The sequence below is a fragment of the Novacetimonas hansenii genome (genome assembly GCF_014843995.1).
Classification (GTDB): Bacteria; Pseudomonadota; Alphaproteobacteria; order Acetobacterales; family Acetobacteraceae; genus Novacetimonas; species Novacetimonas hansenii.
This window is the reverse complement of record NZ_CP062147.1, coordinates 720,087-777,757: the sequence shown is the minus strand read 5'-3', so window position 1 is coordinate 777,757 and position 57,671 is coordinate 720,087. Positions and strand designations below refer to the sequence as shown.

Annotated in this window: 35 protein-coding genes and 1 tRNA gene (2 of these 36 cut by a window edge); 16 read left to right on the top strand and 20 right to left on the bottom strand. The window is 63.4% G+C overall.

Features of this window, described 5'->3' with window-relative positions; all coding sequences use genetic code 11:
- The 4 genes from IFJ82_RS03315 to IFJ82_RS03300 form a co-directional block, all read right to left on the bottom strand.
- Positions 1-2,129, bottom strand: the 5' portion of a protein-coding gene (locus IFJ82_RS03315; protein WP_175575177.1) for a TonB-dependent receptor. Its footprint begins 280 nt before the window's first position; the window shows 2,129 of its 2,409 coding nt (coding positions 1-2,129); it begins with the start codon at positions 2,127-2,129; the stop codon falls past the left edge of the window.
- Positions 2,130-2,334: 205 nt separating this feature from the next.
- The gene (locus IFJ82_RS03310) at positions 2,335-2,865 is read right to left on the bottom strand and encodes a hypothetical protein (RefSeq protein ID WP_003621865.1); all 531 of its coding nucleotides are present in this window, start codon (positions 2,863-2,865) and stop codon (positions 2,335-2,337) included.
- A gap of 322 nt (positions 2,866-3,187) precedes the next feature.
- Complete coding sequence (cysG, locus tag IFJ82_RS03305; protein ID WP_192265611.1) at positions 3,188-4,639, bottom strand: siroheme synthase CysG; 1,452 nt, start codon at positions 4,637-4,639, stop codon at positions 3,188-3,190.
- A gap of 137 nt (positions 4,640-4,776) precedes the next feature.
- Positions 4,777-4,926: a hypothetical protein gene (locus IFJ82_RS03300; RefSeq protein ID WP_167614000.1), complete on the bottom strand. Its 150-nt coding sequence runs from the start codon at positions 4,924-4,926 to the stop codon at positions 4,777-4,779.
- 190 nt (positions 4,927-5,116) lie between these two features.
- Here IFJ82_RS03300 and panC point away from each other — a divergent pair, with 190 nt between their 5' ends.
- Positions 5,117-5,998: a pantoate--beta-alanine ligase gene (panC, locus tag IFJ82_RS03295; protein ID WP_003621860.1), complete on the top strand. Its 882-nt coding sequence runs from the start codon at positions 5,117-5,119 to the stop codon at positions 5,996-5,998.
- A gap of 366 nt (positions 5,999-6,364) precedes the next feature.
- Here the strand turns inward: panC and IFJ82_RS03290 are convergent, their stop codons facing one another.
- From IFJ82_RS03290 to IFJ82_RS03280, 3 genes are read right to left on the bottom strand one after another with little or no spacing between them, the layout of a single operon-like run.
- Positions 6,365-6,559 carry a Trm112 family protein gene (locus IFJ82_RS03290; RefSeq protein WP_062809470.1) on the bottom strand — a complete coding sequence of 65 codons (195 nt, stop codon included), beginning with the start codon at positions 6,557-6,559 and terminating at the stop codon, positions 6,365-6,367.
- A 33-nt stretch (positions 6,560-6,592) separates the two neighbouring features.
- A complete protein-coding gene (locus tag IFJ82_RS03285; RefSeq protein WP_192265609.1) occupies positions 6,593-7,411 on the bottom strand; it encodes an LON peptidase substrate-binding domain-containing protein in 819 nt (272 codons plus the stop codon).
- Positions 7,408-8,385, bottom strand: a complete 978-nt coding sequence (locus tag IFJ82_RS03280; RefSeq protein WP_062810012.1) for a tetratricopeptide repeat protein — start codon at positions 8,383-8,385, stop codon at positions 7,408-7,410. Before IFJ82_RS03280 ends, IFJ82_RS03285 begins: the two co-directional genes overlap by 4 nt.
- A 206-nt stretch (positions 8,386-8,591) precedes the next feature.
- Between IFJ82_RS03280 and IFJ82_RS03275 the strand changes: the two genes are divergently transcribed.
- Positions 8,592-8,666, top strand: a tRNA-Gly gene (locus IFJ82_RS03275).
- A gap of 325 nt (positions 8,667-8,991) precedes the next feature.
- On the opposite strand, the gene IFJ82_RS03270 is transcribed toward IFJ82_RS03275, so the two are convergent.
- The 11 genes from IFJ82_RS03270 to IFJ82_RS03220 form a co-directional block, all read right to left on the bottom strand.
- Positions 8,992-11,091, bottom strand: coding sequence for an HlyD family efflux transporter periplasmic adaptor subunit (locus IFJ82_RS03270; RefSeq protein WP_192265600.1), 2,100 nt, complete (start codon positions 11,089-11,091; stop codon positions 8,992-8,994).
- 3 nt (positions 11,092-11,094) lie between these two features.
- A complete protein-coding gene (locus IFJ82_RS03265; RefSeq protein ID WP_139313109.1) occupies positions 11,095-12,441 on the bottom strand; it encodes an efflux RND transporter periplasmic adaptor subunit in 1,347 nt (448 codons plus the stop codon).
- Positions 12,438-13,202: an efflux RND transporter periplasmic adaptor subunit gene (locus IFJ82_RS03260; protein WP_139312528.1), complete on the bottom strand. Its 765-nt coding sequence runs from the start codon at positions 13,200-13,202 to the stop codon at positions 12,438-12,440. Before IFJ82_RS03260 ends, IFJ82_RS03265 begins: the two co-directional genes overlap by 4 nt.
- The gene (locus IFJ82_RS03255; RefSeq protein ID WP_081378659.1) at positions 13,199-14,815 is read right to left on the bottom strand and encodes a TolC family protein; all 1,617 of its coding nucleotides are present in this window, start codon (positions 14,813-14,815) and stop codon (positions 13,199-13,201) included. The genes IFJ82_RS03260 and IFJ82_RS03255 overlap by 4 nt, the downstream gene beginning before the upstream one ends.
- Before the next feature lie 157 nt (positions 14,816-14,972).
- The gene (locus tag IFJ82_RS03250; RefSeq protein WP_192265598.1) at positions 14,973-25,508 is read right to left on the bottom strand and encodes a DUF4347 domain-containing protein; all 10,536 of its coding nucleotides are present in this window, start codon (positions 25,506-25,508) and stop codon (positions 14,973-14,975) included.
- Between the two features lie 1,252 nt (positions 25,509-26,760).
- The gene (locus IFJ82_RS03245) at positions 26,761-27,216 is read right to left on the bottom strand and encodes a hypothetical protein (protein WP_075596391.1); all 456 of its coding nucleotides are present in this window, start codon (positions 27,214-27,216) and stop codon (positions 26,761-26,763) included.
- A gap of 18 nt (positions 27,217-27,234) precedes the next feature.
- Positions 27,235-28,233: a hypothetical protein gene (locus IFJ82_RS03240; RefSeq protein WP_192265597.1), complete on the bottom strand. Its 999-nt coding sequence runs from the start codon at positions 28,231-28,233 to the stop codon at positions 27,235-27,237.
- A gap of 9 nt (positions 28,234-28,242) precedes the next feature.
- On the bottom strand, positions 28,243-28,524 hold the full coding sequence (locus tag IFJ82_RS03235) for a WXG100 family type VII secretion target (RefSeq protein WP_062809474.1): 282 nt from the start codon (positions 28,522-28,524) through the stop codon (positions 28,243-28,245).
- Positions 28,521-28,805: a hypothetical protein gene (locus IFJ82_RS03230; RefSeq protein ID WP_003621831.1), complete on the bottom strand. Its 285-nt coding sequence runs from the start codon at positions 28,803-28,805 to the stop codon at positions 28,521-28,523. Before IFJ82_RS03230 ends, IFJ82_RS03235 begins: the two co-directional genes overlap by 4 nt.
- A gap of 523 nt (positions 28,806-29,328) precedes the next feature.
- Entirely contained in the window at positions 29,329-32,322 is a 2,994-nt protein-coding gene (locus IFJ82_RS03225) for an FtsK/SpoIIIE domain-containing protein (RefSeq protein ID WP_192265595.1), read from the bottom strand.
- Between the two features lie 58 nt (positions 32,323-32,380).
- Complete coding sequence (locus IFJ82_RS03220; protein WP_192265593.1) at positions 32,381-39,388, bottom strand: SEL1-like repeat protein; 7,008 nt, start codon at positions 39,386-39,388, stop codon at positions 32,381-32,383.
- Between the two features lie 183 nt (positions 39,389-39,571).
- On the opposite strand from IFJ82_RS03220, the gene IFJ82_RS03215 reads away from it, so the two are divergent.
- From IFJ82_RS03215 to sodC, 4 genes are all read left to right on the top strand, one after another.
- A complete protein-coding gene (locus IFJ82_RS03215; protein WP_192265592.1) occupies positions 39,572-40,459 on the top strand; it encodes a hypothetical protein in 888 nt (295 codons plus the stop codon).
- Complete coding sequence (locus tag IFJ82_RS03210; protein ID WP_192265590.1) at positions 40,456-41,877, top strand: hypothetical protein; 1,422 nt, start codon at positions 40,456-40,458, stop codon at positions 41,875-41,877. Before IFJ82_RS03215 ends, IFJ82_RS03210 begins: the two co-directional genes overlap by 4 nt.
- A 294-nt stretch (positions 41,878-42,171) precedes the next feature.
- Entirely contained in the window at positions 42,172-42,315 is a 144-nt protein-coding gene (locus tag IFJ82_RS03205) for a hypothetical protein (protein ID WP_003621820.1), read from the top strand.
- Between the two features lie 10 nt (positions 42,316-42,325).
- Positions 42,326-42,868, top strand: a complete 543-nt coding sequence (gene sodC / locus IFJ82_RS03200; RefSeq protein ID WP_062810013.1) for a superoxide dismutase[Cu-Zn] — start codon at positions 42,326-42,328, stop codon at positions 42,866-42,868.
- A gap of 17 nt (positions 42,869-42,885) precedes the next feature.
- On the opposite strand, the gene IFJ82_RS03195 is transcribed toward sodC, so the two are convergent.
- The gene (locus IFJ82_RS03195; RefSeq protein WP_192265588.1) at positions 42,886-43,092 is read right to left on the bottom strand and encodes a hypothetical protein; all 207 of its coding nucleotides are present in this window, start codon (positions 43,090-43,092) and stop codon (positions 42,886-42,888) included.
- A gap of 451 nt (positions 43,093-43,543) precedes the next feature.
- On the opposite strand from IFJ82_RS03195, the gene IFJ82_RS03190 reads away from it, so the two are divergent.
- The 3 genes from IFJ82_RS03190 (at position 43,544) to IFJ82_RS03180 (ending at position 45,284) form a co-directional block, all read left to right on the top strand.
- The gene (locus IFJ82_RS03190; RefSeq protein WP_003621818.1) at positions 43,544-44,023 is read left to right on the top strand and encodes a thioredoxin domain-containing protein; all 480 of its coding nucleotides are present in this window, start codon (positions 43,544-43,546) and stop codon (positions 44,021-44,023) included.
- Between the two features lie 20 nt (positions 44,024-44,043).
- Positions 44,044-44,736 (top strand): RBBP9/YdeN family alpha/beta hydrolase, encoded by a 693-nt coding sequence (locus IFJ82_RS03185; RefSeq protein WP_225578760.1) that lies wholly within the window; start codon positions 44,044-44,046, stop codon positions 44,734-44,736.
- Positions 44,737-44,828: 92 nt separating this feature from the next.
- Positions 44,829-45,284, top strand: coding sequence for an RrF2 family transcriptional regulator (locus IFJ82_RS03180; protein WP_003621816.1), 456 nt, complete (start codon positions 44,829-44,831; stop codon positions 45,282-45,284).
- A 594-nt stretch (positions 45,285-45,878) separates the two neighbouring features.
- On the opposite strand, the gene mtnK is transcribed toward IFJ82_RS03180, so the two are convergent.
- Positions 45,879-47,180 carry an S-methyl-5-thioribose kinase gene (gene mtnK / locus IFJ82_RS03175; protein WP_192265587.1) on the bottom strand — a complete coding sequence of 434 codons (1,302 nt, stop codon included), beginning with the start codon at positions 47,178-47,180 and terminating at the stop codon, positions 45,879-45,881.
- Positions 47,181-47,588: 408 nt separating this feature from the next.
- Here mtnK and IFJ82_RS03170 point away from each other — a divergent pair, with 408 nt between their 5' ends.
- From IFJ82_RS03170 to IFJ82_RS03140, 7 genes are all read left to right on the top strand, one after another.
- Complete coding sequence (locus tag IFJ82_RS03170; RefSeq protein WP_192265585.1) at positions 47,589-48,908, top strand: acyl-CoA dehydrogenase family protein; 1,320 nt, start codon at positions 47,589-47,591, stop codon at positions 48,906-48,908.
- The gene (locus tag IFJ82_RS03165; protein WP_062809484.1) at positions 48,905-50,350 is read left to right on the top strand and encodes an NtaA/DmoA family FMN-dependent monooxygenase; all 1,446 of its coding nucleotides are present in this window, start codon (positions 48,905-48,907) and stop codon (positions 50,348-50,350) included. Before IFJ82_RS03170 ends, IFJ82_RS03165 begins: the two co-directional genes overlap by 4 nt.
- Complete coding sequence (gene ssuD / locus IFJ82_RS03160) at positions 50,347-51,522, top strand: FMNH2-dependent alkanesulfonate monooxygenase (RefSeq protein WP_003621809.1); 1,176 nt, start codon at positions 50,347-50,349, stop codon at positions 51,520-51,522. The genes IFJ82_RS03165 and ssuD overlap by 4 nt, the downstream gene beginning before the upstream one ends.
- Positions 51,523-51,539: 17 nt before the next feature.
- On the top strand, positions 51,540-53,255 hold the full coding sequence (locus IFJ82_RS03155; protein WP_225578759.1) for an FAD/NAD(P)-binding protein: 1,716 nt from the start codon (positions 51,540-51,542) through the stop codon (positions 53,253-53,255).
- Positions 53,252-54,754 carry an MFS transporter gene (locus IFJ82_RS03150; RefSeq protein WP_003621807.1) on the top strand — a complete coding sequence of 501 codons (1,503 nt, stop codon included), beginning with the start codon at positions 53,252-53,254 and terminating at the stop codon, positions 54,752-54,754. The genes IFJ82_RS03155 and IFJ82_RS03150 overlap by 4 nt, the downstream gene beginning before the upstream one ends.
- A gap of 97 nt (positions 54,755-54,851) precedes the next feature.
- Positions 54,852-55,376, top strand: a complete 525-nt coding sequence (locus IFJ82_RS03145) for a flavin reductase family protein (RefSeq protein ID WP_192265582.1) — start codon at positions 54,852-54,854, stop codon at positions 55,374-55,376.
- Positions 55,377-55,512: 136 nt separating this feature from the next.
- Positions 55,513-57,671, top strand: partial view of a TonB-dependent receptor domain-containing protein gene (locus IFJ82_RS03140; RefSeq protein ID WP_225578758.1) — the 5' portion only. 166 nt of this gene lie beyond the right edge of the window; 2,159 of the gene's 2,325 nt are visible here — the first part of the coding sequence; its start codon is at positions 55,513-55,515; its stop codon lies off the right edge, out of view.

Below are 57,671 nucleotides of genomic sequence, written 5' to 3'. Positions count from 1 at the left end.
TGCTTGTCCACATAAAGGATGTTGGCATTCCCGAAATAATGCCCATCATCATACTGCAACCCGATGGAGCCTGAGAATTTCGGCGCGGCAATCGCGGTTTTCCCTGCCGTGGGCAGGTAATCTGTGCCGGCGTTGAAATTATTGTCCGTGGTGGCATGCAGGAACTGCCCCGACAGATAGGGGCTGAAATGATGCCATGGCTTCATGCCGAATTCGACCTGTACGCCCCGGATCGTCTCCCCCCCGACATTCAGCGGGACGCTGGTCAGGTAATTGTCACCGGGCAGGTATTCGGACGAGCTGACCTGATGGTTCGTCAGGTTCATGTTGAACAGCGCAAGCGAGACATTGAAAAGTCCCGTGTGCCGATAGCCGACTTCCTCGCTGATGTCATATTCGGGCTTCAGGTTGCCAATCGTCGTCGTGGGCTTGGGCGATGTCAGGCTGTAGCTGTCGATATACGCATTGGCCGACGCGGGCATGCGATATGACGTGGTGCCATTGACATAGACCTGGTCATGGCGGGTGATGAAATAGGTCAGGGAAACCTGTGGCAGGGGCTCGAAATAATTCCTGTTGTTGCTGTATTGCGTGCCGGGAATGTCGTTGGTGACGGAACGCCCGACCATTGAGGCCTTGAACGCCGCATTGATGACCAGACGGTCGTTAAATGCCCTGAACGTATCGGCGATATACAGCGTATTGACCTGCTGTATATAGCTCATGTCCTCTGTCGCCAGCACGCGCCCCGACGGCAGGCGGATCGGGTTGTATCCCCCGACCGTATCGCCCGCGTCATTGACCACACCATAATCGTTCAGGACACTGTAATCCGTATATTGGTACCAGTCCCCGAATGACAGCGTATTATGCCTTGTCACCCAAGAGATTTCCGAACTCAGCCCGCCACTGTCTTCCTGCCAGTTGTTATAGGCCACGGCGGTTGCCTTGCCCTTTTGCGCATAGGGCAGGTTCAGGTTGCCGTACTGTTCGCTGCCCATATATCCGCCGCTGCCGGGCACCATGGCACTGCCGAGCGTGGGGCCGGTACGATGGATGTAATAGGGACGGACCTGCAGGCGCAGGCTGTCATTCAGCCGCAGGTCGGATGGCAGCATGACATGGATTTCGTTCTCGTCCTCCATGTGCAGTTTATACCAGTTCGTATTCCCGAAATAATAATCCTTGTTATATCCGGGGCTTTTCCCGGTTTTCTGCCATGCATCCCATTTCGCCATCGTCACCGTGGGGTAACTGGCCTGATTTTCGCGGGTATAGCCGAAAATCAGCGATGTATTGCCAATCGACCAGTCCTTGGTCAGTTTGGAGTCCACATGGTAGCGATAGACACCACCCCCGCCGAACCAGTTATTGCTGCGGGTATAGGAAAACGACGCCATCCCGCGCAGGCCGGTATTGCCGATATCACCGGTTTCGAACCGGGCAAATTCCTTGTTCGACCCGTATGACCCACCCGATGCGGAAACATATCCGTGCATCTGGTGCGACGGGTCCATCATCCTGGTGTTGATTTCGCCGCCGGCCGCCCAGTACACGGGGGAATCAATACTCGAAGATCCCTGAATAACCTTGATGGAACCGATATTTTCCGCATCCACCAACATCTGGGTATGCGCGACATAGGTTGTGGGATTGGACGATGGTATCCCCTCGAACACATATCCGACTTCGGACCCGTCAAGGCCGCGCATGTTCATATGGTCGCTTTCGATCCCCATCGGGTCCTTCGCCCCAAGGACCACGCCAGGCACCATGGCAATCAGCGTATTGATATTGGCGGTGGGCGACTGCTTGGCGATGTAATCGCGTGTCAGCGTCGTCTGCGAACGGGCCTCCGTCTCCACCGACATGCGGCCGCCGCCCGGCGCATTCAGCGTCACGCCATCGGGCATCGAACGGCTGGCATTGACGTGGATATATTCATTTTTCGCGGTGGGCGCCGGCTTTGTCCCATGAACAGCCGCCGCGGTTTTCTTCTTCCCCGTGCTGCCGGCATCCGCGGCCTGCGCGGTGGAGGCCACAGCGACAGCCAGCACAAAAACAATATGCGCACATCCGGCACGATGGGGAATATATCGTAAAAACGCGGCCCCTGTATTCGCGAACATCAACATCACCTCGCGCAATTTCCTTGCTGCGCGGGACGATAGTTTTTTTCAGTCGCTGCGTTTATGAACGTTTAATGAAACATCATCTGGTAACGGAACATTTTACCACATATTTCATGGTATTCATTTTTCCAATACCTGAATCCCGGATGCGGCGTCCTGTAACGCCACATCCGTGCGGCACGACCCGCAGGTCCCGTCCCCTTCAGGCATGGCCAATGGCGGGGGCAGCCGCCACGGATGTGTAATGCGGCGCGCAATGCAGCATCGGCCGCGCCACCCGCACCCCCAGCCAGTATCCCGCCCCCGCTAGACATGCGCCAAGCAGCGTGATGGCCGGCATCAGGCGCGTCACCACCCCGTCATGGTCGGACACATCACGCAGGGCGATGCGTGCTTCGTCATCATGACCGGCCTGTGCCGCCGCCGTGGCCGCCAGCAGGCGACGTTCCACATCGGTTACATGCATCACCCCGGCCATCGCGATATCCAGCAGCGGCAGCCGCTGGCGCGCCATCCATGCCAGTGCGTTGTGAAAAGCCTGTGCCACATCGGCGAATTCCCGGCGATTGCATGGCAAGAACAGCCCAAGCGCCGAACGCGCATTGACCGACAGGCCCGCCGCACCGGAACATGAAGGCATCGGATGCACAGGCCCGACAAGACGGCGGACGGTCCATACCGCCAGTCGTTCGCCACAGGGAAGATCGGACAGAACGGTCGCATAACTGGACATGGCATTCCCGGACACGCGAAGTCCGGCTCCCTAGAGGTTTATCATGTCGCTGACCTTAGATGATAATGATTATCATTTTCAATATAAAAATCACACATACCCTCACTTCGGCGTGACCATGCGCGGATTTCCCCTTACCAGGACAAACGACAGGACCGCGCGCAGGTTCTCATGCCGCAAGGGAACACTCCCCCGAAACAGGGGAAGGCCACAGCCCAACGGGAAACATCCGCAGTGATATATGCTGTCTTATCAACGGGCCGTTTGCACACGCCCTTTACAGGCATCGCGTGCAGGCCCCTGTTGCGCGCCGGTCGGAAATTTACGGGTCGGTTCGCGATGCGTCATGTGGTGACGCGATGGACGGCGCTGCGATGGACGGCGATACCACGCGGTGCCGAACCACCTGTCCCACGATAATCAGCGCCGGGCTGCCGACCCCATTTTCACGCGCCAGCCCCGGCAGGTCGGCCAACGTGCCGGTAAAGACGCGCTGGTCCGGGCGGGTGCCGCGTTCGACGATGGCCGCGGGCCAGTCATCGGGCAGGCCATGGCGCGCCAGTTCGGCGCACAGCACCGGCAGGGCCGCAACCCCCATGTAAATCACGATCGTCTGTCCCGGTCGCGCCATATTGGCCCATGGCAGGTCCAGCACCCCATCGGCGCGGGCATGGCCGGTCACGAACATGCAGGCCTGCGCGCAGTCGCGATGCGTCAGCGGAATCCCGGCATAGGCCGCACACCCGTTGGCCGCCGTAATGCCGGGCACCACCTGGAACGGGATGCGTGAGTGCAACAGCGCCTCGATCTCCTCCCCCCCGCGGCCGAACACGAACGGGTCCCCGCCCTTCAGGCGCAGCACACGCTGCCCCGCACGGGCACGACGGACCAGTTCGGCGTTAATCTCCTCCTGCGGCATGGTATGACGATTGCGCCGCTTGCCCACGAACACCAGTTCCGCATCACGACGCACACGATCCAGCAGGTCGGGGGAAAGCAGTTGGTCATACAGCACGCAATCCGCATTCTGCATCATATGCAGCGCACGCAGCGTCAGCAGGTCAGGGTCCCCCGGCCCCGCACCAACCAGCCAGACCTCTCCCCCCGGCCCGTCCCCCGACAACAGCGCGTCCAGCACATCGCGCGCGCGCGCCACATCCCCCGCGCGGGCGGCGGATGCGCCCTGCCCGTCCAGAAATGCCTCCCAGACGCGGCGGCGGCGCACGATGTCGGGACAGGCCGCGCCGACACGTTCACGTTCGGCCTGCATGAAACCGGCCAAGGCACCGGTACCGTCGGGAATCGTCGCCTCCACCTGTTCACGCAACCGCCGCGCCAGGACCGGGGCCGCGCCACCGGTGGAAATGGCGATACGCACCACGCCGCGATGTACCTGCGCCGGTGTGATGAAGGAGGAGGGCTGCGGGTCATCCACGGCACAGGCCAGCACGTTGAGGTCATGCGCAATCGCCGCGATCCGGCGATTCAGCGCACGGTCATCGGTCGCGACATAGACCAGGCGGCAACCGGGAATGGCCGCGCGCACGGCCGCATCGGACGCATCCTGCGCGATATGGGTCAACACCCCATCTTCCACCCACCGGCGCATGTCCGCCACCAGACGGGTCGCGATGACCGAAATGCGCGCCCGGTGCGCCAGCAGCAGGCGCACCTTGTTCACGGCCACCTCGCCCCCGCCCACGACCAGGACGGGCACGTCATCAAGGCGCACCGCCAGCGGGAACCAGGCAGGATCGGAAGAAGAAAGGGTCATGCACCATTCACCGGCTGCGCGCCGGTGGCTCCAGAACACAAAGGGGCGCGCACGGAACGGGCCATGCACGCAATGGGAAAACGCGGGGGCGGGCTATGGCGACTCTGCCACCGGACGGGCCGCCATGGCGCGCAGGATCAGTAGGAGGCGACTTTCTTCAGCCCCTCGGCATAGCCCCAGCGTTGCCAGTCGGCGCGATTATCCACCTTTCCCGGCGTGGTGGAGGCACATGCGGCAAGCGCAAGCACGAAGGCGAACAGGCCAAGGATATGGACGATGCGGGTCAAGTAAGCCTCCTGCTGGACACGGCGGCAACATAACAGAAAAGCGAACCATCGGTCACGACCCATCATGCAGGTGGCGTTTGCATATTGCGCGCGCTGCACGGATAACCGATCCACACGTAACCGATCCACATGGGCGACGCCACCGGCGCGCCCACCCGTCGCCCACCCCCGTAACAGGACACACGGCCCCATGACGACCACCGCGCACATGACCATCGCCCACACCGTCCACGACCTGCGCACGCGCGTCATGCAATGGAAACGCGATGGATTGCGCGTTGGCATGGTGCCGACGATGGGTGCGCTGCATGACGGGCACCTGTCGCTGGTGCGGGCCGCGCGCGCGGCATGCGACCGTGTGGTGGTCAGTATTTTCGTCAACCCGACGCAGTTCGACGATGCGTCCGACCTTGCCGCCTATCCCCGCACGGTGGAGGCCGACGCCGCACTGCTGCGCACGGCGGGGGTGGACGTGCTGTATGCGCCGGACGCCGCGCAGATGTATCCCCCCGGCTTTGCCACCACCATTTCCGTGCGTGGCGTGTCCGAAGGGCTGTGCGGCGGCGCGCGCCCCGGCCATTTCGACGGGGTGGCCACCGTGGTGTGCAAGCTGCTGATGCAGGCGCTGGCGGACCGTGCGTTCTTTGGTGAAAAGGATTTCCAGCAGGTGCATGTGGTACGCCGCATGGTGACGGACCTGAACCTGCCGGTGGAAATCGTCACCTGCCCCACCCGGCGCGAGGAAGACGGCCTGGCCATGTCATCGCGCAACCGCCGCCTGTCCCCCGATGCCCGCACCCGCGCCCGCGCCCTGCCGCAGGTTCTGGCACACTGCGCCGAACGGATCGCGGCCGGGCATGATGTGGCCGATGCCCTGCGACAGGCGCATGCCGCGCTGCTTTCGGCGGGGTTCGCGTCCGTCGACTACCTCGAACTGCGCGATGCGCGCGACCTTGCGCCAATGACGCAGACACCCACTACCCCCGCACGCCTGCTGGCGGCGGCGTGGCTGGATTCAGTCCGCCTGATCGACGGGGTGGACGTCGCGGCCGACATCCAAGAGACTGTCTGAAAACAAATCATTGATGAAAAACAAGAAAAGTTTTGGGTGCTGCCTTTTGATCGAGAAAGGCAGCGTCTTTCGAAGCTTTTTGGAAAAAGCTTCACCAAAAACTTTTATAATTTCAGTATGTTATATCGCCTGACGTTTCAAACACTCTCTACGGCGCAGGCATATGCCGCCAGGGGGCATGGCCCCCGCACTTTCACCGGCGCTATCCGGCTTTTGCAGACCGTTGCGGCATAAACAGGGTTAAGGGGGCAGGAATCGCACTATCCGCCGGGTCAGGGCCGCGTTGGGTCAGGGCCGCGCCCGTGGCTGGTCCGTGCGCCAAGGGCGTCACATGGCGAAAGGCCAGCCCGCAGATCAGCCCACAGATCAATCCGCCAGGCGACGCGCCTCGTCAGGGAGCATGATGGGGATGCCATCACGAATCGGGAAGGCAAGGCCCGCGCCCTTGCTGATAAGTTCGCCGGCCTCGCGGTCATAGACCAGCGGCCCCTTGGTCACAGGGCACACCAGCACCGACAGAAGACGGGGATCGAGCGGTGGGAAAGTAGGCTTTTCGGTCATTACTGGGCGGCCTCCTGCATAAATCATGTTGGATCAGGACGGGGATGCACCCTCGTCCGGCTCATGTCCAGCCATGTCCAGCAGCGTGCGCAACGTATTGGCGCGTTCCGCCAGCGTCGCGGATTCCAGCAATGCCTGTTTTTCCGCCGTCGCGAACGGACAGATCATCGGCAGCATCACCAGCAGGGTCACGTCGTCCATTTCATACAACGCATCCCACTGCGTGCTCAGCCCCTGCTGCGTGCAGAACCGGCGCAGCGACTCCAAAAGGCGCTCCCGGTCATAGGCAACGTCCTCGTCCGGGTCGGTCACATCGGCGGCAAAGCCTGACACGTCGATGCGCGCGACACGGTATCCCCGGCGCATCCCGGCCTCGCGCAGCAGGCGAAACCGCGCCAGCCCCGTCAGCGTGATGCCATATGTGCCATCCGCGCGTTCGGTCATGGATGTAATGCGCCCGATGCACCCCACCGAATACAGGGGCGGGGTTTCATCCGCGCCCCCCGGCAGGCCGCCAGCCCCACCGGCCCCACCGCCATCACCGTTGCCGTCACCATCGGCGAACACCCCGTCACCGGGCGTCATAGGTTCCGCCATGCCGGGCCAGTCGCGCGTCTGGATCATGCCGATCATCCGGCCTTCACGCATCGCATCTTCCACCAATGCGACATAACGCGGTTCGAACACGTTGAGCGGCAGCTTCCCATGCGGCAGCAACATGGCCTCATTCAACGGGAACAGGCCGATTTCCGCCGGAAAATCCGCCAGCGTCATGTCCTGTATCAGCGGGATGCGGCGCGGGATGTCGTCATGTTCGACCACATGGCCGACCCGGTCATGGCGTGGCGTCATGAAAACAGCAGCGAGGACATGCGCCGACGCGCCGCCACCGTCGCGGGATCGTCATGGCCCCATGCCTCGAACAGGCGGATAAGCTGCAGGCGCGCGCCGTCATCCTTCCATGCGCGATCTTCCTTCATGATCGTCAGCAGTTCGTCGGCGGCCTCGGCCTTCTTTCCCGCCGCGTTCAGCGCGGTCGAAAGCGCGAACCGGGCCTCGTAATCTTTGGGGTTGGCAACAAGGCGCGCGCGTAGGCTTTCCGCCTCCTCCGCCGCCTTGCGGCCTTCACGCTTGAGGTCGAGGGCCGCGCGCGCGCCCTTGATCTCCGCATGTTCCGCAATGGCCGCGGGCACGTCACGCAGGGCGTCGGCCGCCCCTTCCTCGTCCCCCATGACGATCAGGGCGCGCACCAGCCCGCCCCACGCGGCGGGATTTTCGGGTTCGATCTCCAGCACCTGCGAATAGGCGCCGGCCGCGGCCTCCGCCCGCCCTTCGTCCAGTTCCTTGCGCGCCAGGGCGATCAGGTCGGCCGCAGGCAAGGCCCCCCCCGCCGCCTTGAGCACACCTTCGACAAAGCGCCGGACCTCGCTTTCGGGCTGTGCGCCCTGAAACAGGTCAAGGATCTGCCCCTGCCAGAACGCCGCGACCAGCGGGATCGACTGCAACGGCAGGCCAATCTTGCCCAACTGCTGCGCCAGCGCCTGATTGGCGTCCACATCAATCTTGACCAGGCGCACGCGGCCACCGGCCGATGTCACCACCTTTTCGATCACGGGCGTCAGCTGTTTGCACGGCCCGCACCACGCGGCCCAGAAATCGACCAGCACCGGGACCGTGCGGCTGGCATCGACCACGTCACGCATGAAGGTGTTCTGGTCACCATCCGAAATCACGGCCGCCCCGGCGGACGGCGCCGCACCCGGCGTGGCGGCGGGGGCGCCGGGACGCGTGTTGGGGGACGGGGACTGACCGATGATATAGTCCATGGAAACTTGATCCTGCCTTGGCTTTGTGTCTTCGCCACCGCATCCCCTGTCGGGGCCGGTGGCCTGCGTTTCATAACGATAGATTGTCATTCCCACGGCGTCACGCAACCTCAGACCGGGCAGATCAAAAAAAACATCCCACCCTGCATTTTCCCCCTTGCGCCACAGATGCTTATTGCGTAAACACCGCTTCACCGACACGGAGCGCGGGCGTAGCTCAGGGGTAGAGCACAACCTTGCCAAGGTTGGGGTCGTGGGTTCGAATCCCATCGCCCGCTCCAGTTTCCTTACAGGAAACAATCGGACACGAGAAAGCCGCCGCAAGGCAGCTTTCGTCGTTTATGGCCCCCTCCCCACATCACAAAAACAGGCACCATGGCCGGGCATCGCCCCATCCCATGCCACCAGCACCAGATCGCGGGCCGGTCCCCTTCCCCCCGATAAGGGATGGTCTGAAAGCAACCTGTTGAGAAAACAAGAAAAGTTTTTGGGTGCTGCCGTTTTTCAAAAAGGCAGCGTCTTCTGAAGCTTTTTGGGAAAAAGCTTCACCAAAAAATTTTATGATTTCAGGATGTTATTGATCCTGACTTTTCAAACACCCTCCCCTTAAAACCCGCTTTCACGGACCAGCAGCGACGCGGCCCGGCGATAGACCTGAAGGGCAAAGCTGCTTGAGGGGGCATCCAGCACCATAAGGCCGAAGATCCGTGCCGCAGGCTCAGGTGCAGGCGCGTCCACGCGGGCCACAACACGATAAAGCGGAAGATCAGCCTGCCAGGTGTCATGCCGGTCACGATGCACGGCCATATGGCCGCCCGATGGCTGCGCCAGTTCCAGTTCCTCGATGGCCTCCGCATTCGCATCCGACACACGCTCCACCGTCAGGCAAAGGGGCGGACCACCCGTTTTCGACCAGAAACGCCCCCTTGTCCCCGCGTGAATCCCACGGATATCGGTTTCCCCAACATAGCCGACGACAACGCCCGGCCCCTGTGAAAGAAGGCTGAACAGCGGCGTGTGCTTTGGAAAGACTTCGCCCTGATACGCCTGCGGGTCAACATCGACCACGACCCCATCGAATGGCGCGCGGATATCCAGTGCGTCGATGCGCCCTTCGGCTGCGGCCACGTCGTGGCGTCCCCGCGAAACCTCCTCCTGCGTGTCAGCCATTGTCGAAAGCATGGCGCGGTCGCCGGACTCGCCCGCGAATCCCGCGCGCCGCAACTCGGCCAGACTGGTCTGAAGCCGGGCCTGAGCCACATCGCGACCGGCCTGCAGGTCCTCTGACACCAGATGCGCCACCACCTGCCCGCGCGTCACCTCCGTCCCCGGCGCCAGCAGCCAGACCAGCGCGCCCGCTTCGGCGGTCCTAAGCCGCGCCTGCATCGCCGGGCGCCACAGACCGTCCACCCGCACCGTGCGGTTCCATGGCACGACCGCCACCAAAACCCCCACCACCATGACCCCAAGTACGACGCCCCGCCGCCACCTTGATGCCGCCTGCATCAGCCTGCCCCACTGCCGGATTTCACGCAGGATCGGCCCGACCAGAAAAAACCAGATTTCGATCCCGAACAGGACGATGCCCAACGCCTTGAACACCTCACGATAAACAAGAACCGCGATGCCCAGAAACAGGAAGAAGCGATAGACCATCGAGGCAAAGGCATAACACAGCACCCCGATGGCCCGGCCCCTGCGCATATGTTCGGGCGGGGGCGCCTGATGTCCGAACAGCCATGTCCGCAACTGCCAACGTCCCAGAGCATAGCCCCGTGATTGCAGATTGGGCACACCCAGCAGGTCGGATGCGATGTAATACCCATCAAATCGCATCAGCGGCGACAGATTCAACAGCACGGCGCTGATCCAGACCGACCCGCTGAGCACAAGTGCCGCCTGCCGCGCGCCGCCATCAGGCAGGACCGCCCACAGTACGGAGGCAACCGCCGCCAGAACCAGTTCCGACAGCATCCCCGCCGCATCAATCGCCACCCGCCCGCGCGCATCCTGCAACCGCCATGCATCGGTGGTATCGGTCCAGAAAACCGGCATCAACACCAGGAATGCGACCCCCATCGCGGGCACGTCACATCCCATGCGCCGGGCCGTGATGCCATGCCCGAACTCATGCACCAGCTTGGCCGCACCCAGGGCCAGTGCAACCGAAACCAGCCCGCGCATCGACAGCAATCCATGCAGTCCCGCGCGATACTCCTCCCATCGCAGGGCAATGCCCCAGAACCCAAGCAGCGACAGCACACCGACCCCGCCCCAGAACCAGCGCGAAAACATCCAGCCACACCAAGGCAACATGGCCGAAAGCAGGGCATTGGGACGGACCAGCGGAATGCGCAGGAACAGGTAATGATGCAACAGCCACTGCCATATTCCCTGCCGTTGCGCGGCGCGTTCATGCGCCAGGGTGGCGGGCGAAACAGCATCCACCAGATGCATCCTGTGGCAGAATTCCGCCACGGCCATGACCTCACCCGGCGCGCACACCCGGCCCATGACGGCCGATACGCTGTGTGCGATCGCCTGCGCATCGCCCAGCGACCAGTGAACCAGAATTTCCGTTTCCTTCCAGCTCAGTCGAAAAAACCGGTTGGAGACCGGATCATGCAGGGTCCATGTCGGCAACCCGTCCAGCATGGGGCCGCGCACAAGGTCAAGGTCATCACGCAGTGGTGGCCAGTCCGTCATTCCCTACAGCCCCAGCCACGGGCGCAGCCAGAAGATCGGGCGATGCAACAGCCACAGGACCAGTGGCCGTCGCCCACCCAGTATCCGTGCCTCCCCCTTGGTGCCCAGCCGGATCGCCGCACCATCAAGGTCCGCGCGCAGCAGGACGGACGCGACCCCCTGCGCCGAGGTTTCCGGGAAATAGCCACGAAAGACCAGATGGCCACGATGCGGGCGGTCCGGGCGCAGGTCATCAAAAAACTGTACCGGCGCGTCATCGGCCAGCGCGATCATTTCCGCAGCCGGGACATGGATTGCGATGCGCGTCGATTCCGGCTGGGCCAGCAGCGCCAGCTTTTCGCCCTTTTCCACGGGACGCCCCATCCAGTCCGCCGGATCGTCATAAATCACCACCCCGTCGCCCGGCGAGCGGACATCGGCATGGTCCAGCATCCATTGCCTGCGCCGCAATTCGGCTTCCTGCTCGCCCACCCTTGCCTGTAGCGGACCGATTTCCGATCGCACCTTGGCATCGTCCATCCCCCCCTGAAGCGCCTCGCTATAGCGTGTGCGGGCCACCTCCAGTTCATGGGACGCGGCATCGCGCTCGCTTTGCAGGACCGCCCGGTCAAACCGTGTCACCACGTCGCCCGCATGAACCGCCATGTTGGGCGCGACCGCCATGTTCGCGACCGTGCCAGCAATGGGCGCACGCACGGGCATGGGCACCACGGGCACGACTTCGGCCGGGGCAACCACGAAACTTCGGACCGGCAGCAGCAAAAAGAGCGCACAGGCCACAACAGCCCACCATTTCCAGCGATCAAGCCGCCGCCACACCGACGGGCGCGGCGTATCGGGTGTGATGAGCACGCGCGCCAGAACATGCGCCATCGACCCCAATGCGGTGGCGTCGGCGCGGCTCCATGGGGTTTCCCCCATCACGACCCATGTGCCCACACGCCCGCCCGGCATGCGCAACGGCGCGCAAAGCCCATAATCAGGCCACGAGGCCGGCCACGGATCCTGCACCGGCGGGGGCAGGTCGGCCCGGTCGAATGCCTGTGCCTCCTCGTGCGGTTCCACCGTGCGCACCAGCTTGCGCATCCATACGCTCAAGGGGGCGTCGGCATCCGGCAGGCCCGCGCCGGAAACACATTCGATCCGCGGCGGGTCCTCCAGATAAAGAAAGGACAGCGTACAGCGAAACAGGTCACGCGCGCCCTGCACCGCCTCGAACCCGGCCTCGTTACGCGGCAGGGATGCAAGGCGGTCCATCAGGCTGACCATCCGCGCAAGGCGTTCGACCACCAGCCTGTCGCCCGACGCCCCCCCCGCAAAGCCCCCCTCAGGGGGGGGAGACATATTCACGGGAAGACCACCTCCCCCGTCATGCCCGGCAGGAAGGCGGCCGCGTCTTCTTCCGGCACGGCATAGACCCGCACCGTCCGGCTGACCGGATCAATGACCGGGCTGAGGCGGATGACCCTGGCGCGGACCTTTTGCGTATGCCCGGCAAGCATGACAGAGAATTCGGCCCCCGGCTGGATTTTGGGCAACAGCGCCTCAGGCGCGACCATGTCCAGTTCGACCGATCCGGGATTGACGATGGAAAGGAGGGGCGCACCAAGCTGAAGGAACTGATGGGCGTGGGCGCTGACACCCGACACCACGCCGTCAAACGGGGCCTGTACGGTACAATGCGCGACATTGGCCTGCGCAAGGCGCCGGTCCGCATTGGCCGCCTGCAATTCGGCCTGCGCGGTGCGCATGTCCGCCTCTGAATAACTTTTCAACTGCCGCAAGCGGTTCTGGATCGTGACCAGCCCCGCATGTTTCTGCTGTTCTGCCACCGCATGGTCGAGCGTCGCCCGCTGGACGCCGCAATCGAATGACGCCAGCAGGTCATCCTTATGAAAGGATTGCCCATCGCGCAGGGGCAGATCATCCACGATCCCGGCCATCGGCGCGGCAAGAAGCGCCTGCTGGGTTGCGACGGCCTGGAACTGCACCCCCTGGTTCGGGGGTTCCTGCGCCTGCGGATTTTGGGGGGCTGGCGCATCCACCGCCATGGCGGGAACGACGAAGGCCAGCATTCCTGCAACCCCCAGCGACATTGCTGTTTTGATCAATTTATGAATCCATCCTTTCTGGCGGTTTCCATCGTTGTCGGGCGTGTCCCCATGCCAAAATGCAGCGGGTCGGATGGGATCTTGGCGGGGTTGGCAGGCGGCGGCAGTTCAGGCAGGCGACCGGCCAGCCAGTCCTTGATCGAGGCATCGACCTGTTTGTTAAGCGTCGCCAGATCCTCTGTCGTCGCGTTGGCCGGGACAATGTCGATGCCAACGGATTCATACAGGTTGGCCAGCGATGAATGCGCCAGTGCATATGCCCGCGCGCAATCGACCTCCGCCAGCACCCCGGACAGGCGATGGCGCACGCGGTCGGATCGTGATTCCGCGCCCGCGCGTTCGACCCGGTCCGCCACCGTTTCCATCTGCCGGCCGACCTCATCCGCATCACGTGCGGTGCGCAGCATGTCCAGTGCGTTGATATATTGCTGATCGCTCAGGTGGATTTCAGCCAGCGTCGAAACCGAAAGGGCAAGGCGGCGCAGCTGTGACACCGCGATCGCCCCGTGCGCCTTGGAGAACTCGGCCGGGGCACGGACCAGATTCATCAGGTTATAGGTCGCATGGACCCCGATCTGCCCCCAGTAATTGTGATACAGCAATGAATTGGAATCGAAATTCAGATTGCCAATGCCACCGATCCCCGGCAGCACGCGGATGATTTCCTTATAGACATCCTGCTTGTCGATTTTTTGCTGATATGCCTCCATGCGCAGTTCGGGACGCATGACAAGGCCGATATCCTCCAGCTTGCGCACGTCCATGTCCCCACCTGCCAGCGATGTCTCGACCGGGGTGGTCAGGTTCAGCGGCGTATTTTGCGCGACATTGATGAGCGAACGCAGCTCGATCTGTGCGGATTGCAGGTCGTTGCGCAGGCGATGCAGTTCACGCGCCGTACGCATCAGGTTCGCCTGATAATCCAGCAAGACCACAGGATTCTGAAGATGCTCGCCCTCCGACGTACGTGATGCCCGAAGCATCGCCTCCGTCTCGTTGATCATCGGGTCGATCTTTGGCAACAGTTCCTGTGCCGTCGCGGCGCGCCAGTACACATCAGACGTGTTGCGTACAAGGTTATTGATCGCCTTGCGCCGGCGCTCGACCGCAATCAGGGCGCGATAGGCTTCCTGCCGGGCCATGAAATAGCTGATGCCCGCATCCATCAGATCCCACGAAAACTGGGCATCGCCCGTCCCGTGGGTCGGCATTTCGGAATAGGAATAATCAAGGTAATGCTCACCCGTCAGCTGGGAGATGCTCTCGGCCGAATTATTGTTGCCACGATGCGAATATCCTGCATCTGCCGACATGTTCGGCAACATCGTCATCAGGGTCAGGTCAAGGTTCTTTTCCTGCTGCGTGACCTCCAGCTTTGAAACCTCGATATCGTAATTATAACGCAGGGCACGCGCGATCGCGCCAGAAATGCTCAGCCCACCCGTCAGCGGCACATAATGTTTGTCGATGGTGGCGCGGTCTTCCTGCGCGCGCAACACGTTCTCCGCCAGGGTCATGGGCTGGGGCTTGACCGAACAGGCGGTCATGCAAAGGATGGAGGCAAACCCGACGGTTCGGGCCAGTGGCCGACGCAAAGAATGGCAAAACGTCATGACGGCAGGGAACTTTCGCTATTCACGGGGTTGGCGGCGCGACAGGTGGGGCGCACCTCTTCGACAAAGGCAGGAAGGACGGGATGTGACGCCTGCGCCGGGCTTTTTATGGAAATGACATTATTGCGGAAATGAAACATACGGCCTGCGCGGCGGGTTATCTGGCCCCCCCACCACGCAGAAGGTGCCGCCCATGGCCATGGCGCGCCGCCTGATGATGGGCACGCAGCCGGTCATGCAGGGTCGAACGCTGCCGCGGGGCCTGCGCGCGCGACGGCGCGGACATGGCGCGATCATCCAGAAGCCGCGACATCAGCCCGTCCATCTCGCCCTGGACATGCACGAACATCTCGACAAAACCACGATGGCCGTACCCGTCCGCAAGTTCGACATGCAGGACCAGATCGCAGGATTCCCCTTCGGGGGGATCGCCCTCGAAACGCCGGGTCACAGGGTCAAAAATCAGCCACGCCGGCAATGGCGCGCCGTCCTGCATACGGACATCCATCGTCCAGTTCTCATCAGGATGGGGCGAGGCCCCCAGGACATCGTCGTCCACCACCGGGATGGAAAAATGGCTTCCCGCTTGGACAAAGCTGCGCGACACGAACCCTGCGACCCATCCTGCGTCCATGGGCGTTCCCAAACGATGGACGTTATCGCGGTCATAGCGATCGAACAGGTCCCATGTGGCCTTGCCGGTCAGTGCTTCTTCGGAAAAACCGTTGCGTTGCGTGTCATCCGACAGGACGGGATTGCGCGCACGCATCGTCACCACCGTCGAAAGCGCGGACAGGTTGGCCGAAATGGCCGTGATCCCGCCATTGGCCGACACATCCACACCCGTCCCCGCCGCCACGGGGCCGCTGCTGCTGTCAATCAGGCGCGCCATCAGTGCGGGCGGCGTGCCGTTCCAGTTCGGCGCGGGCAGGAACGACAGGAGGGCCGACGATGGCAGCACGATTGCGTTCGTATCCGACACATTGGTTGCAACCGCCGTCCATGTCGCGCCACCATCGGTCGAATACCGCCACACACCTTCGGTCGCGGGCACCGTATTTCCGACAATGGCAATCCCCGCAAGGTTATTTGCCGACGACCCGCCCGGCACCGCATCCGTCTGGTCATTGAAAACCGGGGTAAACAGCGATGCCACAGAGGCCCCGGGCGGGTTGGTCGTATCCGCCGACACGGGGGGCAGCGTCGCATTCCCCGTGGCAACCGGGGCGTCATTCACCGGCGTCACCACCGTCGAAAGCATCGACGTCCCGGCCGAAATCGCCGTGATCCCGCCATTGGCCGATACATCCTCCCCCGTTCCCGCCGTCACGGGGCCGCTGCTGCTGTCGATCAGGCGTGTCGTCAGTGCGGGCGGCGTGCCGTTCCAGTTCGGCGCAGGCAGGAACGAGATGAGGGCCGACGATGGCAGCACGATTGCGTTCGTATCCGACACATTGGTTGCAACCACCGTCCATGTCGCGCCACCATCGGTCGAATACCGCCACACGCCATCGGTCGCGGGCACCGTATTTCCGACAATGGCAATGCCCGCAAGGTCATTTGCCGACGACCCGCCCGGCACCGCATCCGTCTGGTCATTGAAAACCGGGGTGAACAGCGACGCCACAGAGGCCCCGGACGGGTTGGCCGTATCCTCCGGCACGGGGGGCAGCGTCACATTCCCGGTGGCAAGCGGCGCATCATTCACCGGCTGCACAATGGCAGGAAGATCGACCGTGCCAATGGATATGGCCGTCGTCCCCCCATTTTTCGTCGCATCAATATGCGTGCCGGTTGTCACGGCACCGCTACTACTGTCGATCAGGTGAACCGTCAGCGGGTCGGGCGTACCGTTCCAGTTCGGCGCAGGCACGAAGGCCAGCCGGTCCGAGGCCGAAACCACAAGGCCATTCGTTTCCGACACGGCCCCCACCGGGGTGCGTGATCCATCCGCATGGACCACGACCCATGTCCCGTCCGATGCGGGCGTATCATTTTTCGTAATGACCACCCCCGCCAGGTCATTTGCCGACGACCCACCCGGCACCGCATCCGTCTGGTCATTGAAGCTCGGCCCGAAAAGGGTGGACACCGATATGCCCGGTGGTGTCGTCGTATCCTCCGCCACCGTCATCGCAGGCGGCGTGTGCCCTGTCGTGACCGGGGCGTCATTCACCGGCGTCACCGCCGTCGAAAGCATCGACGTCCCGGCCGAAATCGCCGTGATCCCGCCATTGGCCGATACATCCACCCCTGTTTCCGCCGTCACGGCGCCGCTGCTGCTGTCGATCAGGCGTGTCGTCAGTGCGGGCGGCGTGCCGTTCCAGTTCGGCGCAGGCAGGAACGAGATGAGGGCCGACGATGGCAGCACGGTCGCGTTCGTATCCGACACGTTCGTTGCAACCGCCGTCCATGTCGCACCACCATCGGTCGAATACCGCCACACGCCATCGGTCGCGGGCACCGTATTTCCGACAATGGCAATCCCCGCAAGGTCATTTGCCGACGACCCGCCCGGCACCGCATCCGTCTGGTCATTGAAAACCGGGGTGAACAGCGACGCCACAGAGGCCCCGGACGGGTTGGCCGTATCCTCCGGCACGGGGGGCAGCGTCACATTCCCGGTGGCAAGCGGCGCGTCATTTACCGGCGTCACCACTGTCGAAAGCGCCGAAAAATTGGCCGAAATCGCCGTAGTCCCGCCATTGACCGATACATCCACCCCTGTTGCATCCGCCACGGGGCCATTGCTGCTGTCGATCAGGCGCGATGTCAGTGCGGGCGGCGTGCCGTTCCAGTTCGGCGCGGGCAGGAACGAGAGGAGCGCCGATGGCGACAGCACGGTCGCGTTCGTATCCGACACGTTCGTTGCAACCGCCGTCCATGTCGCGCCGCCATCGGTCGAATACCGCCACACGCCATCGGCGGCGGGCACCGTATTTCCGACAATGGCAATGCCCACAAGGTCATTTGCCGACGACCCGTCCGGGTTGGAGGCCGATACCTGCTGATCGCGCGAATCATTGAACACATGCGTAAACAGCGATGATACCGATGCGTCCGGCGGGTTCGTCGTATCCTCCGCCATGGGGGGCAGCGTCACATTCCCGGTTGCAACCGGCGCATCATTCACCGCCGCGACATTGACGATCAGTGTATCCGTCTGCGCGGAATAGGACGTGCCCGGGGAATTGAGGGCCGCCGCCGCGCCAAGTGTTGCAGGCAATGCACCGGTTGAACCATTGGCATGCGGGTCGAACCCATCCCATGCCTTGAACTGCAACGCATCACCGATCGTGCCGTTGTAATCTGTCGTGGTCGGGACGAAGGCGATGCGGGTATCCGGGCCACCAGCCAGGAACAGGGCGTTACCCGACGAAATGGCCGCCGTGGAAGCAGAGGCGAACAGGGTCCATGTCCTGCCCGCGTCCGTTGAATAATACCAGTTTCCCTTGGACGTATCGGCCCCGACAACGGCAATGCCCATCGCCACGCCCACCGCCCCGTCATGCACGCCATTGGCGTCCGGGTCGATCACGGATGTCACCAGCGAGGAAACGGCGACACCCGCCGTGGCGGACGGGGGCGATGTTGCGTCCTCGCGCGCCGGGACCACGTCATCGGCCACGGGGCCAAGCACGGGGGAATCATTGGCGGCGATCACGTTGACCGTCGCGACAGCGTTCGCGGTTGTGATATCGCCTGTGGCGGCGTCGGTCACGCTGAGTGCGACAGTGCGCGACACGGCCGTATCGGGCGTGTCGGACATATTGACGAACCCGACATCGGCCAGCGCCCGGTTCCACTGCGCCGTGGTGGCGCCATTTGATGCCGATGCCAGATGCAGCGACCCGTCCGCCCCCACCGTCGCAACGATGTCGCCCACATCACCCGCCCCCGAAAACACCAGCGCATCCCCCGTCTGGGCATTGCCCAGCGTGAAAACCGCCGTGGCGGCAGGCGCGACCACGCCGGGCGCTGTCGCGGCGGTGAAAAGGGGCGTGGGCGTGGGCGTCGCGTCGTTCGGTTCCACAAAGGTCACGTCCGTCTGTCCCGACGCACTGGTATGGAAGGTGGTGATCGCCACGGCGCTGGTCATGACGCCGCCGGTGCCCTGCGAATTGTCGGTATTGCCGTCACTCAGCGTGACACCGATGGCGATGGGGAACTGGAACTGGTTGGCTTCCGCCGTGTTCGTCCATGTGATGTCATTAAGGACCGACTGCACCGTCGCCTGCTGGACCTCTGCTGCATTCACACCAAAGGTGATCTTCAGCGTCCCGCCGCCCTGCGTATAAGTACCGACCTGCGTGCCATTCAGCATTACCGCGCCACTGGCGCCAAAGGACAGGCCGGACTGGCCGCCGAACACGTCATTCGCATCGGGGGTCGCAACGCCCGCCGCACTGACACGCGAAACGCTCAGGACCGCGCCGTTATAGCCATATTCCGAAGGATAGGCCGCAACCAGCCGGGCGATTTCGGCATCGTTGACCCCCGCACCGTTCGAAATGAGGTTCGTGCTGCCCCCCGCGACCGTAACGGTCCCGCGTGAAAAGCCCGAAATGACCGGCGCGGTATCAGGCAGTTCATAAACCACGTTCTGGCCCGTCACCAACCTGCCATCAGGGGTTTCGACAAGCATCCAGTGCCCATCGGACTGTATCGCCAGTCCTGCCACCTGCGTCGCGTTGGCGGGCACGGTCACGGGGTTCCCGCTTCCGGCATCGGGAAGGGTCAGGATCGTCGTGCCGTCAAACAGTGGCGTTGCAATGTAATTGCCACTGGCATCCGTCGTATAGACGAACTTCTGCCCCGTGGCATCCACACTGCTCAGCGGCACGCCACCCAGTGGCGTATCCAGATTCGGATCGAACGTACCCCACGTATCGGGACGGCCGATCACCTCGTAAACCTGCCCCGTCACCACGCCAATCCCCGATGAGGATGCGGCGCGGATATTGTTCTGCGGCGACGATAACGTCCCGTCGCGCGGGCCTTCGGCGGACCCGACCGCCCCGATTGCCGTGCCCTGGTATTCAGTTATCGCCGGGTCCATGTCCTGGGCCGTGGCCACGGCGGTATGTTCGGCCACCGGCTGCGCAATATCAGTGATCCGGGCCTGATAGAGGAGTGTCAGCGTCTGTCCCGCCGCAAGCGATGGCAGCGAGAAAACCGGATGCCCATCGGACGGGTCCGTCCCCACCGTCAGCGTACCCGTGCTGGTGGTGCCATCCGCGTTGGTGATGGTGTACCGCTCGCTTCCCGGGATATAGGTTTCGTTGGGACCGATCAGCCCGGTGATCTGCGCGTTATAGGCCGTGGCGTCGCCGGTATTTTTCAACGTCGCCTGCATCTGCACGATACCCAGCGCAAGGTCCTGCGCGGTCTGCGCCGGTCCCTCGGCCTGCGTCAGGCCCAGCGCAGGCGTCACAACCGTCAGGTGCGCGGTATTGGTGGTGATCGGCGTGGCGCTGCCGTTGGCCGTCACCTGCATGCCGACATGCAGGCTGGATGCGTCGATGTTGGCGATCGAATTGTCCACCACCGCGTTGAACGCCAGCGCAACCGCATGCGCGCCGGACAACTGGTCATTATTGACCAACGTGCCCAGGTTGATGACAAGCGACGAGGTGCCATCGTCATGTGTCGTAATCGACCAGTCACCAGCAGGCAGCGTATAGGTCGGCCGGATCAGGGTGACATCGGTTGCGGTGGTGGAAGTGACCTGCAGGCCGGGTATATTGCCGTCCGGGTCCACGATGTCGGACGTCGTATCCCCCCCTGGCGAAATCAGGGCAATCGTCAGGTTCGCGGAAGCCGCCGGGATCGTCAGGCCGGATGGCACGGTGATGGTCACGGTCGTATCGGTGTTGCGACCTTCGGGAATATGCGCCGAACCCTGCAGGCGCACCACATCGCCGGGCACGACATTGGCCGAGGTCGGTTCGGTATGGCTATAGGTCGGGTCCGGGATGACCGTGCCGGAATTCACCCCCGCCGCCTCGCCCACGATTTCCAGATGGGCATCGCTGAAACTGTCAATGGTGGCCGTGGCGGAAACCGAGGTCGCAAACCACTTGCCCGTCGTGGACGTGCTGTAGGGGATGCTTTCATACCCGCCAACAGTCCCAAGGGAGGCAGGAACGTGCGATGCGGTGGTCGTGCCAGACGCCAGCTTCTGCGAGGCAATCGTCAGGCGCGTGCCGGATGCGAGGTTGTCGGCGACCTTGACCTGGAACGTGAAACTTTCCGTCGCCCCCGTGCTGCCGGTCCCGGTCAGCGCCTGATCATTGCCGCCGATATGGATGGTGGTCCCGTCCGATGACGCGGCAACGGTCATGGACCCGTCATTGACCAGCGAACCGGGCACCAGCACATAACCGTCGGGAATTGTCAGCGTATCCTGGAAATCCGCCGCAACCGCCCCTGACCGGTTCGTCGCGGTATAGGTATAGGTCACGATCTCGCCGCTTTGCAGGTGGCTGCCATTATCCGGCGTCAGGGTCGTGACGACGTCGGGGTCCACCTCCTGCATCGTAATCGTGTTCGATTGCACCGGGGCCCCTGAATAGATCAGCGACGCGGAGGTGTTTTCCTGCGTTCCGGTTTTCCCGTCCAGATTATGTGACAGGGGGAAGGACGCATTGAAATTGATCGTCACATCGTCATCACCGCTGCCCGATGCCAGCACTGATGGCCCAAGATCGACCACAAGGTTGCCCGACGCATCGAGCGAGACGGCCGACGGGGGCAGCGTGGCCGTAAGCCCGTTCCCCAACGTCACCGTCACGGACGAAAGATCGACCTCTTCGTGCGACGGGATCGCGACCTTTACCTGCACGTCGCCCGTGCCATTGCTCAACTGGCCCGGCGGCACGGATACGGTCACGCTAAAGGGCCGCGTCTCGCCCACGGCATAGGCCGATGCGTTGGAGGCATCCGCCAGATGGTCATCGGCCGCCATGTTGGACGTCCCGACCTGCATGCTGATCGTGGGGTCTTTGGAACTGACCGTTGCCGTATCGGTCATGACCGCGCCGGAAATCGACGTCGGCACACCGTTGCTGACAAAACCGTTCCCCGCCTTCACACCCCCCGTCACGGCGGCATAATTCACGATCGTGCCCGTAAAGACGTAATCCTGCCCCAGCCCCACATTCGGCGGGGTGGCGACATCATAAACCACGACAAGGGCATCGGCAGGGGAACCATTGGCCATAAGGACGGCATTGCCGCTGCCGCCGGGGGCCTCCACCTGCACGCCGTTATCGGAAAAATAATCCGCTATCGTGGCCTGAGTGCCAGCGGATGTGACCGCACCAAGCAGGTTTCCGCTGGCATCCGCCGTCACAAGGACGGTCCCGTCCTCGCGCACGATCTGGAAATTCGTGATCTGTGACGTTTCGACACCCGTGGGCAGGGCGCCCGAAACCGTCACGTCATACGCGGCCCCGCTGCCGTTGTTCTGCACGGTCTGGGCCACGCGCACGGTCTCGCTTCCGACAAGGTTGCGGGCGTCCTCGTTGGTTGCGGGGGCGATCCCCTCTGGCGTGGCGCCTGTGTTGAATACGGACGACGATCCTGCCGTCGCGAATTCCGACGGGCGCGCCGTCACGTCGCCACTGATCTGGTTGGTATAGGTCACGCCGCCATCCTCGGCCCCCGACGCCGTTGCCACCGACGCAATGCCCGTGGTGGTGGTCAGGTCGGGATTTTGCACCGTCAGCCGGGCCGGGGCATAGGTCTGGCTCATGCTGTCCGTGCTGGTCGTCATCGTCCCCTGCTCCAGCGCGTTGAGCACGAGGTCATTGGCGAACGGCTGCTGTGTGGCCGTCAGCGTAAACTGCACGCCAAGCTTTTCCGGGGTGGTCGTCGCCGTTGCCGACTGATACCCCGACAGGTCAAAGGAAAGGGCGTTGTTCGTTGCATCTGTCGTCATTTTCGAAATGACGACACCCGAAGGTGCATTCACCAGCCTGTAGCCGCCTGATGATGGATAGGTGCTGCTGTCGGTTGCGTCTGTATACCCCGTCGTGCCGCCATCCGAATTGGGGTCCACCACGTTGAACACCGGCGACGGCAGGTAAGAAGACAGGTTCAGTGCCGTGTAATTCCCCGTTATGGTCTGGTAATCGGCCTCGTACGTCACGGCGTCGCCGGGCTGCACCTGTGGCGTCGTGCCATCGGGAACCGCCTTGCCATTGATCGCAACGATTTTCAGCGTCACGCTCCCCTTCGCAACACTCAGGGTTGTGCTGCCGCTTTCCGTCTCGCTCACCGGGGTTGTGCCCTGCTGCGCACCGTCCTTGTCCAGCAGCGTACCGCTCAGTCCCGCCGTACCCGACAGCGTGTCGCCCTCCTCGATCATCGCAGGCTTGCCGGATGCCTGATTGATGGGCGCATTGGTATGGCCGCTCAGTACCGTTGTGCCATAGCTCAGGTTCCCTGAAACGCCGGGGGGCAATTCGCCGCTATATCCATTGGCCAGAAGGGCCTGGGAGATGTTGAAGGCCAGGCTCGTGCTGCCGTCGGCATTGCGCGTATAGTTCCAGTAGCTGTTGGAACCGGAGGTCGAGACGACCTGACCATTCTGTGTCGCGGAAACCGGGTTGTCCGGCAGGCCCAGCGAAATTGAGTGCTGGCCCGACACATCGGTCCATGTAAAGACCGGTGCGATCGCCGGATTGACGCTTTGTTCGTCATCAATCCTGGAGGTCAGGGTCAGGTTGCTGGTGGCGTTATAATTGCTGACCTGAACCGCCATGTTATAGGTCAGGTTGCTGCCCGCGGCCACGGCGGCATTGTTATCCGTGGCCGATGTTATCTGCACCGCCACGGCGCGCGCGATGAAGGCGGCGGAGGTTGGGGCATTCGGGTCCGACCCATCGACCGTTACCACCGTACCGGACGGCGCGGTCCAGTTCACCGCGCTGTTATAGGTCACTGTCGGCCCGACGATGTTCGCCGACGCCCCCGTCGTTTCATTGACGATCTGCCTGCCGCTGGCATCCGTTTCCGGGACATAGAACGGGATGTCCACTTTCGTCATGCCATCAGCGGCGCTGAGCGATGCGAAATGGAGGGTCACGGTCCCGCCGGGGTTGGTTGTCGCGGGCACTGCCGTCACCTTCCCGTCGGAACCGGTGACGTTAATGGTGCCGCCCGTATACTGCACGTCCGCCGGCAGGGCGACAGTCAGGTCCACATTCCTGATCGGGTCGCCCGTTGTCGCCGCGGCCGGCGTGATCTGCACCTCGTATATGCCGACATGCGATGGCCCGGCCGCCAGTTCACCATCCTTTGTCGTCAGGGCCTGGGTCTGGATATTCAGAAGGTTCAGGTTGACCGTACTGGTCGCAAGACCATCGGCCGGATCACTGGCGGAGGCGACGCCGGTGCCCCGGATGGACGGGTCGGTCGCGGGATTGTTCTGCGCATCGGCGCCATACATGAAACCACCGATGGCATCGATATTCAGCGTCGCCCCGGGCGTCGAGGAGGTATCCGCCGTCAGCGTCACCACGATACTGGCCGCCGGCGTACCAGGCGCATAGCTGGCGAAAGGCAGGCGCGCAGCGACAAGTTCGTCACCCGCCTGGTACCCCGCGGGCGCCACCACGAAGACGGGATGCCCCGTCTTGTCCACCGCGAACGGGTCCAGCGCGCCAAGCGTGCCGACATGCCCCGCGACCGTGGTGGACAGCGTGACGGTTTTCGTCGCCAGCGCCTGACCAAGATAGGTCATGCTCTGGACGGTTGCGCTGCTGTTCTGGGTATGTGGGACGAACATTTCCACATACGGGCCGTACCCTGCCGCCGATCCGGCCCTGTTGGAAAATGAGAGGGTCTGGGTAAAGCTATTGCCCAGAAGGGCCGTGGCGTCACCCGAAATCGTGACGGCCGGATCAGGCACATCCAGCACGCCGTCATAGGCCGCACGCGCGGCGCGCGTGAACAGGTCACGCACCGTGAAATCACCGCTGCGTGTTTCCAGTGTCCAGTCGCCCCCCTCGGCCGCGTCACCCGTGGCATTGGCGGAGGCCGCGACATTGGCACCCGTCAGGCGATGCAGATCCTCCACCAGCATCCGGCCATCCTGCCCCGCCCCCACATCACAGCCCCAGAACAGGATCTGCCCCCCGGTGCCAAGATGCGTCCCCCACGCCGCAACGGCGGACGCCTGATCCATGACCGACGCCGCATTGAACATGGTGGCGCCAAGTTCGGCCGACCCGTCGGTGCCGTAAGACAGGAACTGGATGGAGGCCAGCCCGCTGCGGTTCGCCACGGCGGAGGAAACGGTGGCGAATGCGTTGTCGCCGGGCCGAATGACGACGACATGGACATTTGCCGACAGGCCGGATGTCAGTTCCCGCCAGTTATCGACCCGTGAATCGACAAACAGGACCGATGGCGCATTTGCCAGTGCCGCGTTCGCCAGTGTCGCGTTCGCCTGATTACCGGTTTCGCGTTCCCCGTTCACCCGCGCCGCATTCGCCTGTTCTGCACGCGACCGGTCATGTGTGGATGGGGATGTGGCCGAAGCTGGCGTCGCGGTGTCGGCGCTTTTGTCCGCCACGCCCCCCGGCGCGTCGTGCGGAAGGGTGGCCGCGATGCCGCCTGCATGGCTGGTGTCATGATGATGGCCCTCAAACACACGACGGTGTTCCAGCAGGATAGGCATACGCATCTCCGCGTCCACGGCGCACATGCCGTTTCTTTTCGTTACAGAAGAAACGAAACAGTTCCTTTGGTCAAGTACTGACGATGGTATTAAATTCATCCCGGATGAATATGAATTAATTCCTAATTAAAAGTCCGAGATTTTCATGGGGTATCCAAATAAAAAGTTAATATAATCCCCTTAAATATTAACTTTTTATTGACATCTCCCCCGGTGCGGGCTGCATCCAGAAATCACCCCATGCCCCGTTTTTCACAACATAACCATATGATATAAAACGATATTTTTATAAATCAGGCCCACCCGTTGCGTGAATATGATGCCGGGCTGCGTGGCATGGGCCTGCGCCAGACATATCCGGGTTGTCTCCCGGACATGGTGTTGGCGTGCGAAAATCAGGGGTCGTGGAACAGGCCGCCGCCTTCGCTGGATCAGGGGGAGAAGCGCCAGATATGGATCATTACCGCATGCCGGGGTGTCACCTGAACAGGTTTTTTAGATTAACCTACTGAAATCATAATGTTTTATTATGAATGATTCCCTAACATACCTGCACGGAAATGCTGCCTTCGCGAAACAAAGATGCCTCCGAAAAGCGTGTTTTTTTTCCTAGGAATGGACCGATACCGCACCGCCCACGAAGCCGGCCTGTTCCCGGCAGGAAAAAAGGCCCGTTGAGCTGGTCCGCACGCATTGTGATCCGCACGCATCCGGCGGCCCCACATGACCGAACATCTGTCCGCAATGCTCAGAGACTGTTTGAAAAGTCAGGATCGATAACACCCTGAAATTATAAAGGTTTTTGGTGAAGCTTTTTCCAAAAAGCTTCAGAAGACGCCGCCTTTTTGAAAAACGGCAGCACCCAAAAACTTTTCTTTTTTATCAATGACTTATTTTCAAACACTCTCTCACAGGCGGCCAAGACACAGGACATGCGGCACAGGGGCATGGAGTATGGAGTATGGAGTATGGAGTATGGAGTATGGAGTATGGAGTATGGAGCATATGATTGCCCCGCTCCGTCGCGTCGCGCCCCGTCGCGCCGGGTACGCACGGCCTGTCCGCCCCGGCGGGGAAATCATCACGGTTTTCGGGTACCGCCCCTTTTGAAAAGGCCGCCGCCTGCAATGCTGTTTGCAAACCGGCATCCGCAGGAAATGCCACCGGTTGCGCGCGCCGCGTCCCGCTGCGGCTCCCGGCACGGACAGGGGGAGTACGCCGCCCCGGAGGTCAGGTACAGGGGGGCAGTTACCGGGGATCAGGTATAGGAGGGGATCTGCGTTTCGGCCTGAAACGTCTGCGTCATGCTGTCACGAAGATGCGCCTGCACCGTGGAGATTTCATGACGCACGGACGGCAGGCGGTCCAACAGCCTGTCGCCAGTCTGGTCTATTGTCCTGATCGTGCGCCCGGCACGGCAATATTCGGCCCATGTCTCCATCAGGGCTGTGCCCGCCGCGTCATTCACCGTGGTGATGTCCGTCATGTCCGCCCTGATCTTCTCACGCATATCCGTGACGGGCATGACATCACGTTCCATGACCGAACGCCCCGCCGCGTCACGCCATGCCGCATCCAGCCCTTCGACCGTCTCGCGCCATGCAAGCAGCATATCGCGCAGTTCCTCCAGCCTGTCGCGCACCTCGTTCGCACGCATATGCAGGAATTCAAGGCTTTCGGGCGCCGTCACGTCGTTGCGCTGGATGCTGAACATCGTCGGGTCTCCTTGGCCTTACAGGGTGCGGTTATCGAATTTCTGCATCAGTTCGGCTTTTTCAAGCAGGCGGTCATCCATGCGCGCCGCATCCTGCCCGTTCGTGGTGGCATCGGTATGGGTGGTATGGAACTGCTGCATGCCCTCATCGACACGGCTGCGCGCGATACTGGCCTGGCTGGTACAGATATTGACATGCTCCCGCGTGACCACCAGCAGGCGCTCCATTTCATGCACCAGAGGATAAACGTCGTCTGCGCATGACAGGGCCACTCTGGCGGCGGCCACGGCGCGCCCTGCGGAGGCACAGGCGGACTGCGCCACCACCAACGCATGCTCCGCCTGCATGTGGCGACTGGTGCAGGTCTGTTCGTGCCCCTGCGCCCGATTCAGTTCCTGATTCGCGGTGTTAAGCGCCCATGCGGCATTGTTCGCCTCTGACTGGGCATATTTCAGCTTACTCTGCGCGGCATAGACATTGCTGGAATATCCTGAACAATTCGGATAGATCACACGACCTTCAAGGTCATAACGGATATCGCTTTCACAGGCACTCAGCGCGGCATAGGCATTGTCCAGACGCGAATGCGCCTCCCCCAGTGCGGTATCCGCCTGCAGCTTGCGCCCCTGCGCGGCGGTGAGTGCTGTTTGCGCTGTGATACGGGCGGCCACGGCGTTGCTCAACTGCAACCGCCAGTGCTGTAGCATCGTGTCGGCCCGGCCGCGTACGTTGCGCGCACGCATGTCCTGTGCATCGGCATCATCACAGGCCGACTGCGCCGCCGCATGGACGGCATCAAGGTCGTCATTCCACCGCCGCACGCGCTGTCGCGCATCATGCAGGTCCGCCGTTGCGTCGGACACGCGCCGCATGGCCTCCGACACCCCGTCCTCCAGCAGGTGCTGCACGGTGCCGAGGGTCTCCATCACCTCAAGCAGCGCCTGTCTGGAATCATAATGACGGTATTTCACGTCCTCCAACAGCGCAATGAGCCGTCCGGGTTCAATCATGTCCATGCCACAGGATCATAGCCCGCCGTGCGCCGCATCAAGATTGCGCAGCAATGCGATACGTTCCTGCAACTCCTTCTGGATGGCGGCCATCGCCTCGTTACATTCGCGCATCTTCATGACGCTGGCTTCGAACATGGCGCTGAACTGTTCCGCCGCCTGCCCGGAATAAACCGCGGCAAACATGCCCCAGCTCTGCTCCAGATACCCGAAGGACTCGTTAATCCCCTCCCGGTTGCGCTGGATCGCCTGGTCATAGGCTTCCAGCGCGGTGATGCGGGTTGTCAGGTCGCTCATCGCCCGGCCTCCATATATTCCTGCAAGATCATCAGCTTGTCGGCAATGAATTCGCGATAGACCGGGGCATCCTGCTCGCTCCACAGCCGCAGCGCCTCGCTCAGCTCCTCCCACGAGGCATTGTAGCGCTGCGAACTCTGGTCCACATCCCACGCGGCCATCGCCTCGTTATGGAAGCTTGTCAGGTCAACCAACGATGCGGCCAGCACGTCGCTGAATCCTTCCAGCGCCCTGTTGAAACTGGTCATCTGTTCATAAGTCTCGTCCAGAGAGGCCATCATTCATCCTTCCGCAAAATCTATCCCTAAAATCCAGCCCTGCCCCCCGGCAGAATCCCGCCAAGGGCACCGGTGCAGGCCCAAACCCGGACACAACACCGGAGGCAACAGCGGACGCAAACCCGCTGACGCAGCCCCCCATAAGGCATTCCCGGCACAACGCGCGCTGAAGGTGGCGCACCATGCCCGCCATATCACGCGCACCCCCCATATGTCGCCTGTATGCCGCCCTTGCCCGGTATTACCCTTGCCCGATGTTAGAGACTGTTTGAAAAGTCAGGATCAATAACATCCTGAAATCATAAAGATTTTTGGTAAAGCTTTTTCTAAAAAGCTTCAGAAGACGCCGCCTGTTTCGATCGAAAGGCGGCACCCAAAAACTTTTCCTGTTTTTTATCAATGAGTTGTTTTCAAACACTCTCTTAGCGTTACCCGGTGCCGCTCGCCCGGTGTCCCCCTTGGACAGTACCTCCTTGTGCGGTCATGACGGGCGGCACCGGCCATCGGCCGCGCGGCGCGCCATCGCTCATTCCCCGAAAAGCGTAACGCGCGTCGTCGCCTGTGCCGGTCCCATGACATATACCGTCGTCAGGTTTTCCTGCGTCTTCATGTCCGTGCGCTTCAGAAGGGTCGTAAGGTTCAGCGCCTTCTTGAGGTCATTGGTCATGACATCATACACGACCCATTCCATCCCCTTTTCGATCATGGGCCGGGGGATCACCTTTTCCGCCTCTGTGATCGTATCGAACAGCATGATCGTATGCTGCCCTTTCTCCGGCCCTTCCTTCAGCCGCTTTTGCAAGGCACTGTCGGGCTGGCGCGCGGGAAAGGCGCCGGCCGCGGCGGGAAGCCGCAGGTCCACGGCCCGGTCGGGGCCAATCAGGATCAGCACGTCGGTGCCGCCTTCGGGCGAGGATGGCGGCACAAAGGCGTCCGCATCGTCGGGATTGTCCGACATGCGCCAGTGGTCGGGCATCTGCGCATGTCCCGCCAGCGCAAGGGCGTCGGCGATCACCTTGGCAAAATTATCCGCATACAGCGCCGTATTGAGGATACGCACCGACCCCACCACGTCACGCGACAGCGTGGCAAGCGAGAGGATGACCCCCGCCAGCATCTTGCATTGCACGCGGTTGTCCTTGACCACCGCCATCATGTTCTGCCGGTCCGCGCGCCGCAGCACGACGCAGGCCTGCCCATACAGGCTGGTGTCACGTCCCAGCAGCAGCGGCACGGGCCTGATCTGCGCATCAAGGACGTTCGGCGCAAGCCCGCCCCTGTCCGCCGTTTCCGCCGCCAGCGCCACAAGGGCCGCCGCATCGAGCGGCACGCCGGTTTCACGCATGCGGCACAGCAGGAAGCTGCTGGACAATGTCGGCTGCGCCTTCCCGTCGATGATCTCCAGCCGGGGCCAGTGGGCCTTCTGCGCGTCGGTGCGCGTGGCCGCCAGCGCGGCGAATTTCGCAAACACGGGGGCCAGACGCACGTTCACGTCGTCCTTCGACGTATCGCGTCCTTCACGTTCTGCCGCGGAACGCCCGTCAAGGACGGCGACATACCCGGTCTGATACTCGCTTCCCGTTGCGCCGCTGTGGCTGTTGACCAGAATCTGGCCCGGTTGCGTGACGTCACTGCGCAGCAGGCGCCTGCCATCGCGGCTGAATTCCTCCATCGCGTCAATCGTCGCATCCGGCAGCTTCATCGCCATGCGCAGCGCGATGTTGTTGAACAGGTCCTTGGCCTGCATCATGCCCGATGGCCGCATGCTCTGCGATGCCAGCAGCATATGTATCCCCGCCGAACGGCCCCGGCTGGCCAGGTTCTTGAACACGGCCATGGCCTGGCCCGCCTGCTCGGTATCCTCGAACAGCTTCTGGTATTCATCAACCACCAGCAAGATGCGCGGCGCCGGACCACGCGGCTGCCCCCCCTTGTGATAGGCGGTGATGTCCTTGAACTGCCCATGCCCGTCATTGCAATCGTTGAACAGGCGGGTATTGCGGCGGTCCATCTCCTCCTCAAGGGTCCGCAGCATCGCGCTGACATAAGGCAATGCCTCGTCCGTGGCGATGATGCGCACATGCGGCACCTGGCGATAGATGTTGAACTCCGTCCCCCCCTTGAGGTCCACAAGATAGAACTGCAACTCCTCCGGCGGGTAGCGCATCGCAAGGCCGAGGATCAGCGCCGACAGCGTAAACGACTTGCCACTGCCGGTCTGTCCCGCCAGCACGCCCGCCGTCACCGTGCGTCGCTGCCCGTCGGGTTCCTCCCCGAACAGGACGGTGGGACCGTCTTCCCTGTCCGACAGGGGGGTCTGCACGAAATGCGCGGCCCGGTGTGTCCACCACGCGCCGCGCGGGATGACGTTGAACGCGCCGTCCGCCGCGGCACGGCCCAGCGATTGCAAGATGCGCACATGCAGGGGCGGCGGCGGCAGGCGGTCCGCCTCCACCCCGTCGCGGGCAAGGGTGCGCAGGTCGATGATATGGACGCAATCGCGGAGACGATCGAGGCCCAGCGGCAGGCGGTTGGGGTCATTCCCCCGGATGCCGGCATGTTTTTCATCCGCGCTGACATCGACATGCGCCAGCAGGTACCGCCCCACCGCCGGCCCCTGACGCGCGATATCCGCCAGCATGTTCACGATATTCGCATTATTGTACGCCGTCGTGCGCGAACTTCCCATATCCAGCGCACACACGACCTCATACCCGCCCGCAAGCTTCTGCTCCTCGCGACTGCGCTGATGGAAACCCGCGCCCCCCATCATCTTCTGCGTCGTGGTGGTGATGTCGCCCTTGATCCCCTCCAGGATCTCGGACAGGTCCTCGGCCCTGATGAAACGCCGTGACGGCAGAAGTTCCTGCCGGGGGAAGGCCTGCGCACCACTGACCGGGGCGATCAGGCTGAAACGCACGTCCTTTGACATCATGCATGCAAGGCGCAGCACCAGCGTGCGGACCAGTTCATGGGCCGCATCCTTCGTCGCGTCATCCGACAGGACCAGCCATGATTTATGCCCCGCGATCAGCGGCAGGTAACGGATCGGGCCAGAAGGCCCACGCCCCTTTCCCCAACGCAGCAGGAAACCGTCTTCGCCACCGCGCGTCAGGCCCATCGCGTCATCGCCGGGGCACCAGCGCAGCCATTGCGGCGCCCATTCGGCCCGAAGCCCCGCGCAGTCATCAGCGATGAATGATGCGGTCAGGTGGAAATTGTCGGGTGTGAACATCGCCTCGCGCACGGTGGTGCCCGCCACACCGACGATATGTTCGCACAGAGCGATCGAAGGCGCGTCTTCAGCCCCCCCGCCCGCCACCAGCAGCCGGTCATATTCCGCACGCCATGCGTGTTCCAGCGCTTCGGCCCCCTCTATGGCGATATCCTTGAGCAGGGCATGCGCGGGCCGGTCGGACGGGGCGGACGCCACGCGCGCCACCGCGTCGGTGTCGGGCGCAACGGCCGGGGGCGCAGACGGGCTGGGAACGAGGTTCAGAAGATCGTCAAGTGACTTCATACGGCTGTTCCCTTGCTGCCGGAAAGGTGCGCGCGCCCGCGCATCGTGCTGTCATTCATCAGGACATGGCCTTGAGGATCTTGGTCGAGGGCAGGACGACACCGTTAAAGCAGGTCTGCACATCCTGTCCCATCCGCGTCGCCATCCATTCCCTGCTGCATGGCAGGATGTCCACAAGCGTCAGGGCATTCACATGCATGCCAAGGAGGGCGAATATCCGCGGGACGCAATATTCGGGATTGGGGATGTCGATCTGGCTTTCCACACCGGCCAGCGGCGCAACAAACCGGCGTTCCGACTTTGATTTGCGGGCGTTCTCCAGCGACGTCGCCATCATTTCACAGTTATACGCAACAAGCTGCGCCGCCCCGCCGGAGGGTACCAGTGCGTGGGCGTCATGCAGCAGCCTGATGCCACCGTCGTAATTATTGAAGAAAAGGGAACTGTCCTGGTACAGGTAATACATCCCCTCCCCAAACAGTCCCCAGCCGACCTTCTCTTTTGCAAGATATTCGAAAATCTTCAGGGCTGTCTTGTAATTCTGCGAAACACCAATCCCAAGGCAATGGCAATAGGCCAGTCGCAGCATCGCCCACGCATCGCCCTTGTCCGCGGCGCGCTTCGTCCACAGGAACATCCTGTCGGGGTCGGCGCAGGGATTCTGGGGATGCGCCGAATGCAGGCATGACAGGACCTTCATCGCCGCGACATCGCCATCCGCGGCGATTTTCTCATATTGCTGTATCGCGCCCTGCCGCAGGACACCGCCCTGCGACGAACCGGCGCCAAGGGCGACATATGCCCGGAGATAGAGGGAGGGGTCTTCGCCCGCCTTGTCCGCAAGGGCATAGAACTCCGACGCACGCACGAAATCGCCCTGCATTGCGGCGATGTCGGACGGGCCTGCCGTGTATTTCTCTTCCGCCAACTGCTTGTAAAAATCACCGATGGCCCGCAGCGGCGTCGTTAAACCGCCAAAGCGCACCAATATGTTGATATTTTCCGGCGTGCCAAGGAAGGCGAGGCAGCGTGACGCCGGGACAAGGCCCGGTTCCGCCAGCCGGACCAAAAGCAGCGACCCGCGCGCCGAATAACTGCCCAGTTCCATGGCCCTGATGTACCATCTGGCGGCCTCCGACAGATTCTTGCGGTCATATTCGGCCCTGCCCAGCCAGTAGCAGGCGTCCACATCACCATCGGCGACGCCCGGATCGCCCAGCAGCCGCACCCCGGCATCAAGGTCCCTGGCGATATTCGCCCCAATAATCAACTGGCATCCCAGCATCCGTTTCGCCGGCACGAAACCATCGCGGACCGCAAGCTTCAGCCGCTCTATCGCCTTGGCCCGGTCGGGCGCGCCGGGCACGTCGGTACGCAGTGAAATCCCCGCCAGATGCACAATCGCCTCGGCAAAGCCCCCGGCCGCGGATTTCTCCAGCCATTGCAAGGCATGGGGCCAGTCCTGCGCCGCCGCATAAATCTCCCCCAGGCGACACATCGCAAGCGTGCTGTTATTGGCCTTTACGGCATTGCCGAACGATGTGATGGCACGCTCACGGTTCGCAACCGTGTCATCCGTCGCATAAAGCTGCCCCGCGCGCAGCATGCCCGCCACCTCGCCCCGTCCGGCCAGGTCCAGATACAGCGCCAGCGCGGCATGGACATCACGCGTGACCCCATTCCCATCGCGCAGGCAGTCGGCATAGCGCAGCATCGCCACGCCATCGCCCATCTGCGCGCCGATCTGGTAATAATGGGCCGCCTGCGCCATATCCACCGCCAGCACGCTGCGTCCCGCCACGCGGCCCATGCGGTTATCTTCCGTGCCGTACAGATCCCCCAGAATGCGGCCTGCCTGATCGTGGCCAAGGTCAAGTGCGGCCTCCAGCAGGCGCAGCCCGGCTTTTACATCTGCCTTTACGACGGAATCCACGCCGATGACGTAACAAAAGCCAAGCCTGCACATCATGTCGGGATCGTCAGTGGCGGCGGCCTGTTCCATCCAGTACAGCCCCTGCCTGTCCAGCCCCCGCACAGGCGCAATCCCGTCAAAGCTGTGGCAGGTGGTGTCCTGTGCCATCCACCGGATGGCTGTGGTCGATCCATGTTGCGCCGCCATCTGGTAATATGTGCGCGCCTGTTCCCCATCGGCCGCACAGCCGGTGCCGTGCGCATAACATTGCGCCAGAAGAAGGGCGGCCGCCCCGCGCGTCTCATGGGGGACGCCGCTGTCCTGTGCCGTTACCCTGTGCAACAGTTCGACCGCATGCGCGGCCGCCGTGGCGTCAGGGGTGGCAGCATGCAGGATGTCCGTCGCCGTTTCATAGGCGACATCCATATCCCCCAGTTCCAGCGCCCGTGCCTTCCACCGTTCCAGCGCGGCCGGATCGGCGTCATGGCGATGCAGCGCCACAAGCGCCCGCACCGCGACGAGCGCATACCCGTCCGCGCCCTGCGCGCCCCTGGCAAGCCATGTCAGCGCTTTCTGCCGGTTCGCCCCATCCCGGTTCGCCCCCCCATCGTCGGGCTGTGCCCTCCACAGGGCGGCATATGCCTGTCCCGCGCGCACCATGGCCTCCACATTGCCATATGTGGCCGCCTTTTCATGCCAGTACAGGGCATTCGCCGCGTCAGTGCTCAGCCGCGCGGCTTCCATCATGCCCGTGACATTGCCCGCACGACCGGCCATGCCATACCATTTCAACGCGGCGGTTTCGTCCCCACTCAGGCGGGCGGCATCCATCATGGACGATACGACCCCTGCCTGCGCCGCCTTTTCATGCCAGTGCAGGGCCAGCCCAAGGTCTTTTTCAATGCCCATGCCGCCTTCGGCCGCGCGGGCATAGCGCACCATCGACCATTGATCGCCCTTCTGCGCGCCCATCAGGTAGAATTCAGCCGCAGCGCCGGGGTCAACGGCCAACGGGCTGGTGCCCGTCAGCTCCCCCAGGGAATTTTCCCTGTACGCATAAAGGTCGCCCAGTATCCGCATGGCATAGCTGGACCCAAGCTTGACCGCCTCCCGCAGGAGGCGTTCGCCCGTTCTGGGGTCGGCCTTCAGATCCTTGCGCGGGCCGACCATATAACACCAGCCCAGCTCGGCCATGGAGCTTGTCTTCTTTGCCGTGCTGGCCTTCGTCAGCCAGTCCAGCGCCTCATCCGCGGCCACGCCCCGGGCTGGATTCAAATAGCAGTTGCCCATCCACCACAGGGCGTAATCATTCCCCAGTTCCGCCGCCTTGCGACGATATTCCACAACCATGCCGGGGTCTGCGGCGATACCGATCCCGCGGTCCGCACAATCCGCCAGCAGGTCGAATGCCTCTGCCCGGCTGGCATCGGACACGCCCTGCGCCTGCGTGCGCGTAATCTGCCCCAGCAGGCTGGCCGCACGCGCGCCACCGGCGGCAGAGGGGGATGGCCCGTTGATGATCCGCTTTGCCACACCCAGGGCAACCTGCATGTCCCCCAGCGCGACGGCCCTGTCTTCCCACCGGTGCCGTTCGGCGGGGGCTTTATCAAAGGGATGGGCCTTGATAAGGGCGCGCGCCGCAGACAGCGCAACCGCGCCATTGCCCCGCGCCACCTGCGCCAGCAGGGCAATCCCCCTGTCACGGTCCGGCCTGACGGAGGCCGGGTCGCAATAAATCTGTCCCGCGCCCAGCATGGCCCACAGGTTGCCGTCGTCACTCGCCCTTTCATACCATGTCAGGGCCGTGGCCTGATCCCCGCACAGACGCGCAACCCCCAGCATGCCGGGAACATAGCCCGCCTCCGCCGCCTTTTGGTACCACAACAGGGCATCGGCCGTGTTCTGCGCAACGCCCTCCCCCCGGCTCAGGCAATCGGCATAGCGCGCCATGCCGATGACCTCGCCCAGCCCGGCGGCCTTGGAATAAAGCGGCGCCGCCTGCTCCATATTCACCGCAAGCGGGCTGGTCCCGGAAATGGTTTCAACCCGGACATCCCTGTGCGCATACAGGTCGGCCAGCATCCATGCCGCCTCCCCGCACTGGAGGTTGATCGCCTCGCGCAGCAGGGCCTGCCCGGCCGGGACATCGGCGGCCACCGCCCCGCCCACGCCGATGACAAGGCAGAAGCCAAGACCGGCCATGCTGCGCGGGTTTTTCGCGGCAGCGGACCTGCGCAGCCACTCCAGCGCCTCGTCCGGCGCAACCCCCATGTCACGGAAGAAATAGTCATTGGCCAGCCATTCCATGGCATCGTCATTGCCCAGCTCCGCCGCCACACGACGACATGACAGGGCGGCGGCGGCATCGGCGGCGATGCCGGTCCCATCGACAAGGCAATCCGCCAGAAGGTCGGACGCCTCGCCACGCTGCGCGGCGTCGGCCCCGCTGTCCTGCGCCGTGACCTTGCGCAGCAGCATCACCGCGCGTTCGGCCGCCGTGGCCTCCACACCCCCATCCGCATGGAGGATCCGCCGGGCCGCATCAAGGGCGACGCGCATATCGCCCAGCGTGACGGCCCGGTCCTCCCACTGGCGCAATGCGGACGGGTCGGTGTCATTGTAATGCAGGCCGATCAGTTCGTGCGTGGCGGCCAGCGCATTGGCGTCCCCCCCACGCGCGGCCTGCGTGAACAGCGCGATGCCCCGGTCACGGTCCGCCACCCCCGATGCCGGGTCACAGCAGATCCGCCCCGCGCCGAGCATCCCCTCGACATCGCCTGCATCGGCCGCCTTCTGATACCATTGCAGGGCGGCGGCCATGTCTGCCTCACACCCCGTGCCCGCACGCAGGCAGTCGGCATGGCGCACCATCGCGACCACGTCCCCCCGTGCGGCGGCCGTGGCATAGGCGGCGGCGGCAAGATCAAGGTCCACCGCAAGCTGGCTGGTGCCGCGCACGGCCCCGATGGCGACGTTCTTTGTGGCGTGCAGGTCGCCCACCAGCCGCTTGGCATACCCGGAATCACGCTTCGCCGCCTCATCCAGCAGCATCAGCCCGCCACGGATGTCGCGCGATACCTGTCCCGCCATGCCGATGATTTCGCAAAAACCGAGGTTGGCCATGCTGATCGGGTTTTTCGCGGCGGCGGACCTGCGCAGCCACTCCAGCGCCTCGTCCGGTACAACGCCACGGTCGCGGATGAAATATGCCTCGCCCATCCATGCCATGGCGTCGGCATTGCCCAGTTCCGCCGCACGCAGGCGGCTTGCCGCCTCACGCGCGGGATCGGCCCCGTGGCCCTGCGCGCAATAGGCCACCTGCAGGTTGAATGCCTCGCCCTGCTGCGCGGGGGTCGCGCCACTGCCGTCCGCCGTGACACGATCCAGCAGGTCCACCCCACGCGCGCGCATCGTGGCATCGGCCGCCGGGTCGTCGAATATCCGCCTTGCCGCATCAAGCGCGACCTGAAGATCACCCAGCGCGATCGCCTGATCCTCCCACCGGTGGCGTTCGGCGGGATTGGCGTCGTGGGCATGAAGGGCGATCAGCGCATGCGCCGCGACGCGGGCATGGGCATCGGTTCCCCATGCGACGTGCTGAAGCAGCCTGACCCCTTCCGCCGGGTCCGTAACCCCCGCCGCCGGATCGCAGCAAAGCTGCCCCGCGCCCAACATCGCCTCGATATCGCCCTGTGTCGCTGCCGCCCTGTACCACCCCAGCGCGGCGGCGGGGTCGCGCGCAACGCCCGTGCCGTCACGCAGGCAGCGGGCATGGCGCACCATCGCGCCGACATCCCCCCTGTCGGCCGCCATGGCGTAATAATGGTCCGCCTGCCCCATATCCACCGCAAGCGGGCTTTCGCCGCGCACCGCGCCAGAGGCCACGTCCTTCGTCGCGTAAAGATCCCCCAGCATCACCATCGCCAGGACCGATCCCGCCCCTGCCGCCTGCTGCAACAGGGCCTCCCCCTGCCGCGCATCGCCCGTCAGGCCCACGACCTGACACAGGCCAAGCCGCGCCATGCTGTCGGCATCGCCGGCATCGGCCGCCCGATGCAGCCATTCCAGCGCCTCGTCGCGCGGGATCGGCCCGTTATCGTCCATGCAGGTCGCGCCCAGCGCCGCCATGGCCCCGACACCGCCAAGGCGCGCGGCCTCGCGTCGCCAGTGCATCGCGCGCGCCGCATCGGCGGGGACGCCCACCCCGTCACGGCAGCATTCCATCAGGCGCGTGGCCGCCCATTCGTGATTCAGCGGCGTCGCCCCCTGCATCGCGACCACATGTTCCAGCAGGGCCACCGCACGCGCCGGATCACCACCGCCCGCACCGCCCGCGCGCGCGGCCCGCAGCAGGCCGTCCGCCACCAGCAGCATGGACAGCACATCCCCCCCGTCCGCCGCCCTGCCAAGCAGTGCGCGCGCCTCCCCGCGCCGGGCCTCAGTCGCCAACGGGTCCACCAGCACGCGGCGCGCGCCCGCGCCCATGGCCGCGACCTCCGCCCCGGCAATCGCGCGCTGCAACCACGTATCCAGTTCAGGCAGGTCGGGCAGGTCGGGCAACATTGCCGATGCGCGCGCATCCATGCCCGGCGGCACAAGGCCACGATATCCCGCAAGGTCCGCCAGCCATGCGGCGGCACCGGGGGTCGCGCCCGCCGCCGCGCGGGTCATCCATGCCACACCTTCGGCCGTGGGGGCGTTGGCCATGATGGCGCCGGCAAGGCCCGACAGGTCCTCTTCCCCGTCCGCGCCCACATGCACGACATCGAAATAATTGGCGAGCGCACCATCCACCCGTACCGGCCCCCACAGGCGCGCCATGCCAAACAGCGACGTCCCCTGCGTATCGCCATCGGCCACGGCTTCGGCATAGAATTTCCGCGCCAGTTCGTACCCCTGCGCCAGCACGGCGTCATCGGGCGCGGCACTGTCACCGCCCAGTGCGTACCAATCGGCCAGCGCGACATACCCTTCGGGGGCGCCAGCCTTTACGGCGGCGGCGCAGGCCATCCCGCGCGCCAGACGATAGGCCTGCATATCGGTGGGGTCATCGACCTTCAGCCGCGCGGCGGAGCGCGCACGCGTCATCTTTATTACCAGCGGGACTTCGTCACTGCCTGCCTGTGCGTCCTGCTGTGAAATATCGACCGCCATATACGCCCCGTACACTTTTTTTGACCAGAAGGTTATAGCAGGCTGGCAAGTTACGCGTCGATACGATATTTGGAATAAATAGGCCGGGTACGTGTGGCGGTTCACATCATTTGCCACAAAACGGCGATACCCGCCCGTGCATGCTGCAACAATTCCGTCATAATTACAGGCAAAAGCATAAATATGACCCTTCGCGCCATTCCCATTACTTTACCACGGACCGCCGGGTCTTTCGCCCATGGGCAGGAGCGACGCATGCGCATGCGCCATGCCTGGGGAATGCTGCTTGCCACGACATGCGCGGTTTTGACATCACCGATGGCCCATGCCCAGGAGGGGCGCGACACGCGTGAGACATTTTCCTATCAGGCCCACACGATCGGGCTGCAGGTGGATGCCCGGGGAAATGGTTACATCACAGTAATGGATAAAAACGTGTCCTCGGCACTGAAGATGCGCGATCCGCATATCATCCAGGTCTTTGAACTGCGCGACGAAACCGTTGCCGTCCTGCGCGGGCGCCATGAGGGATGCGACAGGAGTTATGAGGTCGTCTCGCTGTGGGATGGGCACCACCTGCAGACCGACAGGCTTGCCGCGCCATGCGTGGACCATACCGTCACCGCGCGCGACGCGGACAGCATCAGCTTTTCCCCCACGACGCCCCCGTTCGATACGATTTATGTATACCAGCACCGCAGGATCAGGGAATTCCGGCAGCCGGGCCTTGCGCCCGACACCAGCGCCAGCAGTGCCGCCATCGCGGCGGCGCATTATGTCCCTGTCACGCGGCTGGATCATTCGGTCGTGGAAAACCCGTCCGACCCGTTATCACCATTAAGCCAGAAATGGCTGGATGACCCGACGGCATATGCACAGGCGGCGGCAGCGGCGGCACAGGCGCAACAGGCATCACAGGTGGCGCAGGCCCCCGCCGCCCCGGCCCGCCCACACCGCGTGGTCCATCACCACAGCGCACCCGTCGCGCATATGGAAAAGATACCCCTGAGCATCCCGCACGCCGATGAAACCGATACGTCACAGCCGGTCAAACTGGATCTGACACAGTGAAGCTTCTGGATTTCGAACGGTACAGGGAAACACGCGAAAAACGTGCCTATGCGCCCCTCATGCTGGTGCTGACAGCACTTTACCTGGTGTTTGAACTGGCCTTCAACGCGCGCCTGCTCGATATTACCGGCAGTTTCGCGACACGACGCGATGTGGACGCGATCGAGTTCTATGGGCGGCTCATTTCCAGCCTTGCGCTGACACTTGCGTTCTGGGGCATGATCCTGCGCCGGGCGAATGCGACATACCAGGCACGGCCCAATGTGATCCGCGCGCTGTTCCTCAGCACGATCATCCTGATGCCTGCGGCCTATTACGGGGAAAAGGCGCTGCTGAACCGGATCGTGGCCCATTCCACGGGCGAGCAGCGCCGTGACGCGATGTTCTTGCAATATATCAAGCGCGACATCGTCCATAATGAAATGGACCCGCAAAAGATCAGGCTTGACGCCGAAACGCGCCAGTCCCCGGCGGGCAAGGCATTCCTGTCGATCCTGCCCCTGATGGGCCTGTCGGTCAGCGAGGGCGCAAAGCAGCAGGCCGAAGCCGCGGTCAAGGAGGCGATGGCCAAAACCGTGCGTCATGACACGGGGGGCACGGACGGCCACGTCTTTAACGAACAGTTCGCCGGTCCCGCAATACAGATCCGTGCAAGGTTCAACCGGTATGAAGACCTTGCGACCACCTACCTTCGCAACGGGCGGTCATCTGCTGCACGGATGGCATATATGAATGCCCTGGGCCGCGATGTTACGGGCGAACGGGAATTCATCCCGCCGGGGCTGAGTTTCGCGGCATTTGCCAACCTGCGCCCCTGTGTCGCGATGATGCGCCAGGCGCTGCATGTTCCCGATGACATCCCCATTTCGGCCAACATGACCGCAGAACAGTTCGCATCCGAAGTCCGCACCCCGATGGTCACGCGTGAGGTGGAACGACGGATTTCGGAACTTGATTTCCCTGCCGACACTTTTGTCGACGGACAGGAACACGCGCAGATCGGGCGCGAGGCGATGGAGGCGGTCATTGCCCCGGCCCTTGCCCTCGTCTTTTCCGTGCTTGGCGCGCTGGTGCATCTGTATAAAAGCACGTTCTACCTGCTCTATAGCGCGCGGACCCCGACAGGTGTGGCCCACGCGGTCGTCAGTTGCATGCTGATTGCCGTCATCATTGCCCTGATACGTTCGCCCAATGACATCACGCGCTCTGACCTGTTCTCCTCGCTGGAGACACAGGTGAACACCGCAAGCCCGTGGGGGCTGGGCCATGTGCTCAACACCTCGATCCGGTGGATGATCCAGGCGCAGCCGCATCTGTATCCCCTCAATGAGGCGGATCGCCGCCTGCTCCACCTGACCTTTGGCACCAGAGACATCGACACGACAGAGGCCGGGACGGGTGTAAAGGCTCCGGCATAAAGGCTGCGGGCATCGCGGCCCGTCCTGACGCGCCTGATGGCACGTGTACATATGACGGCATCGCCCGCGCGACGGGCGGTGCCGTTTTTCATTATCCCCCCCGCATGCCCCCACCGTCGCGCACGGGCACAGTCGGGACCATCATCAGGGACGGCATAATAAGGGGCACAGTCACGAAGGATTGGCTTTCCCCCACATCCGTGCGGCGCGACAGTAGGGGGATGCAACGCCACGGCCACCGTGCCGTTTGTATGGCCGGGGCCGTGCGGGGAACCGTGCAGGAGAGGGCGGGACATGACGGACGGGACAGGCAGGACACGGCGGACAGGACAGGGTCTGCTATGTTATGCCCTGTTTCATGGTTATGCCCTGCCGTGCCCTGTCATGTTCCGCCACGACATCCCGGCCACGCCCCACCGTGACACCCGCGAGATATAAAGGAAATCCCATGTTCCCACGCCTTCGACAGCTTGCCCTGCTTGCCTGTGGCATTGCCGCGTTCACCGCCCCGACCCTGTGCAATCGCGCACTGGCCGCCGATACGGCATCAGGCAGCCTGCTGGGCACGGACGGCACGGCGCATGGTAATGTGCATGTCACCGCCGCCCCCCATGGTGTCCTTGTGCGCATCACGGCACAGGGGCTGATCCCTGGCTGGCACGGCATACATTTCCATGAAAAAGGTAATTGCAGCGCCCCGAAATTCACCAGCGCGGGCGCACATGTCCATGCCACGACCCCGGTGGTGCATGGCCTGCTGAACGCCAATGCCAATGATGCGGGCGACCTGCCGAACATCTTTGTCGGGCCGGACGGCAACGCAACCGTGGAACTCTATTCCACGCTGGTCACGCTTAATGGCACGGATGGGCGCCCCGGCCTGCTCGACACGGATGGGTCTTCCCTCGTCATCCATGCCAACCCCGATGATTATCGCAGCCAGCCCATCGGCGGCGCGGGCGATCGCGTGGCCTGCGCCGCGCTCAGGTAATCCCCTGCCCCCTTGGGTCAAGGCAGCGGGGCCAGGTGCCCTGACCGGCGGCAGGCACCCGGCCCTGCCGCCGCGACCGTGCCGGGCGCATGTCCCGCACCATGTGATCGGACCCGGATCACGGCTGCCTGCCCTCCCCGCAACGAGAATGTCCAGAATGCCAGCCCCTGCATGAAGGCCCTGCCTGCTTCCCCTGCATGCCCCCCCCTGTATGCCCCCTGCATGTCCTCTGCCGGCCACTTTCAAAAACCCCGGACAACGACGTTGCCTTCGACAAAAGACAGCCCGGAAATTTCCCGGAATTATTTGCAGAACCAGATCCAGCAGCCGCCTGACATCATGAATGTTTTGCGGACGCCTTGTTCAAAAAGCCTTGAAAAACATCGCATTTTCAGAACACGGCATCATCATATAATTTTTATCACGTCTTATCAAAGGGTTGTTCACACTCCCGCCCCCTCTCATTCCTTATGACGGTCTGTTTTCAGGTTGCGCCCAAGGCCGCATGTAAAAAGCACTATTTTATTTCGTATAATGCACCGACAAAAATCACGTCTTTTTATGTTGTTTTCACATGCAAAAAGACAATTTCTGTTGTGGTTTAGTTGACTCCCTATAACCCATGTGTTTTTATCCATCCCGAGGCAGGCAGTCCTGCCGGGAGGGAATAAGCCGATGGCGTTATTTTCAGGACACAGGGCACCCGATTTCACGGCCCGGACCACATTGGGCCGTATCTGTTTCCATGGCTGGCGCGACGGGGCATGGGCTGTTCTGGTGACGCACCCGCAGGATTTCCGCCCCAGCAGCATCCCGGAACTGGACCGTTCGGTAAAGGTTCTGGCCCTGTCGCCCACAACCGGCCATGATGGCGTGCATCCCATTACGCCGGGAGTACCGTCCACATGGGCGACGGTGTGCGATGCGGGCGATGTTGCCGCCATATGGGGCCTGTATTGCGGGGCAGAGTTCGATGACCTGCCCACCGCACCGGTGGAAGAACATGTCGTTTTCCTGATCGCGCCAGACGGGACGATACGGACCACGCTGTCCCATCCCCCTGGTGGCAACCGGGATTTTGGCGATGTGGTGCGGATGCTCGACCTGTTTCGGCCGGGGCATGCATCCCCCCGTCCCCACATGGCCGCGGCATAGGCGAAAGGCGAGGCAACACGATGACCCCCGATACAGCATCGCGGCCCGGCACCGCGCATTCCCCCCTGCCCATACCGATGGCGCATGGCCTGCCCCCCGCGCCCGAAGACACCGCAGCACTGGCGCGGCGGGTGCGTGACCTGCTTGTTCCCTATGACCTTGTGATCGTGCCGGGGCTGCATGATTCGGGGCCTCTGCACTGGCAATCGCGCTGGCAATCGCTGCTGCCGTCACACCGCGTCCGGCAGGCGGACTGGAACCACCCCACCTATGACGCATGGGCACGGGGGCTGGAACGGACGCTTGTGCAGTGCCACCGGCCGGTGATCTTTGCCGCCCACAGCCTTGGGGCCGTGCTGGTCGCGCGCTGGGGCGCACAGCAGACGCGCATCCCTGTGGCGGGGGCATTCCTTGTCGCCCCGGCGGACCTGCATGGCCCACGCGCGCGGCAGGTGCCGGGGCTGGTGCGTGATTTCGCGCCCCCTGCGCCCACGCCGCTGCCCTTTGCCACACGCCTTATCGCCAGTGGCAATGATGAATGGCTGTCCCCCGCCCGCGCACGGGCCTTCGCCACCGGATGGGGCGCACGCCTGCTGTCGGCGGGGGCGCAGGGGCACCTTGGCAATTCATCCGCCGTGGGCGCATGGGCACAGGGCCTGCGCTGGCTGGCGGAATTCATCGAAACCCTTCCCCCCACGCACACCGCGCCATGACGGCACGACGCACGGCCGGACATGCGGGCGCAGGCCCGGCGCCCCGGCGGTCCGGCCGGTCGTGACGCGGGCATAACCACGGGACATACGATATGCAGGGCCTCCGCGACCGCACGGTTACGGCAATCTTCATCATGCTGGACATTGCGTTCCACGGCATGCACGGCAACACCGTCAGCGCCACGGAAATCGCGCAACGATCAGGCATGGCGCGACGCGGGATCGAACCGCTTTTGCAGGTGCTGTCGCGCTCTGGCCTGCTGTCGGGGGTGCGGGGGCCGCATGGCGGATACCGGCTGGGCCATCCGGCGCGTGAAATCCTGCTGTCGGACATCCACCAGGCCATCATGGCGCGTCATGACCGGATGGAACGGCGTAATGGCCCGCTGTTCAATACCGTCATCCGTCCCTTCCTGAACCAGATGGAAGGAATGCTGGAACGCGAATATCGCAAGGTCACGCTTGACGAACTGGTACGACAGGCCGAAAACCACGGCCTGCCCCGGCCAGAACGCCCACCGGCACAGCCGGCGACCTTTTCCATCTGACAACACGACCCAGGACCACCGCCTTTTGCGCATAAAGGCGGCCCCTGTCCCACATCAGCACGCCACAGTCACCCCATGCGGGCACATTGCCTTTGTCTCGCAGCGGAAAAAGGTCTGGGTGCAGCATGCGCCAAAGAGGCTGCCTGAAACGTCTGTACCAAATCCCCCTGAAATCATAAAAGTTTTTGGTGAAGCTTTTTCCAAAAAGCTTTGAAATACGCCGCATTTTTGGAAAAAGGCGGCACCAAAAAACTTTTCTTAGATGACTGTTTGAAAACAAGCCGTTGAGAAACAATGGAAAAAGATTTTTGGTGGTACCTTTCGATCGAAAAGGCAACGTGTTTCGAAGCTTTTTGAAAAAAGCTTCACCAAAAACTTTTATGATTTTACGATCCTATCGGACTTACCTTTTCAGACAGTCCTGAAACAAGGTGCAAGGAAGTCCCCGGATGACATATACCCTGTGAAAATGTGATATATTTCAAAGGTTTTTTGAAAACATATTTTCCAAAAACCTTTAGTGTCACCGCAAGGTGCGGGCCGGAATTTCCGAACAGCGCCAAAGACAAACCCCAGACTTCCCCAGCGAAATTTTCATTCCACTTCCCCTTGCCCCACCAACGCGCCAAAGGCCGCATTCACCCCGTCATGCGTCCCATGGTGGCACAGCAGGCCATATGCGAACACCAACGCCGCGCGCCTGCGGACGGTGCGGGCATCATGCGTGGGGATCACGTCGAAATCCGCGGTATGGGCATAACCGATGATGCGACGGATGATTTCCGTGGCGGCATATCCCACCATGTCCTCAAACACCGCACGCAGGAACGCCGCGCGGCCCGGCGGCAGATCCTGTAACGGGTCCTGTGACGGCCCCGGCGTCCGTTCGCCGCGCGATGATGCATCCTCCGCATCAGGCAGGAAAAATGCGCACGGCCCGGACGGGTCGGACGGCGTGGGATGCGCCGTTGCCCATTGGCGCGTGAATTCGGCTACGAACCCGTTCCAGAACCGGTGGATGTCATGCACACACGCCCGCCCCGCATCGGGTGACGGATCGGCAAAGCGACGCAGCACCAGATTGCCCACGAACATCCCGCAATCGAACCCGATCGGCCCGTAAATGGCGAATTCCCCGTCAATTACGCGCGTATCGGTGGCCGTGGCCATGATGGAGCCTGTATGCAGGTCCCCATGCAGCAATGCCTGCGGGCAGGTCAGGAAACGCAGGCGCAGCCCGTCCACCACACGCCGCACCGTGCATGAGGCGCGGATACGCCCCACCACGTCATCCAGCCGCCGGTCATCCCAATGGTTGCGCGGATGGTCGTGGTACGGATCATCCAGCACAAGGTCGAGCGTAATACGCCGCAAGGTGGTATTGCGGGCATAGACCGCCTGACGTTCGAACACATGTTCAAACGGTGCGCACAGGACCGACGTGCCGAATGTGGCGCGCGCGACAAAGGTGGCGATGTCGGGCACCACACGCGGCCATTGCGCCCCCGCCATCAGGGCGGTGCGATACACCGTATGTCCCGACAGGCTTTCGACCACCAGTACGAACAGGTCGGGGTCGAAATGCAGGCACCGCGTTGTCAGGCCGGGCACAAGGGGATGGATGTCCCGCAGGTACGACGCCTCGAAAAACGTGCGGTCCAGAGGCATTTTCCATGACGGGTCCACACGGACATAGGGCAGTGACTGCTTGACGCACACGCCGCCATGCAGGCCATCGACCACGAACACGTTATTGAGGTTGCCGTCACTGACCTCGCATATCGTCCATTGCGCGCCATCCCCGCCAAGGCGGGCGGCAATGTCAGGCAGGCCGGACAACAGCGCCAGAATGCCGGGCATGTCGAGTGTGCGATATCGGGGGGCGTGCGCATTCATCAAGGCTTTCTCCACTCTGCCATGGCCACCGCACCGGGCTGCCTTTCCCCGACATGACGCGACCTGCCCACGGATTGCAAGAGGGGGCGGGGCGGCCATGCAGCGGACAATAAACTATTTAATATCGTTAATTTAACCGGACCCGGAAATCCGGCCCGGTTTCTTATTATACCTATTATATATCAATTATATACAACCAATACCCTCCTGCCCTGAATGCCCCCTGCGCGTCCTTTTTCACGCAGGGATATGCGGCAATTTTCCGCCATTATCCTCTGCGACTCCTGAAAATACAAAAAATATCCGTCAAATATTTTATTGACTCGCATTGTACTGTTGATACTGTTGTTAATGTAATAATGCGCACATGGAATCGTTAATTCCTGCATCACTTTCCCAGAGGTCGCCATGACAGGTCCGGCACATCCTTCACATGATCTCCCCACCACCCGGCACGACGCCATCGCGCGGCTGCGGGCGGTGTTTGCACGCATTGCCCAGGGCGCGGTGGAACGCGAACACAGCCGCACGCTGGCGCGCGATGCGGTACAGTGGCTGGTGGATGCGGGGTTCGCGGGGCTGCGGGTGCCGGTGCGCCATGGTGGCCTTGGCGCAAGCCTGACGGAAACCTTCGCGCTGTTATCCGAACTGGCGGAGGCGGATTCAAACCTGCCGCAGATCTTTCGCGCGCATTTCGCCTTCGTCGAAGCCCGCCTGCGCGAAGGCGACACGCCACAGGCCGCGCGCTGGCTGGACCTTGCGGGACATGGCGCGGTGTTCGGCGCGGCGATGGCCGAACTGGGCGACAGCACGGGCGTGCGCACCACGCTGCGGCGTGAGGGGGGGATGGCGGACACTACGCTATGGCGGCTGGATGGGGTAAAATACTACTCCACCGGGACGCTGTATGCATCATGGATCGTCGCGGTCGCGGCGGATGGGCCGCATCGCATCACACTTGCCGTGCCGACCACCGCGCCGGGGGTGGAGCGCATTGACGACTGGGACGGGTTTGGACAACGCCTGACCGGCAGCGGCACAACGCGCTTTGACGCCGTGGTGGTGCCCGATGAAAACATCCTGTCGCGCACGCCGCTGTCGCAATTCCCGACCGAGGCGTATTTCACGACCTATTACCAGCTTTTCCACCTCGCCACGCTGGCGGGGATCGGGCGCGCCATCGTGCGTGACGCGGTGGCGTTCGTGCGGCCACGCACCCGCACGTTCGGTGTGCCCGGACAGGTGGCGCAACGCCATGACCCACTGGTGCAGGCGGTGGTGGGGCGTCTGTCGGCGCTTTCCTTCTCTGCCGACGCGCTGGTGGAACGGGTGGTGGCGTCACTGGCGGCAGCATATCCGCAATGGGTTGCGGGCGCGGATGACGGCCCGGAACTGCAACGCGCGCTGACCCATGCCTATCAGGCGCAGCAGGTGGTGGCCGAACAGGTGCTGTCGGCGGCGACCACCCTGTTCGAGGTCGGCGGCGCCTCCGCCACGAGCGAGGCGCGACGCCTTGACCGCCACTGGCGCAATGCACGCACGCTGGCGTCGCACAACCCGCTGATCCAGCGGCAGCGTGAACTGGGCGATCACATACTGAACGGTACACAATTTGGTGCGCAATGGCAGGCCCGCGCCACGCAGGCCGCGACGGGGGCGGACGCACAGCCAGAGGCACAGGCCGGGACGCAGGCCGGGACACCCCCGCGCAAGGAACATGCGGCATGAGCGCACGCCCGAAACAACTGCATGTCAACCTGTTCGAAATGGCGTGCGTCAGCCATATCGTCCACGGCATGTGGCGCATGCCCGGCAATAACCGCCACCGCATGGGGGAAATGGCGTACTGGCTGGAGGTTGCGAAACTGTCGGAAGAGGGGCTGTTCGACGCGGTGTTCCTGGCCGACGTGATCGGCACCTATGACCGTTTTGGCGCAGGCGACGCCCCCGCCCTGCGCGAAGGGGTGCAGATCCCCAATCTGGACCCGCTGATGCTGGTTCCCGCCATGGCGGCGGTGACGCGGCATGTCGGCTTTGGCGTCACATTTTCGACCACCTATGAACCGCCCTTCGCCTTTGCCCGGCGCATGGCGACGCTGGACCTGCTGACGGGCGGGCGTGTGGGGTGGAACGTGGTGACGTCATACCTGCGTTCGGCGGCGCAGAATTTCGGCCTTGACGACGAAATCCCCCACGACCGCCGCTATGCCATCGCGGATGAATACATGGATGTGCTGTACAAGCTGTGGGAGGGGAGCTGGGATGATGCGGCGGTGCGCAATGACGCGGCGGCCGGTATCTATACCAACCCCGACGCCGTGCGGCGCATCAACCATACGGGCACGCATTTCCGCGTGGCGGGGCCACATCTGGTACAGCCGGGGCGGCAGCGCACGCCGGTCGTGTTCCAGGCCACCGGGTCGCCCGCCGGGCTGGAATTCGCCGCCCGCCATGCAGAAGTCGTGTTCATCGGCGGGCAGACCACGGCGGACGTGCGCGCCAATATCGCGCGCACCCGCGAACGCGCCCGTGCCCATGGGCGTCATGGCGATGACATCCGTTTCATCGTCATGGCGGGCATCGTGACCGACACGACTGATGCGCTGGCACGCAAAAAGCTTGAGAAATACCAGCAATATTACAGCACCGAAGGCGCGCTGGTGCATGCACAGGCGGAAATTGACCTGCGCCGTTACGACCCGAACGAACGCATTGGCGACGTCCTGCGGCGCGAGGGCGTGACCTTTGGCAACATGAACCGCCGTTTCCGCCCCGACCAGACCATCGGCAGCGCCCTGCGCCAGATCGCGACCTTTGACGAAGGCCGCTTCTTCGCCGTTGGCAGCCCCACAACCGTCGCCACACAGATCGAGGGATGGCTTGATATCGACGGTGTCGATGGCATCAACCTGCGCCAGTATCATTCCTTTGATACGGCGCGCGACTTCATCGACCTCATCATCCCCGAACTGCAACGCCGCGGGCGTTACCGCACGGCCTATACGCCGGGGGAAAGCCTGCGCGAACGCCTGTTTGAACGCCCGGGGCAGGCCCGCCTGCCGGAGCGTCACTTTGCCGCGCGATACCGCGACCCGGCGGCGCTGCATGCCCCGGCCGCGCCGCTGTTCCCCGACGAACCCGCCCCCTCCCCCCTGTCGAAGGCATCATGACCATGTCAGACACCTATTCCGTTCCAGAAAAGATCAACGCCCTGTGGTTCCTGCCCACCCATGGCGACAGCCGCTATCTCGGCACGCAAAAGGGCGGGCGCCCGGTGGACCTTCCCTATCTGCAACAGGTGGCGCAGGCGGCGGACACGCTTGGATATTACGGGGTGCTGATCCCCACCGGGCGCAGTTGCGAGGATAGCTGGGTCGTCGCCTCCGCGCTGGCGCCACTGACGCGGCGGCTGCGCTTTCTGATTGCGCTGCGTCCCGGGCTGCTGTCGCCCACGCTGGCCGCGCGCATGACCGCGACGCTGGACCGGTTTTCACAGGGGCGGCTGCTGATCAATATCGTCACCGGGGGCGACCCGGCGGAAAATGCGGGCGACGGGCTGTTTGCCGACCATGCCACGCGGTACGAAATCACGGACGAATTCCTCGACATCTATCGCGCGCTGCTGCGTGGGGAACATGTCACGTACGAGGGCAAGCACATCACCGTACGTGACGGCCACCTGCTGTTTCCCACATTGCAAAAGGACGGGCCGCCGATCTATTTCGGCGGATCGTCGGAGGCGGCGTCCCACGTGGCGGCGAAATCGGTGGACAAATACCTGACCTGGGGCGAACCCCCCGCGCAGGTGGCCGAAAAGATCAGCCATATCCGCGCCCTGGCGCGCGCACGCGGGCGGGAGGTGTCGTTTGGCATCCGCCTGCATGTCATCGTGCGCGAAACCACGGCCGAAGCCTGGGCCGAGGCGAACCGCCTCATCAGCTATCTTGACGATGCGACCATCGCCAAGGCGCAGTCGGTGTTCGCACGGATGGATTCCGTGGGACAGTCACGCATGAGCGCGCTGCATGGCGGGCAGCGTGACAGGCTGGAAATCAGCCCCAACCTGTGGGCGGGCGTGGGGCTGGTGCGTGGCGGCGCGGGCACGGCGCTGGTGGGGGATGCGGCGACGGTGGCCGAACGCATCGACGAATACCGCCGCCTTGGCATCGATACGTTCATCTTCTCCGGCTATCCGCATGTGGAGGAAGCCTATCAGTTCGGTGAACGTGTGCTGCCGCTGCTGCCGACGGCGCATCCGGTGCGCGCGGGCGCAACGCCCAACAACATGGGGCCATTTGGCGAAACCATCGCAGGCGACCACCGCCCGCCCCACGCGGCCTGAAGGCGGGAATGCGCGTCATGGCCACGACCTTGGCTGATACACTGTCAGATACAGTGCCCGACACGTTGCCCGTCCCCCATATCGCCATCATCGGCGGGGGCTTTTCCGGCGCGGCGCTGGCATGGCACCTGACGCGCAGGGAGGGAGAGGGTGATGGCGCCGATGCCGGTGGGCCACCCGCGCGGCGCGTCACCGTATTCGAACCCCGCCCCACCCTTGGCGCGGGCGTGGCCTATGGCACGGCGGACCCGCATCACCGCATCAACGTCACCGCCACGCGCATGAGCCTGGATACCGACAATCCGGGGGATTTCATGGACTGGATCGTGCGCACCGACGCGGTGGCGGGCGACGATGCGGCCTGCCGCCCTGATGGCACATGCTTTCCCGCGCGTGCGGTCTTTGGCCGTTATGTCGCCGCGCGCATCGCCCCCCTGCTGGCATCGGGGCAGGTGACACACCACCGCGCCAGCGTGGCTGCGGCATACAGGCGTGATGATAACCGGTGGGTCATCACCACCAGCGATGGGGCCGAGATGGTGGCGGACATTGTCGTCATCGCCACCAGCCATCCGCCGCCACGCCCGCCGGGGCCGCTGCGTGCGCTGTCGCTGCGGCCGGGGGCGCATCCCGTGCTGGTGGCCAATCCATGGAACGCGGGCGCGCTGGATGACATCGCGCCCACGGACCGGGTGCTGGTTGTGGGGACGGGGTTAAGCATGGCCGACGCCATCGCCACGCTGGAGGCGCGCGGACACCGGGGGCCGGTTGTCGCGATCTCGCGCCGGGGGCAGCGTTCACGCAGCCATGCCACGCGGGAGGTCGATGCATTCGGCGCCTTTACCACCCCGCCCGCACGCACCGCGCGCGACGTGCTGCGCCGGGTGCGCGCCACCCTGCGCGACAATGCGCCACAGCCATGGCAGGCGGTGGTTGACCGCCTGCGTGAACAGGCCCCCGACATCTGGGCCGCGCTGCCGCTGCCTGAACGCCAGCGCCTGATCCGGCACCTGCGCCCGTTCTGGGACACGCACCGTTTCCGCCTTGCCCCCCCGACGGAAGATATCGTGCGCGGGCGCGAACGTGCGGGCCTGCTGACCTTCATGGCCGCGCGCCTGACACATGCGCGGGTGGAGGACGAGACCTTTCGCGTCACCCTGCGCCATGGCAACGGCCATGCGCGTGAGGCGGCGTTCGATGCGATCATCACCACCACCGGCCCCGCCCATGGCGACATCATCGCGGCACAGCCCTTTCTTGCCGGGCTGGCGGCGCGCGGGATGGTGGAAATGGACCCGACGGGGCTGGGCCTGCATGTCGATGCGCTGGGCCGGGCCTGTGTGGGCACCCACCCCGAGGCGACGCTGTTTGTTGCGGGGCCGCTGGCACGCGGGCGCTTTGGCGAGCTGATGGGACTGCCGGAGGTTTCGCGTCAGGTGGCGCGCCTGGCCACCGTCCTGCGCGCGCTGGTGGCGCAGGGCGCGCACCGCGACAGCGCCGCGCGCCACGGTAGCGACCGTCACAGCGCCGACCACACCATGACCGACCGCGCCAATACAGACCGTGCCGATACAGACCATGCCAATACAGACCATGACAGTGCGCACGCGCGCGCGCCGCAGCCGGAACCCGCGTCCCCGGAACCTGCGCACCGGGACGGTTTGCATGAGGACATTTCGCATGGGGACATCGCCCGCCCGGGCATCCCCCAGCATGAACAGGTGACATCATGAACGCCACCCCACGGCCCGCATCCCCACCCGGCCCCGTAATGGAACATGGCCGCCCCGTCGTGCGCGACGCCGATGACATTTCGGCCATCATCAATGCAGGCCCGCGCGCGGGGGGGCATGCGCGCATTGTCGTCGCCCTTGCGCTGGGTGGCGTGTTCCTTGACGCCTATGACCTGACGACGCTGTCATGGGGCATCAATGACGTGCAGGCGCATTTCCACCTGTCCGCGTTCCAGACCGGGCTGGTTGCCGCCGCGCTGAATGCGGGCACCATCGTCGGCAGCATCGCGGGCGGGTGGCTGACGGACCGGATCGGGCGATACGCGGTGTTCATGGCGGACATGGTGTGCTTTGTCATCGCCGCACTGGTCGCGGGGTTCGCGCCGACGGCGGGCGTGCTGATCGCCGCGCGCTTTGCCATGGGGTTCGGGGTGGGCATGGACCTGCCGGTGGCCATGGCGTTCCTGTCGGAATTCTCCCGCCTTGACGGGCGCGGCAGCAAGGCCGCGCGGGCCGCCGCATGGTGCCCGACATGGTATGCGGCATCGTCGCTGTGCCTTGTCATCGTCCTGGCGCTGGCGCAGGTGCTGCCGGCGGGGCATTCACAATGGCTGTGGCGGGCGTCACTGGCGTTCGGGGCGGTGCCCGCGCTGATAATCATCATGGTGCGCGGGCGGTATATGAGTGAATCCCCCGTCTGGATCGCACGGCGCGGCGATCTGGTGCGTGCGGCCGACATCATCCGCCGTTCCCACGGGGTGGACCCGATCGTACGCCCCCGGCCCACGCCGCCGCCCGTCCCCGCGCCCGACCCGCGCCGCCTGCTGCGCGCGCCACTGCTGCGGCGCGGGCTGCTGATTGCGGGAATGACGCTCATCAGTTCGTTTTCATACTGCGCCATCATATTTGGCATGCCCGGCCTGCTGGGCGCGATGCTGCATGCCAGCGCGGTGCAGGTGCTGGTCATTTCCGTTGTGCTCAACCTGCTGGTGGCGTTTCCCGGCGGGCTGCTGGGGGTGCGGCTGACGCGTTCGGTGCGTTCGCGCCTGCCGCTGATGTGGGGATATGCCTTACAGATGGCCGGCGTCGGCGCGCTGGCGCTGGTGGGGACGCCACATGACAGCATCGGGTCCGCCATCGTCGTCGCGGGGTTCGCCGCCTTCATCTTCGCACAGGGATTTGGTCCCGGATGCCAGCTTATGGCCTATCCCACCCTCAGCTATCCCACCGAACTGCGCGGGATGGGCATCGGGCTGGCGCGGCTGGTGTCGGGGGTGGGTTCCACCCTTGCGCTGACATTCCTGCCATGGCTGGGCACGCATCTGGGCACTGCGCTGTTCTGGCTGGTGCTGGCCGCGCCGTCGGGGGGGCTGGTGATGACGCTGGCGTCACGGTGGGACGTGTTCGGATATGACCCCGACATGGACCCCGCCCTGCGCGCAGCCCCCGCCGCCGCCACGGTGCATATGCCCGCCCTGTCCGCCGAAAGCCGCGCCTGACCGGGGGCCACCCCCGCCATGGCCGTGCGACCGTGTTCCGGGCGGCCGTGTTCTGGGCGGCCGCATTTCCCCTTCAACATGATCCGAGGACGAGACCATGACCGTACTGCTTGAAACCCGTCCCGCCCCCGTGGTTTCCGCCGCGACCTTCCGCGACGGCATGGCCGCGCTGGCAAGTGCCATCAGCATCGTGACCACCGATGGCGAAGGCGGCGCACATGGCTTTACCGCATCGGCGGTGTGCAGCGTGTCCGACACGCCGGCGACCGTGCTTGTGTGCATCAACCGCACCGCAAGCGCGCACGCGCACATCATGCGCCACGGTGTTCTGGCGATCAACGTGCTGCATGCGGGGCAGGCGGGCCTGTCGGACCGCTTCGCCAGCCGTGCGCACACGATGGCCGAACGTTTCGCCGGGGCCACATGGCGGCGTGGACGCAGTGGCGCGCCGCTGCTGGACGGGGCGCTGGCGAACCTTGACTGCCGCATCAGCGACATCCGCGATGTCGGCACGCATACGGTGGTGTTCGCCCATGTGATCGACATCGCGCTGTCGGCCCCGGCACAGCCCGCGCCGCTGCTGTGGTTCAACCGCGCATATGGCCGCACCGCAGCGCAATGACCCCACACCCCGACGGAGACGGCACCCGATGATGTCCCCCATCCCCCGCACCCCGCACGGATCGTGTCGATGCTGATGCCCGATCCCCTCCCGACCTTCCCCGCTGCGACAGACATGTTCCATGGAACCCCCTCCTATGCCACGTCCCTTCGTGACTTCCCCACCTGACGCGCCCCCACGACGTCCAACGCACCGGACATTGGTTTTCGGTTCGTATCTTTTCAGTTCCACCATCTTCCTTCCCCATGCGCTTGCCGCGCCGGGCGGCGAAACGCAGGCCAGGCATGCGACGGTGCATGCCGCGCGCACGCCCCACGCGACGACAGCCCCCGATACGGCACGGGGCACGTCACGGGGGCTGTCACCGGCCGCGGTGCGCGCCGCCACACCCACCGCCACACCGCCATCGCGCCCGGAGGTCATCTCCGTCTCCCGCCAGCGCCAGACCCCCGCCACCCGCGCCGAAGCGCGTCTGGCCTCCATCCCCGGCGCAACCAGCGTGATCGACGCGCAAAAGACGCTCAAGGGCCGCAATTTCACCAGCGCCGACGCCCTGTCGTTCCAGCCCGGCGTGTTTGCGCAATCCTCTGGCGGGGGGGACGGGCTGCGCCTGTCGATCCGTGGGTCGGGCATCGCCACGGGCACCAACTATTTCCGTTCGGGCATGCTGATGATGTTCGACGGCCTGCCCGTCACCACGCCCGCCGGCACGCCCTATGAACTGTTTGAACCGCTGGGCCTGCGCTATACCGAGGTGCTGCGTGGGGCCAATGCGTTCGATTATGGTGGCCTGCAACTGGGTGGGGCGATCAATTACGTCACACAGACCGGATACGACGCACAGAAATACCAGGCCCGTGTGGAGGCCGGAAGCTTTGGCTATGTCAAGGAACAGGTCAGTTCGGGCGCGGTCATCGGCAAGTTCGATTATTTTGTCAGCGTGACCAATTCCTATCGCGGGGGGTATCAGGAAAACACCAAGGCGACGAGTTTCGGCATCAACGCCAACTTTGGTTATCGTTTCAATGATCGCGTGTCCACACGGGCATTTTTCCGGTATCGCCAGACGGTCAATGGCTATCCCGGCTATCTGACGCGCGACCAGATCCTGTCCGACCCGAAGCAGAGCCAGTCGCCCTATTATTCATGGGGGGCGCACCGCATCCAGCCGGGGACCAAGTATTACGGCGACATGACCACCATCCGCATTGACGATGCATCGAAAATCGAACTTGGCTTCAATTACCAAGATGCGCCGATCGACATTGAAAACAACGCCACATCGCAGGTATGGGGATACAAGACCGTGGCGGGCGTGCTGAATTACGACCGCCATGACGTACTGTCGGGCCACAAGAGCGATACGCAGTTCGGCATCCTGACCTACAGCGATCTTGACGCGTGGCAGACCAACCATATCCGCGTCAATAGCGGGGCGAATGCCGGGCTGTTTGCGGGCCAGCCCCTGGGCGAGACGCTGCGCCATGTCAAATATGGGGGGACGGAAAATTATTTCCACCTGCGCAATAATACCGAGGTTGCGCATAACCTGTGGCTGACGGCGGCAGGCGCGCTGGCGTTCATCGGGCGGGAATCTGACGTGACCTATCCCAACCGGTCGCACCTTGGCACATCGTCGGTCAATTTCATCCCGCGCGGGGGATTTCGCTATATCCCCTATCATAACATAGAGATTTACGGAAACGTCAGCCGCAGCATCCAGCCGCCCAACGACTGGAACTACAACTATGCCGGGGCATATTACAATGCCGCCGCATATCCGTTGCAGAATTATGCGGGGGAAAATTCGACATCGGGCCGGTTGCGCAACCAGACCGCGACCACGTTCGAAATCGGAACGACGGGCCATTATTTCCATAATAAATGGAGCCTGTCGTACTACCATTCCGCCGTGCGCAACGAACTGCTGACGGTGATGACCCCACAGTCGGAGGCGGCGGGCACGTCGATTTACGGCAATGCCTCGCCCACCACGCATCAGGGGGTCGAATTCTCGCTGGAGACGGAGTTGCTGAAATGGTCGGGCAATACGCTGTCGCTGCGTCAGGCCTATACCTATCAGGATTTCCGTTATCGCCATGATGCGGTGTTCGGGCATAACCGCCTGCCGGGCATTCCCGAACATTTCTATCAGGGGGAAATCCACCTTGACATGCATAACGGGTTTTACGCCGGGTTTGATGCGCAGGTCTCGTCAAAGGTCGGGGCGTCATATGACATGACGTATTTCGCACCGTCCTATCACATCTATAACGCCAATATCGGCTATGCCTG

Excerpts from the sequence above, each read along its gene's own strand:
- IFJ82_RS03310 (WP_003621865.1), bottom strand. The coding sequence starts at position 2,865 with ATGTCCAGTTATGCGACCGTTCTGTCCGATCTTCCCTGTGGCGAACGA.
- cysG (WP_192265611.1), bottom strand. The coding sequence starts at position 4,639 with ATGACCCTTTCTTCTTCCGATCCTGCCTGGTTCCCGCTGGCGGTGCGC.
- panC (WP_003621860.1), top strand. The coding sequence starts at position 5,117 with ATGACGACCACCGCGCACATGACCATCGCCCACACCGTCCACGACCTG.
- IFJ82_RS03290 (WP_062809470.1), bottom strand. The coding sequence starts at position 6,559 with ATGACCGAAAAGCCTACTTTCCCACCGCTCGATCCCCGTCTTCTGTCG.
- IFJ82_RS03285 (WP_192265609.1), bottom strand. The coding sequence starts at position 7,411 with ATGACGCCACGCCATGACCGGGTCGGCCATGTGGTCGAACATGACGAC.
- IFJ82_RS03280 (WP_062810012.1), bottom strand. The coding sequence starts at position 8,385 with ATGGACTATATCATCGGTCAGTCCCCGTCCCCCAACACGCGTCCCGGC.
- IFJ82_RS03270 (WP_192265600.1), bottom strand. The coding sequence starts at position 11,091 with ATGACGGACTGGCCACCACTGCGTGATGACCTTGACCTTGTGCGCGGC.
- IFJ82_RS03255 (WP_081378659.1), bottom strand. The coding sequence starts at position 14,815 with ATGACGTTTTGCCATTCTTTGCGTCGGCCACTGGCCCGAACCGTCGGG.
- IFJ82_RS03250 (WP_192265598.1), bottom strand. The coding sequence starts at position 25,508 with ATGCGTATGCCTATCCTGCTGGAACACCGTCGTGTGTTTGAGGGCCAT.
- IFJ82_RS03245 (WP_075596391.1), bottom strand. The coding sequence starts at position 27,216 with ATGTTCAGCATCCAGCGCAACGACGTGACGGCGCCCGAAAGCCTTGAA.
- IFJ82_RS03240 (WP_192265597.1), bottom strand. The coding sequence starts at position 28,233 with ATGGACATGATTGAACCCGGACGGCTCATTGCGCTGTTGGAGGACGTG.
- IFJ82_RS03235 (WP_062809474.1), bottom strand. The coding sequence starts at position 28,524 with ATGAGCGACCTGACAACCCGCATCACCGCGCTGGAAGCCTATGACCAG.
- IFJ82_RS03230 (WP_003621831.1), bottom strand. The coding sequence starts at position 28,805 with ATGATGGCCTCTCTGGACGAGACTTATGAACAGATGACCAGTTTCAAC.
- IFJ82_RS03225 (WP_192265595.1), bottom strand. The coding sequence starts at position 32,322 with ATGAAGTCACTTGACGATCTTCTGAACCTCGTTCCCAGCCCGTCTGCG.
- IFJ82_RS03220 (WP_192265593.1), bottom strand. The coding sequence starts at position 39,388 with ATGGCGGTCGATATTTCACAGCAGGACGCACAGGCAGGCAGTGACGAA.
- IFJ82_RS03215 (WP_192265592.1), top strand. The coding sequence starts at position 39,572 with ATGACCCTTCGCGCCATTCCCATTACTTTACCACGGACCGCCGGGTCT.
- IFJ82_RS03205 (WP_003621820.1), top strand. The coding sequence starts at position 42,172 with ATGACGGACGGGACAGGCAGGACACGGCGGACAGGACAGGGTCTGCTA.
- sodC (WP_062810013.1), top strand. The coding sequence starts at position 42,326 with ATGTTCCCACGCCTTCGACAGCTTGCCCTGCTTGCCTGTGGCATTGCC.
- IFJ82_RS03195 (WP_192265588.1), bottom strand. The coding sequence starts at position 43,092 with ATGCAGGGGGCATACAGGGGGGGGCATGCAGGGGAAGCAGGCAGGGCC.
- IFJ82_RS03190 (WP_003621818.1), top strand. The coding sequence starts at position 43,544 with ATGGCGTTATTTTCAGGACACAGGGCACCCGATTTCACGGCCCGGACC.
- IFJ82_RS03185 (WP_225578760.1), top strand. The coding sequence starts at position 44,044 with ATGACCCCCGATACAGCATCGCGGCCCGGCACCGCGCATTCCCCCCTG.
- IFJ82_RS03180 (WP_003621816.1), top strand. The coding sequence starts at position 44,829 with ATGCAGGGCCTCCGCGACCGCACGGTTACGGCAATCTTCATCATGCTG.
- mtnK (WP_192265587.1), bottom strand. The coding sequence starts at position 47,180 with ATGAATGCGCACGCCCCCCGATATCGCACACTCGACATGCCCGGCATT.
- IFJ82_RS03170 (WP_192265585.1), top strand. The coding sequence starts at position 47,589 with ATGACAGGTCCGGCACATCCTTCACATGATCTCCCCACCACCCGGCAC.
- IFJ82_RS03165 (WP_062809484.1), top strand. The coding sequence starts at position 48,905 with ATGAGCGCACGCCCGAAACAACTGCATGTCAACCTGTTCGAAATGGCG.
- ssuD (WP_003621809.1), top strand. The coding sequence starts at position 50,347 with ATGACCATGTCAGACACCTATTCCGTTCCAGAAAAGATCAACGCCCTG.
- IFJ82_RS03155 (WP_225578759.1), top strand. The coding sequence starts at position 51,540 with ATGGCCACGACCTTGGCTGATACACTGTCAGATACAGTGCCCGACACG.
- IFJ82_RS03150 (WP_003621807.1), top strand. The coding sequence starts at position 53,252 with ATGAACGCCACCCCACGGCCCGCATCCCCACCCGGCCCCGTAATGGAA.
- IFJ82_RS03145 (WP_192265582.1), top strand. The coding sequence starts at position 54,852 with ATGACCGTACTGCTTGAAACCCGTCCCGCCCCCGTGGTTTCCGCCGCG.